Source organism: Kitasatospora misakiensis (genome assembly GCF_042656005.1).
Classification (GTDB): Bacteria; Actinomycetota; Actinomycetes; order Streptomycetales; family Streptomycetaceae; genus Kitasatospora; species Kitasatospora misakiensis.
Genome location: NZ_JBHSOF010000027.1, coordinates 56,497 through 108,281 on the forward strand (window position 1 = coordinate 56,497; position 51,785 = coordinate 108,281).

26 protein-coding genes and 1 pseudogene (1 of these 27 running past the window's edge) are annotated in these 51,785 nt (G+C 76.1%); 23 read left to right on the top strand and 4 right to left on the bottom strand.

Features of this window, described 5'->3' with window-relative positions; all coding sequences use genetic code 11:
- The 16 genes from ACFP3U_RS20835 to ACFP3U_RS20910 form a co-directional block, all read left to right on the top strand.
- A protein-coding gene (locus ACFP3U_RS20835; protein WP_380227104.1) for a helix-turn-helix domain-containing protein crosses the window boundary here: on the top strand, positions 1 to 1,016 show its 3' portion. The gene continues 244 nt to the left of window position 1, outside the view; the window shows 1,016 of its 1,260 coding nt (coding positions 245–1,260); its start codon lies beyond the left edge, outside the window; its stop codon occupies positions 1,014 to 1,016.
- A gap of 239 nt (positions 1,017 to 1,255) precedes the next feature.
- Positions 1,256 to 1,708, top strand: a complete 453-nt coding sequence (locus ACFP3U_RS20840) for a cobalamin B12-binding domain-containing protein (protein ID WP_380227133.1) — start codon at positions 1,256 to 1,258, stop codon at positions 1,706 to 1,708.
- Positions 1,705 to 3,054, top strand: coding sequence for a methylaspartate mutase (locus tag ACFP3U_RS20845; RefSeq protein WP_380227105.1), 1,350 nt, complete (start codon positions 1,705 to 1,707; stop codon positions 3,052 to 3,054). Before ACFP3U_RS20840 ends, ACFP3U_RS20845 begins: the two co-directional genes overlap by 4 nt.
- On the top strand, positions 3,051 to 4,073 hold the full coding sequence (locus ACFP3U_RS20850) for an asparagine synthetase A (protein ID WP_380227106.1): 1,023 nt from the start codon (positions 3,051 to 3,053) through the stop codon (positions 4,071 to 4,073). The genes ACFP3U_RS20845 and ACFP3U_RS20850 overlap by 4 nt, the downstream gene beginning before the upstream one ends.
- A complete protein-coding gene (locus ACFP3U_RS20855) occupies positions 4,070 to 5,332 on the top strand; it encodes a glutamate synthase-related protein (RefSeq protein WP_380227107.1) in 1,263 nt (420 codons plus the stop codon). The genes ACFP3U_RS20850 and ACFP3U_RS20855 overlap by 4 nt, the downstream gene beginning before the upstream one ends.
- Positions 5,333 to 5,569: 237 nt before the next feature.
- On the top strand, positions 5,570 to 10,318 hold the full coding sequence (locus ACFP3U_RS20860) for an amino acid adenylation domain-containing protein (RefSeq protein ID WP_380227108.1): 4,749 nt from the start codon (positions 5,570 to 5,572) through the stop codon (positions 10,316 to 10,318).
- 44 nt (positions 10,319 to 10,362) lie between these two features.
- A complete protein-coding gene (locus tag ACFP3U_RS20865) occupies positions 10,363 to 14,859 on the top strand; it encodes an amino acid adenylation domain-containing protein (protein ID WP_380227109.1) in 4,497 nt (1,498 codons plus the stop codon).
- A 130-nt stretch (positions 14,860 to 14,989) separates the two neighbouring features.
- Complete coding sequence (locus tag ACFP3U_RS20870; RefSeq protein WP_380227110.1) at positions 14,990 to 16,825, top strand: non-ribosomal peptide synthetase; 1,836 nt, start codon at positions 14,990 to 14,992, stop codon at positions 16,823 to 16,825.
- Entirely contained in the window at positions 16,822 to 17,814 is a 993-nt protein-coding gene (locus tag ACFP3U_RS20875; RefSeq protein ID WP_380227111.1) for a thioesterase II family protein, read from the top strand. The genes ACFP3U_RS20870 and ACFP3U_RS20875 overlap by 4 nt, the downstream gene beginning before the upstream one ends.
- On the top strand, positions 17,808 to 18,992 hold the full coding sequence (locus ACFP3U_RS20880) for a cytochrome P450 (RefSeq protein WP_380227112.1): 1,185 nt from the start codon (positions 17,808 to 17,810) through the stop codon (positions 18,990 to 18,992). Before ACFP3U_RS20875 ends, ACFP3U_RS20880 begins: the two co-directional genes overlap by 7 nt.
- A gap of 181 nt (positions 18,993 to 19,173) precedes the next feature.
- Positions 19,174 to 19,386, top strand: coding sequence for an MbtH family protein (locus ACFP3U_RS20885; RefSeq protein WP_380227113.1), 213 nt, complete (start codon positions 19,174 to 19,176; stop codon positions 19,384 to 19,386).
- Positions 19,387 to 19,394: 8 nt separating this feature from the next.
- Complete coding sequence (locus tag ACFP3U_RS20890; protein WP_380227114.1) at positions 19,395 to 20,393, top strand: TauD/TfdA family dioxygenase; 999 nt, start codon at positions 19,395 to 19,397, stop codon at positions 20,391 to 20,393.
- A 45-nt stretch (positions 20,394 to 20,438) separates the two neighbouring features.
- The gene (locus ACFP3U_RS20895) at positions 20,439 to 33,965 is read left to right on the top strand and encodes a non-ribosomal peptide synthetase (RefSeq protein WP_380227115.1); all 13,527 of its coding nucleotides are present in this window, start codon (positions 20,439 to 20,441) and stop codon (positions 33,963 to 33,965) included.
- Complete coding sequence (locus ACFP3U_RS20900) at positions 33,962 to 35,254, top strand: MFS transporter (RefSeq protein WP_380227116.1); 1,293 nt, start codon at positions 33,962 to 33,964, stop codon at positions 35,252 to 35,254. Before ACFP3U_RS20895 ends, ACFP3U_RS20900 begins: the two co-directional genes overlap by 4 nt.
- 46 nt (positions 35,255 to 35,300) lie before the next feature.
- Positions 35,301 to 36,113 (top strand): dimethylargininase, encoded by an 813-nt coding sequence (gene ddaH / locus ACFP3U_RS20905; protein WP_380227118.1) that lies wholly within the window; start codon positions 35,301 to 35,303, stop codon positions 36,111 to 36,113.
- Positions 36,114 to 36,299: 186 nt separating this feature from the next.
- On the top strand, positions 36,300 to 36,521 hold the full coding sequence (locus ACFP3U_RS20910; RefSeq protein ID WP_380227119.1) for a hypothetical protein: 222 nt from the start codon (positions 36,300 to 36,302) through the stop codon (positions 36,519 to 36,521).
- Positions 36,522 to 36,607: 86 nt separating this feature from the next.
- On the opposite strand, the gene ACFP3U_RS20915 is transcribed toward ACFP3U_RS20910, so the two are convergent.
- Positions 36,608 to 39,757 (bottom strand): AfsR/SARP family transcriptional regulator, encoded by a 3,150-nt coding sequence (locus ACFP3U_RS20915; RefSeq protein ID WP_380227120.1) that lies wholly within the window; start codon positions 39,755 to 39,757, stop codon positions 36,608 to 36,610.
- A 326-nt stretch (positions 39,758 to 40,083) separates the two neighbouring features.
- On the opposite strand from ACFP3U_RS20915, the gene ACFP3U_RS20920 reads away from it, so the two are divergent.
- The 4 genes from ACFP3U_RS20920 to ACFP3U_RS20935 all read left to right on the top strand — a co-directional run bounded on the left by ACFP3U_RS20920 (position 40,084) and on the right by ACFP3U_RS20935 (position 43,813).
- The gene (locus ACFP3U_RS20920) at positions 40,084 to 41,175 is read left to right on the top strand and encodes a hypothetical protein (protein WP_380227121.1); all 1,092 of its coding nucleotides are present in this window, start codon (positions 40,084 to 40,086) and stop codon (positions 41,173 to 41,175) included.
- A 170-nt stretch (positions 41,176 to 41,345) separates the two neighbouring features.
- Complete coding sequence (locus ACFP3U_RS20925) at positions 41,346 to 42,761, top strand: DNA adenine methylase (protein WP_380227122.1); 1,416 nt, start codon at positions 41,346 to 41,348, stop codon at positions 42,759 to 42,761.
- Positions 42,762 to 42,851: 90 nt separating this feature from the next.
- On the top strand, positions 42,852 to 43,214 hold the full coding sequence (locus ACFP3U_RS20930) for a DUF1304 domain-containing protein (protein ID WP_380227123.1): 363 nt from the start codon (positions 42,852 to 42,854) through the stop codon (positions 43,212 to 43,214).
- Complete coding sequence (locus tag ACFP3U_RS20935) at positions 43,211 to 43,813, top strand: TetR/AcrR family transcriptional regulator (protein WP_380227124.1); 603 nt, start codon at positions 43,211 to 43,213, stop codon at positions 43,811 to 43,813. Before ACFP3U_RS20930 ends, ACFP3U_RS20935 begins: the two co-directional genes overlap by 4 nt.
- Before the next feature lie 12 nt (positions 43,814 to 43,825).
- On the opposite strand, the gene ACFP3U_RS20940 is transcribed toward ACFP3U_RS20935, so the two are convergent.
- Positions 43,826 to 44,734 (bottom strand): DUF4231 domain-containing protein, encoded by a 909-nt coding sequence (locus ACFP3U_RS20940; protein WP_380227125.1) that lies wholly within the window; start codon positions 44,732 to 44,734, stop codon positions 43,826 to 43,828.
- A 132-nt stretch (positions 44,735 to 44,866) separates the two neighbouring features.
- Here ACFP3U_RS20940 and ACFP3U_RS20945 point away from each other — a divergent pair, with 132 nt between their 5' ends.
- Positions 44,867 to 45,721: an S-methyl-5'-thioadenosine phosphorylase gene (locus tag ACFP3U_RS20945; protein WP_380227126.1), complete on the top strand. Its 855-nt coding sequence runs from the start codon at positions 44,867 to 44,869 to the stop codon at positions 45,719 to 45,721.
- Positions 45,722 to 45,750: 29 nt separating this feature from the next.
- Here ACFP3U_RS20945 and ACFP3U_RS20950 read toward each other — a convergent pair whose 3' ends face one another.
- The gene (locus ACFP3U_RS20950) at positions 45,751 to 50,172 is read right to left on the bottom strand and encodes a CHAT domain-containing protein (protein WP_380227127.1); all 4,422 of its coding nucleotides are present in this window, start codon (positions 50,170 to 50,172) and stop codon (positions 45,751 to 45,753) included.
- A gap of 132 nt (positions 50,173 to 50,304) precedes the next feature.
- Between ACFP3U_RS20950 and ACFP3U_RS20955 the strand changes: the two genes are divergently transcribed.
- Positions 50,305 to 50,700: a hypothetical protein gene (locus ACFP3U_RS20955; protein WP_380227128.1), complete on the top strand. Its 396-nt coding sequence runs from the start codon at positions 50,305 to 50,307 to the stop codon at positions 50,698 to 50,700.
- A gap of 7 nt (positions 50,701 to 50,707) precedes the next feature.
- Entirely contained in the window at positions 50,708 to 51,511 is an 804-nt protein-coding gene (locus ACFP3U_RS20960; RefSeq protein ID WP_380227129.1) for a hypothetical protein, read from the top strand.
- A 24-nt stretch (positions 51,512 to 51,535) separates the two neighbouring features.
- Here the strand turns inward: ACFP3U_RS20960 and ACFP3U_RS20965 are convergent.
- Positions 51,536 to 51,785 (bottom strand): annotated as a pseudogene (locus tag ACFP3U_RS20965) (hypothetical protein); the annotation flags it as partial.

Consider the following 51,785-nt stretch of genomic DNA (forward strand, 5'->3'; position numbering starts at 1 on the left):
AGGCGCTCGCCGAGGAGCTGCGCGAGGAGCCGACCGCACCCCCGGTCGCCCGCGCCGCGATCGTCGGCCGGGAGGCGGAGGTCGACGTGCTGACCGAGGCCCTCGCCGTGCACGGCGACCGGCTGGTCACCGTGGCCGGCCTCGGCGGGGTCGGCAAGACCCGGCTGGTGCTGGAGGTGGCCCGCCGGCTGCACCTGACGGCCCGCTGGTCGGTCCGCTGGACCGACTGGGCGCGCCAGCCCGGCATGGGCCCCGAGCGCCGCGCCGAGCTGGTCAGGGCGATCGGCAGCCGCCCCACCCTGCTGGTCCTGGACGGCGCCGACGCGGGCGTGGAGACCGCCCTGCTGGACGAGCTGTTCCAGCGCTGCCCCGGCCTGCGCGTGCTGATCACCGCCCGGGTGCCCCAGCCGCTGCCCGGCGGCCAGGTCGTCCCGCTCGCCCCGCTGCCCACCCCCGGGCCCGAACTCGACCACGACCCGGCCGCGCTCGCCGAGGTGGGCGCCGTCCGGCTGCTGCTCTCGCACCTGCGCCGGCTGCGCCCCGGGTACCGGCTGGAGCCCGAGGAGGCGCCCGCGGTGGCCGCGCTCTGCCGGCAGCTGGACGGGCTGCCGGGCGCCCTGGAGCTGGCCGCCGGCTGGTCGACGGTGCTCTCGCCGCGCCAGCTGGTGGCGCGGATGGCCGACGGGCCGTTCCACCTGGGGCCGCCGCCGGCCGGCTTCGGCGGGCGGGGGGACGTCGGCGAGGCGCTGGACGCGGCGCTGGACCGGCTGACGCTGCGCCAGCGCGACCTGCTGGAGCGGCTGGCGGCCGAGCCGGGGGACTGGTCGGGCGAGGACGCCGTCGAGCTGAGCGGACGGCCGCCGCAGGAGTCGCTGGCCGCCGTGCACGAGCTGCTGGCCAGCGGGCTGATCCGCAGCGTGCCGGCCCGCGACGGGGTCCGGTTCACCGTGCTGAACCTCTGCCGGCGGCTGTGCGGGGCGGCCGGGGTGTACCCGGTGCTGGCGGCGGCGGGCTGAGACCGCCTGCCCTGATCCACCTGCCCCGGACCGATACTGCCCGTCACTTGCCGGGTGAGCTGCCGGTCCGGCCGCCGGATCCTCCCTAGCGTTCTGTTCCAGGCCGGGCGAGCCGGTTGCCGGCACCGCCGGCCGGACTCCCCACCACCCACCGACTACAGAGGGTTTGCGCCGTGAACCAGTTGGAGCCGCAGCGCGGAAAGGCCGAACCGGCCGGTCTGGACGTCGTCGTGACGACCATGGCCTCGGACTCGCACACCTGGAACCTGGTCTTCCTGCAACTGCTGCTGGAGGAGCTCGGCCACCGGGTCACCAACCTGGGTGCCTGCGTGCCGGACGAGCTGCTGGTCTCCGAATGCCGCCGGATCGAGCCGGACCTCATCGTGCTGAGCAGCGTCAACGGGCACGGCTACCACGACGGCCTGCGGGTGATCGGCGCGCTGCGCGCCTGCCCCGAGCTGGCCCGCACCCCGACGGTGATCGGCGGCAAGCTCGGCATCGCCGGCTCCGGCGACCCGGACCGGCAGCGGTCGCTGCTCGCGGCCGGCTACGACGGGGTCTTCGAGGAGGGCCGCTCGGTCGCCGACTTCCGCTCCTTCGTCGGCGCCCTGCCCGCGACCGGCGGCCGGGTGCTGCCCGCCACCGCCGGCCGGGCACTCCCCGCGTCCGCCGCCTCCGGCGTGCTGCTGTGAACGGCCTCACCGCCGCCGCGCGCGGCGCCGCCCCGGCCGCGACCGGCTTCGGCGCCTTCGTCGCCCGCGCCCGGGCCGCCGGGACCCTGGTGGTCCAGCCCCGGATGGGCATGGCCGACCCGCTGCGGATGCGCGACGGCCTGCTCGCCACCCGGGACGCGGACGCCGTCACGGTCGGCACCATCACCCTGGACAGCTATACCCGCACCGGCGACCTCGCCGCCGCCCGCAGCGCCCTCACCGAGGGCGTCGGCCTCAACGGCTACCCGATCGCCAGCCACCCGGCGGACGTCACCCGGGCGGTGCTGCGCGGGGTCGCGGACGCGCGCTTCCCGGTGCAGGTCCGGCACGGTTCGCCGATGCCCGAGCACATCGTCCGGGCGCTGCTCGCGGTCGGCCTGGACGCCACCGAGGGCGGCCCGGTCTCCTACTGCCTGCCGTACAGCCGCACCCCGCTGCGCGAGGCGGTGGCCTGCTGGCGGCGCAGCTGCGAACTCCTCGCCTCGCTGCGCGAGTTCGGTGCCGAGCCGCATCTGGAGACCTTCGGCGGCTGTCTGATGGGGCAGCTCTGCCCGCCGAGCCTGCTGATCGCGGTGAGCGTCCTGGAGGCGCTGTTCTTCCGGCAGCACGGGCTGCGCAGCATCTCGCTCAGCTACGCCCAGCAGCCCGACCCGGGGCAGGACGAGGAGGCGCTCACCGTCCTCGGCCGGCTCGCCGACGAGCTGCTGCCCGACGTCGACCGGCACCTCGTCCTCTACGCCTACATGGGCGTCTTCCCGCGCACCCCCGGCGGCGCCACCCTGCTGCTGGAGGACGCGGCCCGGCTGGCGGTGCGGACCGGCGCGGCCCGGCTGATCGTGAAGACGACGGCCGAGGCGCACCGGATCCCGACCGTCGGCGAGAACGTCCGCGCGCTGGAGACGGCCGCCGTGGCCGCCGCCGCGGAGCGCGTCCGCCCGCCGCTCGGCGCCGTCCCCGACACCGGGATCGAGGCGGAGGCCCGGGCGCTGATCGGCGCGGTGCTGGAGCTGGACACGGACATCGGCCGGGCGCTGGTCCGCGCCTTCGCGGCCGGCTACCTGGACGTGCCGTACTGCCTGCACCCCGACAACGCCGGCCGGGCCCGCAGCTCGCTCGGGCCGGACGGGCGGCTGCACTGGTCGAACGTCGGCTCGATGCCGATCGCCGGCCTGTCCGGCGGCCCGCGCCCGCCGATCCTCGGCTCCGCCGACCTCCTCGGCGCGCTCTCCCACGTCCAGTGGAGCTACGACAGCCGCGCCGCCGAAACCCCGGACCTCGACCGAACACCCGCCGCACCACGAGAGTTGGGACTCACCACGCCATGACCACCGACGGGCCCACCACCGCGACCGCCACTACGACCGCCGCCGCGACCCTCCCCGATCCCGGCCGCCACCTGACCTCCGCGACCACCCGCGCCGCGCTCCGGATCCAGCACCAACTGCTCTTCTCCGCCCGGGAGTTCCTGCGCGCCCGGGGCTTCACCGAGCTGCTGCCGCCGATCATCGGCCCGGTCACCGACCCGGGTTCGCGCGGCTCCAAGCAGGTCGACATCGACTTCTACGGCCACCGCTACAAGCTGATGACCAGCGCGATCCTCTACAAGCAGGCCTCGCTGCTGGCCTTCGACAAGATCTTCTGCATCGCGCCGAACGTCCGGCTGGAGCCGCTGGAGACCGCCGGCACCAACCGCCACCTGGCCGAGTTCCACCAGCTCGACGTGGAGGTGGCCGGCGCCACCCGGGACGACGCCGTGCGGCTGGTCGAGGAGCTGGTCGCGCACATGGTCGGCAGCACCGTCCGCGAGCTGCCCAAGGAGTTCGCCGAACTCGGCCGCGACACCGAGGCGTTCGCTGAACTGCTGAAGGGCTCCTTCGGTCGGATGCGGCACGCCGAGGCGGTCGCCGAGCTCCAGGGCCTCGGCCACCCGCAGAGCCCGGACGCCGAACTCGACTGGGCCGGCGAGGCCCTGCTCTCCGCGCGGCGCGACCGGCCGTTCTTCGTCACCGACTACCCCAAGGGCTCGCGCGGCTTCTACGACCGCGAGAACCCCGAGGACCCGGGCCTGCTGCGGAACTTCGACCTCATCGCGGCCGAGGGCTACGGCGAGCTGTGCAGCGGCAGCCAGCGCACCAACGACTACGCCGAGATCATCACCCGGATGCGCGAGACCGGCGAGAACCCGCAGAAGTACCGCTGGTACCTGGACCTGGTCCGCGAGGGCGTGCCCGGCAGCGCCGGCTTCGGCATCGGCGTCGAGCGGCTGACCCGCTACGTCGCCGGGCTGGACGCGGTCTGGCAGGCCAGCGCCTTCCCGAAGCTGGCGGGGGTGGTGTCGCCGTGAGCGATCTCTCCGCACCGGGCTTCCCCGAGGAGGAGGTCCGCCACCGGGCCCGGGCCGGGACGGCGGCGGCCTTCCCGCCGCCCGGCGCGTACGGGCAGGTGCTGTTCGGGGCCGAGCGGCCGTACCCCGACCACGGGGCGCCGGACGCCCGGGACGCGCTCGACGCCCTGCGGATCGTGCCGCCGGTGTTCGTGCCGCAGCGCCTCGCCCGGCTGATCGACCTGGGCCGCGAGCCGGACTACCGGGACGTCGAACTCGCCACGGAGATCGGCGGGTTCAGCTCCGCCCTGCCGGTGTACGTGTCCGCGACCGGCTCCACCCGGGCGGCCGGCGGCGACATCGGCCTGGCGCTGAGCCGACAGGCCGGCGCGCTCGGCCTGCCGATGGTGATCGGCGAGAACGTCGTCCCGGTGAACGGCTACGGCCGGCTCGGCGAGGCCGCCGACCGGGCCCTGCTCGGCCGGCTGCGCGCCTACGCCGAACAACTCCCGGACGGGCTGGGCGGGGTGGCCGTCCAGCAGTCCACCGAGGACGCCGACGCCGAGGTGTGGAACCTCGTCTACAGCGACCCGGCGGCCCTCCCGCTGCTCGAATCCGGGCGGCTGGCCTTCGAGTTGAAGGTCGGGCAGGGCGCCAAGCCGGGGCTCGGCGGGATGACCGTGCTGGACGCCGCGGACGCCGCGCGGCTCGGCGACCGCTACGGCATCGACCCGGTGTTCGGGACGGACGGCCGGGTGCTGCGCGCCAGTACCCCCGGCACCTTCACGGCCGAGATCCTGCGCCAGCAGGTCCGGCTGATGCGCAACAACTTCCCGCGGGCCCGGATCTGGGTGAAGCTGCACCCCGGCCGGGACGTCGCCGAGGCCGCCCGGGTGGCCGCCGAAGCGGGGGCGGACGCCGTCACCGTCGACGGCGCCGAGGGCGGCACCGGCTGGGCGCCGGGCGTCTTCCCGGCCCAGGTCGGCCTGCCGCTGGCCGAGTGCCTGCGCCGGCTGGCCGCCGCCGGGCCGCCGCCCTGCCTGCTGGTCTCGGGGCGGATGTGGGAGGGCGGCCGGGCGGTCAAGAACCTGGCGCTGGGCGCCCGCGCGGTCGGTCTGGGCCGGGCGGCGCTGCTGGCCGCCGCCGAGGACCCGGAGGCCGGGCTGGTCCGGTTCGCCGAGTGCCTCGCGCTGGAACTGCGGCTGCTGATCAGCGCGCTCGGGAAGTACACGCCGGCCGCGCTGGACGGCGCGGACGTGTGGTCCCCGGATTTCCCGTAGGCACGTATTCCCCCGCACTCGTTCCCCCACCTCGCCGATAATCGCAGAGCGAATTCATTCGAGCCCGCCGTGGCGCCCCCGTGCGCCCGGCGGGCCGCTCGTCTTCTCGTCAACTCACTGACCGTGAGCGGCAGTTGAAACTGCCGATGATCTTCCGGGAGTTCTGCCGATCGGCCCCGGAAGGCGCCCCTATCGTCGAGACCACTGCCCGCAGCGTCGTTAATTCATCGGGGTTGGATGATGGAATCTCGCGGTTTCCCCTTCATATCCGTCGCGCGCCGGTTCTCGGAGCGCCCGGCCGTCCGGCTCGGCGAGCGGACCGTCCGCTACCGGGAGCTGGACGAGCTGAGCGGCGCCCTCGCCGCCCGGATCGCCCCCGGCCGTACGGTGGCCGTCACCGGCCGCGACCGGCTCGACCACCTGGTCGGCCTGCTCGCCGCGCTCCGCGCCGGTGCCACCTACCTGCCGCTGGACCGGGAGGCCCCGGAGGAGCGCAACCGCTGGATCCGCGAGGACGCCGGCGCCACCCTCGACCTCACCGACGGCGAACTGACCGGTGACCTCGACCCGGCCGGGGCCGGCCAGGACGCCGAACCGCCCGCCACCGCCGGCTACCTCCTCTACACCTCCGGCACCACCGGCCGCCCCAAGGGCGTGCACGTGCCGCTCGCCGCGCTGACCGGCCACCTCGCCGCCGCCGTCGACCGCTTCGGCCTCACCGAAGACGACGTGGTGCTGCACCTCGCCCGCCCCACCGTCGACGTCGCCGTCGAGCAGGTGCTCACCGCGCTGTCCGTCGGCGCCTGCCTGGTCGTCCCCGAGCGGCAACTGCTCGCCCCGGACGCCCTGCTGGACCTGCTGGACACCGAGGGCGTCACGGTCGCCAACCTGCCCGCCGGCTACTTCCAGGAGGTCGTACCGGCCGTGCGAGACCGGGGCCGCGACCGTGCCCCCCGCACCCTGCGGCTGATGATCTCCGGCAGCGACCGCCTGCACCCGGACGCCGCCGCCTCCTGGTGGGCCGCCACCGGCGTCCCGCTGCTCAACGCCTACGGCCCGACCGAGACGGTCGTCACCGCCACCACCCACCGGCTGGCCGGCCCCCCGGAGGGCGGGTCGGGCGCCGTCCCGATCGGCGCCCCGCTCGGCGAACGCCACGCCTACGTCCTGGACGACCGGCTGCGGCCGGTCACCGTGTCCGGCGAGTCCGGCGAGCTCTACCTCGGCGGGCCGCTGCTCGCCTCCGGTTACCACGGCCGCCCCGGCCAGACCGCCGGCCGGTTCGTCGCCGACCCGTTCGCGCCCGAGCCGGGCGCCCGGATGTACCGCACCGGCGACGTCGTCCGGCGCGCGGCCCCGGACGCCCCGCTGGAGTTCGTCGGCCGCGCCGACCACCAGGTGAAGATCCGGGGCTTCCGGGTCGAACCCGGCGAGATCGAGCAACTGCTGGCCGCCCACCCGGCCGTGGCCGGTGCCGTGGTCCTCGCCCACGAGGGCCGGCTCGCCGCCTACGTCACCGGACCGGCGCCCGACCGGGCCCCCGACGGGGCCGAGCTGCGCGCCCACCTGGCCGGGCGGCTGCCCGAGCACATGGTCCCGGCCACCGTCACCGCCCTGGCGGCCTTCCCGCTGACCGCCGGCGGCAAGGTCGACCGCGCCGCCCTGCCCGAGCCGCAGGCCGAGCCCGCCGCCGCCCCCGCCGGCCGCCCGCTGCGCACCCCCGCCGAACAGCTGATCGCCGCCGTCTGGGCGGACGTACTGGGCGTGCCCGAGGTCGGCGCCGAGGACAACTTCTTCCACCTGGGCGGCGATTCGCTGACCGCCGTGCGCGTCGTCGGCCGGGTCTTCGACACCTTCGGCATGATCTCGCCGTACGCCATCTTCGACGCGCCGACCCTCGCCGGGTTCGCCGCCGCCGTGACCGCCTCCGCCGCCGTCACCGCCTCCGCGGCCGGTGAGCGCCCGCCGCTGACCCGCGCCGGCGCCACCTCGGCGCCGCTCTCCACGTACCAGCGCGGGCTCTGGGTCCTCGACCAGATGAACCCCGGCGCGCCGACCTACCTGGTGCCCTGGGTGTTCCGCTTCGCCGGCCGGCCCGACCCGGAGCTGCTGCACCGGGCGCTGGCGGGCGTGGTGGCCCGGCACGAGGCGCTGCGCACCACCTTCGAACTGGCCGAGGACGGCCCCCGGCAGCTGATCCACCCCGCCGTGGAGGTGCCGTTCACCGTCACCGACACCGCGGCCGAGCGGGTGGACGGGCTGATCGCCGAGGCCGCGCTGGTCCCCTTCGACCTGGAGACCGGACCGCTGCTGCGCGCCCACCTCTACCGCACCGGCGACACCGCCACCCTGCTGCTGCTCTGCCACCACATCGTCTGGGACGAGGGCTCGCTGCCCGTGCTGGAGGGCGAACTCGCCGCCCTGTACGGGGGGTTGGCCACCGGCCGCCCGGCCGGCCTGCCCGAGCTGGCCGTCCAGTACGCCGACCACAGCGCCTGGCAGTACCGGGACAGCGCCACCGCCGAACGCCAACTCGCCCACTGGCGGGAGCACCTGGCCGACGCGCCGACCGAGCCGGCGCTGCCCACCGACCACCCCCGGCCCGAAGTCCCGGAGTTCCGTGGCGACTTCCACCGCTTCGCCATGCCGCGCCCGGTCGCCGAGGCGGTCCGCGCGCTGGCCCGCAGCGAGGACGCCACCCCGTTCATGGTGCTGCTGGCCGGCCTGGCGCTCACCCTGCACCGCCGCACCGGACAGCGGGACCTGGTGCTCGGCTCCCCGGTGAGCGTCCGCGGCCGGGCCGAACTCGACGCCCTGGTCGGCTACTTCGTCAACCTGCTGCCGCTGCGCGTCCGGCTCGACGAGTCCATGGACTTCCGCGAGCTGGTCCGGCACGTCCGCGAGGTGGCGATCGCCGGCTACCGCCACCAGGAGGCGCCGTTCGACGACATCGCGGCGACCGTCCTGGAGGACCGCCCGGACGACCGCGCCGAGAACCGCAACCCGCTCTGCCAGGTGCTGCTGGAGCTGCACCCGCTGGACTCCCGCCCGCTGACCGTCGGCGGCATCGAGGTGACCCGTGAGCTGTACTCCAACCCGGTCTCCCGCTTCGACCTGTCGATCTCCGTCGACGACCGGGGCACCGACTTCACCGGCCGCTTCGAGTACGACTCCGACCTGTTCGACGCCGCCACCATGGCCGAGCTGTGCGAGGCCTGGCTGGGCACCCTCGCCACCGCCGTCGAGACGCCCGTGCACGCCCTGGTCGAGGCCCGGGCGGCCGGTGCGCCGCAGGCCCTCGCCCTGGTCTCCGGCGAGCGGCGGCTCTCCTACGGCGAGCTGAACACCCGGGCCAACCGGCTCGCCCACCACCTGGCCGACACCGGCATCGGCCGCGGCGACACCGTGGCCGTCCTGGTCGAACGCGGCCCGGACCTGGTGGTCGCGCTGCTCGCCGCGCTCAAGACCGGCGCCGCCTACACCCTGCTCGACCCGGACTTCCCGGCCGAGCGGTTGGCCGGCGCGGTCGCCGACAGCGCCGCCCTGCTGCTGGTCACCCACCGGCGCGCGAGCCCGCCGTTCCCGGTCGGCCGGCACCTCGACCTGGACGCGCAGGCCGCCGCGATCGCCGCCCGCCCCGGCCACGACCCGGGCGTGCCGGTCACCGGCGCCGACCTCGCCTGCGTGATGTTCACCTCCGGCTCCACCGGCCGCCCCAAGGGCGTCGCCGTGCCGCACCGCGCGCTCACCACCACCTACCTGGGCCAGGACTACGCCCGCTTCGGCCCCGACGAGGTCTGGTTGCAGTGCTCCCCGGTCTCCTGGGACGCCTTCGCCCTGGAGCTGTACGGCGCGCTGGCGTTCGGCGGCGTGTGCGTGCTCCAGCCCGGCCAGCGGCCCGACCCGCAGGCCGTCGCCGAGCTCACCCGGCGCCACGGCGTCACCCAACTCCAGCTCTCCGCGAGCCTGTTCAACTTCCTACTGGAGGAGTTCCCGGAGACCTACGACGACCTCAAGGTGGCCTTCACGGCCGGCGAGCGGGCCTCGGTCACCCACGTCGGCAAGGCGCTCGACCAGTACCCGGGCCTGGTCGTCGCCAACGGCTACGGCCCGGTCGAGAGCCTCGGCCTGACCACCTGCCACCGCGCCACCCCCGAGGACGCCGCCGGCGCCGCCATCCCGATCGGCCGCCCGCTGCACGGCAAGGCGATCCACGTCCTGGACGAGCGGCTCGAACCCGTCCCGGACGGCACCACCGGCGAGCTGTACGCGGCCGGCGGCGGCCTCGCCCTCGGCTACCTGGGCCGCCCCGGGCTGACCGCCGAACGCTTCGTCGCGGCCCCGTTCGGTGCCCCCGGCGAGCGGTTCTACCGCACCGGCGACCTCGGCCACCGGCGCCCGGACGGGCTGCTGGAGATCACCGGCCGGATCGACGACCAGATCAAGGTCCGCGGCTTCCGGGTCGAGCCCGGCGAGATCGAGGACGCGCTGACCCGCCACCCCGCCGTCCGGGAGGTCGCCGTCGCCGTCCACCAGCCCGCCCCGGGCGACCACCGGCTCGCCGCCTACGTCACCCTCGACGCCGGGGCGGCGGCCACCGCCCCGGAGGCGCTGCTGGACCACCTGGCCGGGCTGCTGCCCGAGCACATGGTGCCCGCGACCGTCGACGTGCTGGACGCGCTGCCGCTCAACCCCAACGGCAAGGTCGACCGCAAGGCCCTGCCCGCCCCCGCCGAGCGCCGCGCCGCCGCCCCGGCCGACCCGCTCACCCCGCACCAGCGGCTGGTCGCCGACGCCGTCCGGGCCGTGCTGGACCTGCCGGACGACCTCGGGCCGGACACCGACTTCTTCCGGATCGGCGGCAATTCGCTGGCCGCCGTGCGGGTCGCCATGCGGCTCTCGCAGGAGACCGGCACCCGCGTCCCGCCGCACGTGGTGTTCCGCGGCCGCACCGTGGGCGCCATCGCCGAACGGCTGGCCTCGTGATGACGGGCCGCCCCGACACCGCTCGCACCGAAGGGAACGAGGCCGTGCGCCCGTCCGACACCGGCACCGAAGCCGCCCGCACCGCTGAAGCCGCCCGCACCGCGCCCGCCTCGGGCCTCCAGCGCGGACTCTGGTTCCTCGACCACCTGAACCCGGGCACCGTCACCTACACCACCCCGTGGACGTACCAGATCACCGGCCCGCTCGACCTCGGCCTGCTGGCCCGGGCCCTGGACGCCGTCACCGCCCGGCACGAGGCGCTGCGCACCACCTTCGCCCTGCACCCCGACGGCCCCCGCCAGCACGTCCACCCCGGGCTCACCGTGCCGCTCGCCGTCACCGACCTGCGCGCCCTGCCGGAGGGTGAACGCGAGGCCCGCGTCGAGGAGTTGATCGCCGAGCGCTCCGCCGAACCCTTCGACCTCGCGGCCGGCCCGCTGCTGCGCGCCGAGGCGGTCCGGCTCGCGGACGAGCACACCACCCTGCTGTTCGTCGTCCACCACATCATCTGGGACGGCTGGTCGGCCGACCTCTTCGAACGCGAACTCGCCGCCCACTACCGGGCGTTCACCGAGGGGCGGCGCGCCGACCTGCCGGCCCTCGGCACCCGGTACGCCGACTGGGCCGAGGAGGAGCGGCACACCTCCTACGAGGAGCACCTGGCCTACTGGAAGGACCGCCTCGACGGCGCCCCCGCCCTGCTCGACCTGCCCGGCGACCGCCCCCGGCCGGCGGAGCGCGGCGAGCGCGGCGCCACCGAGCACTTCGACTTCGTGCCCGGCACCGCCGCCCGGGTCCGGACGCTCGCCGAACAGGAGGGCGTCACCCCGTTCACCGTCCAACTCGCCGCCTTCGCGCTGCTGCTGAACCGCTGGACCGGCGCCGACGACCTGCTGATCGGCGCCCCGGTAACCACCCGCAACCGCCCCGAACTCGCCGACCTGCTGGGCTACTTCGTCAACCTGCTGCCGCTGCGCGTCAGGCTCGCCCCCGGCGCGGGCTTCCGCGAGCTGCTCGCCGACATCCAGGACGGCGCCTTCGACGCCTTCGGCTACCTCGACCTGCCCTTCGACCAGCTGGTCGACCACCTCGGCACCGCCCGCACCCCGCAGCACCCGCCGCTGGTCCAGGTGGTGTTCGGCGCCCACACCGAGGACCGCGCCCCGCTCGCCCTCGGCCCGGCCACCGCCCGGCGCACCGTCCGGGCCAACGGCACCAGCAAGTTCGACCTCACCTGGTCCGTCTTCGAACCAGCGGGCGACGGCCCCGACGCCGACGACGACGCCGAGCTGCGCGGCGAGGCCGAGTACAGCGGCGACCTCTTCGACCCCGCCACCGTCCGCCGCCTCGCCGCCGACTACGCGGCCCTGCTGGACGCCGCCCTCACCGACCCGGACGCCACCGTGCTCGGGCTCACCGCCGCCGACCGACCCCGGGGCGAGGCCCGGCTCGACCCCGGCCACTGCCTGCACCACCTCTTCGAACGGGCCGCCGACGCGCACGGCGACCGCCCGGCCGTCGACGACGCGCGGGAGCGCCTCGACTACGCCGAACTCGACCGCCGCGCCAACCGCCTGGCGCACACGCTGATCGCCCGTGGCGTCCGCCCCGGCGACCGGGTCGGCCTGCTGCTGGAACGCACCGCCGCCGTACCGGTCGCGATCCTCGCCGTCCTCAAGGCCGGCGCCGCCTACGTGCCGGTCGACCTCGTCGCCCCCGCCGACCGGGCCGCCTTGGTCTTCGGGGACACCGCGGTGAGCGCCGTCCTCACCGACCGCCCCGACCGGGCTCCCGACGGCCCCTGGCAGACCCTCGACCTGACCGCCGGCGCCGCCGGAGCCGCCGAGATCGCCGCCCACCCCGACACCCGCCCGCCCGCCGTCGGCCGCCCCGGCGACCTCGCCTACCTCATCTTCACCTCCGGCTCCACCGGCCGCCCCAAGGGCGTCGCCGTCGCCCACGAGCACGTCAGCCGGCTGCTGGACTCCGGCCGCGAGCACTTCGGCTTCGGCCCGGACACCACCTGGACGCTCTTCCACAGCTACGCCTTCGACTGGACGGTCTGGGAGCTCTGGGGCGCGCTGCTGCACGGCGCCCGGCTGCTCGTCGTGCCCTACCTGACCAGCCGCTCGCCCGAGGAGTTCGCCGAACTCCTGGACACCGAGCGGGTCACCCACCTCTGCCTCACCCCGTCCGCGCTGCGCCAGCTCGAACCGGCCCTGCGCCGCCGCCCGCGCGCCCTCCCCGCCCTGCGGTGGATCATGCTCGGCGGCGAGGCGCTCGACCCGGGCGTCGTCCAGCGCTGGCACGAGCTCGACCCGCTGCCGCCCGCCCGGCTCTGCAACCTGTACGGCATCACCGAGACCACCGTGCACGTCACCGTCCACGACGTGGCCGAGGGCGGCGCCGGTTTCGAACGCAGCCTGATCGGCGAGCCGATGCCGCACCTGACCGCCGCCGTCCTGGACGACTGGCTGCGGCCCTGCCCGCCCGGCGTGCCCGGCGAGCTGTACATCGGGGGCGGCAGCCTCGCCCACGGCTACTGGGGGCGCCCCGGACTCACCGCAGGACGCTTCGTCGCCGACCCGGCCGGCCCGCCCGGCGCCCGCCTCTACCGCACCGGCGACGTCGCCAGGCGGCTGCCGGACGGCGGCCTGGAGTACGTCGGCCGCGCCGACTTCCAGGTCAAGCTGCGCGGCTTCCGGATCGAACTCGGCGAGATCGAGAACGCCCTCGCCGCGCACCCGGACGTCGACTCCTGCGTGGTGACCGTCCACGAGGACCGGCTCGCCGCGTACGTCACCGGCCGGGACCCGGCGGACGTCCGCGACTTCCTGGGCCGCTCACTGCCCGCGTACATGGTCCCGGCGAGCGTCACCCTGCTGGACGCGCTGCCGCTCACCGTCAACGGCAAGGTCGACCGGGCCGCGCTGCCCGCCCCCGGCCAGGCCGCACCCGCCTGGGCCGGCCGCCACGTCGAGGCCCGCACCCCGGAGGAGGAGCTGTTCGCCGCCGTCTGGACGGACGTGCTCGGGGTGCCCGGGATCGGCGTCCACGACGACTTCTTCCACCTCGGCGGCGACTCCATCCGGGCCGTCCAGCTGGCCGGTGCGCTGCACGACCGGGGCTGGCAGGTCTCCCTGCGGGACGTCTTCAACGCGCCCACCGTCGCCGCCCTGCTGCCGCTCGCCCGGCCCGTCGAGGCCGACCCCGGCGCCGACCGGCCGTTCGCGCTGATCGACGAGGAGGACCGGGCGGAGCTGCCGCCAGGGATCGTCGACGCCTACCCGATGGTCTCCATGCAGCTGTCGATGGTCTTCCACATGGAGGTCGCCGGCGGCACCGACAGCTACCACAACGTCAACTCCTACCGGATCACCGGAGACCTCGACGAGACGGCGTTCCGCCGCTCCGTCGACGAGGCGATGGCCCGCCACGCCGTACTGCGCACCGGCCTCGACCTCTCCGGCTACGGCGAACCGCTCCAGCTGGTGCACGGCGCGCTGCCCGCCCCCGTCGAGTTCGCCGACCTGCGCGGCCGGCCGGAGGCCGAGCAGGACCCGGAGGTCCGGGCCGTCTTCGAGCACCACCGCGACCGGCCGTTCGACCTCGCCGCGCCCCCGCTGTTCCGGATCACCGTGCAGCGGCTCGCCGACCGGGCCTTCCAGCTCACCGTCTCCGAGCACCACGCCATCCTGGACGGCTGGAGCTTCACCTCGCTGCTCACCGAGATCCTCGAACGGCACAGCGTGCTCGCCGCCGACCCGGCCTCCGCGCCCGCCCCGCCGCCGCGCACCGCCTTCCGCGACTTCGTGGCCGTGGAACGCGCCGCCACGATCGATCAGGAGGCGCTCGCCTACTGGCACCGGCGGCTCGACGGCGCCACCGCACAGCTCTGGCCGGGCAGCGAGGACGTCCACGAGCTGCCGCGCACCGTGGAGCGGGTGCTCCCGGACGCGCCGGAGCAGCTGCGGGCCGTCGCCGACGCGCTCGCCGTCCCGGTCAAGTCCGTCGCGCTCGCCGCCCACCTGTACGCCCTCGCCCGGATCACCGGGCGGCGGCGGGTGACCACCGGTCTGGCGATGAACGGCCGGCTCGAACGGCTCGGCGGCACCGAGGTCTACGGGCTCTTCCTCAACACCGTCCCGCTGGTCGCCGAACCGGGGGAGGACCTGGCGGCGCTGGTGCGGCACGTGCACCGCGAGGAGCTCGACATGATGCCGCACCGCCGGGTGCCGTTCGCCCGGCTGGCCCGGATGATGGCCGACACCGCGCTCGACAGCCAGTTCGGCTACCTGCGCTTCCACGCCCTGGGCCGGCTCAGCGCGGCCCGCATCGAGGACGGCCGGATCGGCAGCGAACCCACCTACCGGCACGAGCCCAACAGCTTCACCTTCGGCGCCTCCCTGATCCAGGACCCGGCCTCGCAGCGGGTGCTGCTCGCCGTGGACCACCAGCGGGCGCTGGTGGACGACGCCACGGCGGAGGAGTTCATCGACACCTACGCGGCGGCCCTGGGCCGGCTGGCCGGCGAGGTCTGACGGGGCGGGCACCCGACCGCGGGCAGCCGTCCGGTGCCCGGCCCCACCCCATGCCTCCCGACCCCGCGCCTCCACGACTTCGCACCACCGCACCACCACCCCGCCCGACCTCACCGAGGAGTACTCCGCCATGACCACCTTCGCCGAGCCGGCCACCGACACCGCTGACACCGCCACCACCCCCGCCGACCTGCTCGCCCGGCTCCGCGCCGCCGTCGCCGCCCACCCCGAGCGGCCCGCCGTGCACGCCGTCGACGGCAGCCTCGACTTCGCCGCCCTGGACCGCCGCACCGCCGCCCTCGCCGCCGCCCTCCGGGCCCGGGGCGTGCGACGCGGCGACCGGGTCGGCGTCCACCTCGCCCGCACCCTGGACCTGCCGGTCGCCCTGCTCGCCGTCTGGCGGGCCGGCGCCGCCTACGTCCCGCTCGACCCCGCCTACCCGGCCGAGCGGATCGCCTTCATGGCCGCCGACGCCCGCCTCGCCGGCGTGGTCAGCGCCGAGCCGGCCCCGCCCGTCCCGGCCGGCGTCCCGGTGCTCCGCCCCGATGCCGCGTCCGAGCACACGGACGCCGACGCCTTCGCCCCGCACCCGCTGGACTCCGCCTACGTCATCTACACCTCCGGCTCCACCGGCCGCCCCAAGGGCGTCGAGGTGCCGCACGGCGCCGTCGCCGACCTCGCGGCCGGTCTGGAGCGGGCCGGCGCCTACCGGCCGGAGCCGTCTGTGGTCGCCTGGAACGCCAGCGTCTCCTTCGACGCCTCCGTCCAGCAGTGGATCCGGATCTGCCGGGGCGACACCCTGGTGCTCGTCGACGACGCCCGGCGCGCCGACCCGGCCCGGCTGGCCGCGCTGCTCGCCGAGCACGCCGTCACCGACCTCGACCTGACGCCGTCCCACTGGCAGCTGCTCCGCGAGCAGCTGACCGGCCGGCAGCTGACCGGCGAGCAGCTGACCGGCGCGGCCGTCCCGCGGCTGTTCATGGGCGGCGAGCCCGTCCCGGAGCGCACCTGGCGCGAGCTGGCCGACGGCGGCGTCGAGGCCTTCAACCTGTACGGGCCGACCGAGTGCACGGTCGACGCGATCACCGCCCGGATCACCGGCCCCGGCCCGCACCTGGGCGAGCCGCTGCCCGGGGTGCGCGTCCACCTGCTGGACGAGCGGCTCGTGCCGGTCACCGCGCCCGGCGCGGTCGGCGAGCTGTACCTGGCCGGGCCGGGCCTCGCGCACGGCTACGCCGGGCAGCCGGGGCCGACCGCCGGCCGCTTCGTCGCCGACCCGTTCGCGACCGCGCCCGGCGCCCGGATGTACCGCACCGGCGACCAGGCGCGCCGCTCCGCCGAGGGCCTGCTGGAGTACGTCGGCCGGGTCGACCGCCAGGTCAAGCTGCGCGGCTTCCGGATCGAACTCGGCGAGGTCGAGCACGCGCTGGCGGCCTCGGCGGGCGTCACGGCCGCCGCGGTGACCGTGCACGAGCCCGCTCCCGGGGACACCCGCCTGGCCGCCTACGTCACCGGCCCGGCCGTCGCCCCCGCCGAGCTGCTGGCCGAGCTGCGCCGCACCCTGCCCGCGCACCTGGTGCCCGCCACGGTGACCGTCCTGGACGCGCTGCCGCTCACCCCGAACGGCAAGGTCGACCACCGCGCCCTGCCGGCGCCGGCGGCCGAGGTGGCGCCGGAGGCCACCGGCGGGGGAGTGGCGGAGCAGGTCGCCGAGGTGTGGCGCACCGTGCTCGGCGTCCCCGAGGTGCTGCCCAGCGACGACTTCCTCTCGCTCGGCGGCCACTCGCTCGCCGCGCTGCGCGTCGTCCACCTGCTGCGCCGCAAGCTGAACGTCGAACTCCAGCTGCGGCACCTGCTCGACGCCGCCGACCTGGCGGCCTTCACCGGGGCCGTGCGGCGCGCCGCCGAGGCCGGTCCGGCCGCCGCCCGCCCGGCCCTCACCGCTCGCCGGGCGGCCGTCCGATGAGCCCGATCACCGACGCCATCACCGGGCCCGCCGCCCGCCCGCCGGTGACCGCGGTCTCCCGGCCGCCGATCACCCCCCGCCCGCGTCCGGAGGCCACCGCGCCGCCCGCCCGCAGCCTTCCCCCAGCCGCTCCCGCCCCCGCTCCCGCCCGCGCCGTCCCGGCCACCCGGCCGCGCACCGAGGGCGACTGGTTCCTCCTCCCCGCGCCCCAACCCTCCCCTCCCGTCCGGCTGTTCTGCTTCCCGCACGCCGGCGGCGACGCCACCGCCTTCACCCCGCTGGCCCGGGCCATCGCGCCCGCCGCCGAGGTCTGGGCGCTGCGCCCGCCGGCCCGCGGCGGCCGCAGCCGGGAGCCGATGCCCGCCGACTTCGCCGCCCTGACGGCCGACGTCGCCGAGGCGATCGCCCCGCACCTGGGCCCCGGCCGCCGGGCCGTCTTCTACGGCCAGAGCTTCGGCGCCCTGCTCGCCTACGAGGTGGCCCGGGCGCTGCCCGCCGACCGCCGCCCCGAGCTGGTGGTGGTGGCCGGCGCGCCCAGCCCGGCCGAGTGGGCCGAACGCGAGTCCAAGGACCTCGACGCGGCCGAACTCCTCCGCCTGACCGGCCTGGAGGAGCTGGTCCGGGCCGATCCCGAACTGGTGGAGCTCGCCCTCGGCGGCATCCGCACCGACCTCGCGGTCAGCGCCACCTACCGCCACCGGCCGCACCCGCCGCTGGCCTCGGCGCTGTACGCGCTGGCCGGCGCGGACGATCCGATGCTCGCCACCACCGACCTCACCGGCTGGGCCGCCCACACCCGGGGTGCCTTCGGCCACCGGGTGCTGCCCGGCGGGCACCTGCTCGCCACCGTCGACCGGCCCGGCCCGGTCGACCTCCTGACCTCCCTGCTGACCGGCCGCGCGGCGGCCGACCCCACCGCCGGTACCGCCACCGCCTCCGCCACTGGCACCGCCACCGCCACCGCCTCCGAGGAGCAGCCGTCATGGTGACCACCACCTCCGTCGACCTGACCGACCCCGCCCTGTGGGCCCGCCCGGAGACCCCGGCCCTGGTCGCCGAACTGCGCCGCGAGGCGCCCGTCCACCGCACCGAAAGCCTCGACGACGGCCCGATCTGGTCGGTGATGACGTACCAGGAGTCGGCCGACGTGCTGCGCAACGCGGCCGTGTTCAGCTCCGAGTCCGGCTCGCTGCTGGGGGCCGGCGTCGGGAACGTGCCGGTCGGCTCGGGCCGGATGATGGCCCTCACCGACCCGCCCCGCCACCGCGAACTGCGGGCGCCCGCCAACCCGTTCTTCTCCAAGGGCGGGGTGCGCGGCGCCTCACGCTCGATCGCCGAGCGGGCCGGCGAGCTCTTCGACCGGGCCGTCGAGCAGGGCGAGGCCGACCTCGTCGACGTGGTCTCCGCGCTGCCGCTGGCCGTCATGTGCGACCTGCTGGACGTCCCGGAGCAGGACCGCGACATGATGGTCCGGGTCTGCGACGTGGCCTTCCTGGGCGCCACCCCGGAGGAACGCCGGGCCGGGCACCAGCAGTTGATCCCCTACCTGATGCACCAGGTGATGCTGCGGCGCACCGACCCGCGCGACGACCTCATCTCGATGATGGCCACCTACAAGGTCAACGGGCGGCTGATGCCGGTCGAGGACGTCGTGCTCAACCTGGACAACATCGTGGTGGGCGGCGTCCAGACGGTCCGCCACACCGCCGCGATGGGGCTGCACACCCTCGTCCAGCGGCCGGACCTCTGGCGGGCCCTGCAGCGCGGCGAGGTGGACATGGACTCCGCCGTCGACGAGTTGCTGCGCTGGACCTCGGTCGGGCTGCACACCCTGCGCACCGCCACCCGGGACATCGAGCTGGCCGGGCGGCAGATCCGGCGCGGCGACCGGGTCGCGGTCTGGGTCTGGTCGGCGAACCGGGACCCGGAGGCCTTCGAGGCCCCGGAGGAGATCCGGCTCGACCGCTCGCCCAACAAGCACCTGGCGCTGGGCCTGGGCGCCCACTACTGCATCGGCGCACCGCTGGCGAAGGCCGAGCTGAGCGCGCTGTTCTCGGCGGCGCTGGAGAAGGCGGCGACGATCGAACCGGCCGGTCCGGTGGAGTACAACCGCTCGATCATCAACTTCGGCCTGGACCGCTTCCCGGTCCGCCTGACCCCGCGCTGACCTGCGTCGAGACCGAGCCGACCACCCCCGCTCCACCCGCCGCGCGACCCAAGGCCCGCGCAGGAGGACGGCAGTCCTGGAACTGCCGCTCACCTGCCGGGCCTTGTGCCGCTTCCGGGCCGGCCCCGCCCCTACCTTCGAATCACACCGCACCGCGCCACCACCCACCGAGGAGAGCACCGTGAGCAACCCGTTCGAGGACGACAACGCCGGCTACCTGGTCCTGGTCAACGACGAGAACCAGCACTCGCTCTGGCCGGTCTGGATCGACGTGCCGGCCGGCTGGACCACCGCCCACGGCGAGGCGCCCCGCCAGGAGTGCCTGGAGTGGATCGAGGCCAACTGGACCGACATCCGCCCGGCCTCGCTGGTCGCCGGCCTCGACCGCCGGTGAGCGCCGCCATGGTCACCTGGGAGCTGAACCCCGGCCGTCCGGCCCTCGCCCGCGTCCCGGCCGTCGCCGACCTCGCCGAGGGCTGCGCCTGGCTCCGCGAGCACGAGGCCGAGCTGACCGCCGCCCTGCACGAGCACGGCACGATCTTCCTGCGCGGGCTGCCGGTCGCGGCCACCGAGGACGTCGCCGCCGTCCGCGACGTGCTGATCCCCGAACCCACCCCGTACCGGGAGAAGGCCACCCCGCGCAGCGACTTCGGCAACGGCGTGTTCTCGTCGACCGACCTGGCGGCCGCCCTGCCGATCCGGATGCACAACGAGAACAGCTACACCCTGACCTTCCCCGGCCGGCTGCTGTTCGCCTGCCTGGTCGCCCCGGAGGAGGGCGGCGCCACCCCGACGGCGGACGTCCGCAAGGTCCTCGCCGGGCTGCCGGCCCACCTGGCCGAGCGCGGCCGGAGCTCCGGCTGGACGCTCGACCGCAGCTACTCCGAGTACGTCTCGCTGCCCTGGCGGACCGCCTTCGCCACCGAGGAGCGCGCCGAGGTCGAGCGGTACTGCCGGGAGAACGGCATCACCTGGGAGTGGCTGGCGGACGGCAACCTGCGCACCACCCAGCTGCGGCCGGCCACCATCCGCCACCCGCACACCGGCGAGGAGGTCTGGTTCAACCACCTGGCCTTCTGGAACGAGTGGTCGCTGGACCCGGACATCCGGGAGGCCATGGTCGAGGAGTTCGGCCCCGACGGCCTGCCGTTCAACACCGGCTTCGGCGACGGCGAGCCGGTCACCCGGGAGGACGTCGAGGCGCTGAACGCCGCCTACGAGGCCGCCACCGTGCGGGAGGCCTGGCAGGTCGGCGACGTGATGCTGGTCGACAACGTGCTCTGCGCGCACGGCCGCGACCCGTACCGCGGCGACCGGAAGATCGCCGTCGCGATGGGCCGCCCGGTCGACGTCCTCGACTGCGCGCCGTCCGTCCTCCCGGCCGTCGCCGTCCCTGCGTGACGGCGCCCCCCACCACACGCCCGTGACGTGAGCAGAGGAAGCACCGTGATCCCGGTTTCGTACGCACAACAGCGTCTCTGGCTGATCGATCAGATCGAAGGGCCGACCGCGCTCTACAACCTGCCGTTCGCGGTCCGCCTGCGCGGCGCGCTCGACCTCGACGCGCTGCGCGCCGCGACGGCGGACGTGGTCGCCCGGCACGAGGCCCTGCGCACGGTCTTCCCGGTGGACGCCACGGGCGTGCCGGTGCAGCACATCCTGCCGTCGGCGGAGGCGGGCACCGCCTTCACCACGGTGGAGTGCGCACCGGCCGACTACCCGGCCCTGCGGGACGGGGCCGCCGCCCACACCTTCGACCTGAGTGCCGAAACGCCCCTCCGGGTCACGGTCTTCTCGCTCACCCCGACCGACGACGGCGCGGACGCCGTCCCCGAGCACGTGCTGCTCGTCGTGCTCCACCACATCGCCGGCGACGGCTGGTCGCTCGGCCCGCTGCTGCGCGACCTCGCCGAGGCCTACACCGCGCGGCTGGCCGGCGCCGAGCCGGGCTGGGAGCCGCTGCCGGTCCAGTACGCCGACTACGCCCTCTGGCAGCGCGAGCTGCTCGGCGAGGAGTCCGACCCGTACAGCCTGATGAGCCGTCAACTCGACCACTGGAGAGGAGTCCTGGCCGGTCTGCCGGAGGAGCTGGAGCTGCCGGCGGACCGCCCCCGGCCGCCGGTGCCGAGCGGCGCCGCCGACGCCGTCCCGTTCGCCTTCGGCCCCGAGCTGCACGGCGCGCTGGCCGATCTCGCCCGGCAGCACCGCGCCACCCTGTTCGCCGTCCTCCAGGCCGGTCTGGCCGCCCTGTTCAACCGGTTGGGCGCCGGTACCGACATCCCGCTCGGCACCGGTGTGGCCGGCCGCTCCGACGAGGCGCTGAACGACCTGGTCGGCTTCTTCGTCAACACCCTGGTGCTGCGCACCGACACCTCCGGCGACCCGTCCTTCGTCGAACTCCTGGGCCGGGTCCGGGAGGCCCAGCTGGACGCCTTCGCCCACCAGGACGTGCCGTTCGAGCGGCTGGTCGAGGAGGTCAACCCGGCCCGCGCGCTCGGCCGCCACCCGCTGTTCCAGGCGCTGCTGGTGCTCCAGAACCACGAGGAGGGCGAACTCGGCCTGCCCGGGCTGGAGTCGGCGCCCGAGCCGCTGGGCCTGCGGGTCGCCAAGTTCGACCTCAACATCGGCGTCACCGAGCGGCACGGCCCGGACGGCGCCCCGGCCGGGCTTGAGGGCTCGGTCGAGTACGCCGCCGACCTGTACGACCGCGCCACCGTCGCCGGCCTCTTCGACCGCTTCGGCCGGCTGCTGGCCGCCGCTGCGGCCGACCCCGGGGCGCCGATCGGCACCCTGGACATCCTCGCCCCCGAGGAGCACACCCGCCTCGCCGAGGAGTGGAACGCCACCACCGCGCCGGTGCGCACCGGCTCGCTGCCCGCGCTGTTCGAGGAGCAGGCCGCCCGCACCCCGGACGCGGTCGCGCTCGCCCACGACGGCGGCACCGTCGGCTACGCCGAGCTGAACGCCCGGGCCAACCGGCTCGCCCACCACCTGGTGGCCGCCGGCGTCGGCCCGGAATCCCCGGTCGCGCTGCTCATGGAGCGCTCGGTGGACCTCGTCGTCGCCACCCTCGCGGTGCTCAAGGCCGGCGGCTGCTACGTACCGATGCACGCGAGCCTGCCGCCCGAGCGGATGGCCGCGCTGCTCGCCGACACCGGCGCGCCGGTGCTGCTCACCGACCGCGCCGAGCCCGGCTTCGCGCACACCGCCACCGTGGTCCGCCCCGGCGACGAGGCGGGGCGGCCCGACCACGACCCCGGCCTGCCCGTCCACCCCGACCGGCTCGCGTACGTGATGTTCACCTCCGGCTCGACCGGCACGCCCAAGGGCGTCGCCGTCCGCCACCGCGACGTCGTCGACCTCGCCGACGACCGCCGCTGGCGCGACGGGCGGCACGAGCGGGTCCTGCTGCACTCCCCGCACGCCTTCGACGCCGCCACCTACGAGCTGTGGACGCCGCTGCTGCACGGCGGCACGGTCGTCGTCGCCCCGCCCGGCACCCTGGACGCGGCGGCCCTGCACGCCCTGCCCGGCCGGCACGGTGTCACCGCGGTCTTCCTCACCAAGGCGCTGTTCGACCTGGTCGCCGAGCAGGCCCCGGAGACCTTCCGCGCGCTGCGGGTGGTCCTGACCGGCGGCGAGGCGGCCTCCGGCACCCTGATGCGCCGGGTCCTGGAGCACTGCCCCGAGCTGCTGCTCGCCCACGTCTACGGGCCCACCGAGGCCACCACCTTCGCCACCCACCACCACCTCCTCCCCGCCGACCTGGACGGCGCCCGGGCCCCGATCGGCGGCCCGCTGGACAACATGCGCGCCCACGTCCTGGACGCCCGCCTCCGGCCGGTGCCGCCCGGGGTGCCCGGCGAGCTGTACATCGCCGGGGCCGGCCTGGCCCGCGGCTACTGGCGCCGGGCCGCGCTGACCGCCGAGCGCTTCGTCGCGGACCCGTACGACCCGCACGGCCGCGGTGGCCGGATGTACCGCACCGGCGACCTGGTGCGCCGCCGGGCCGACGGCGCGATCGAGTTCCTCGGCCGGATCGACGGCCAGGTGAAGCTGCGCGGCTTCCGGATCGAGCTCGGCGAGATCGAGGCCGTGCTCTCCGGCCACCCCGCCGTCCGCCAGGTCATCGTGGTCGCCCGCGAGGACCGCCCCGGCGACACCCGGCTGGTCGGCTACTGCGCCGTCCCGGGCGACGCCCTCGACGAGGCGCCCGAACTCGCCGCCGAGCTCAAGCGGTTCGCCGCCGACACGCTCCCCGGCTACATGGTCCCCTCGGCCGTGGTGGTGCTGCCCGCGCTGCCGCTGAACGCCAACGGCAAGGTCGACCGGCGCGCCCTGCCCGCCCCCGAGCTCGGCGCCGACACCGAGGGCCGGGCCCCGCGCGACGAGCACGAGCGGGCGTTGTGCGCGCTGTTCGGCGAGATCCTCGGCATCGAGGACATCACCGTCGACGACGACTTCTTCGCCCTCGGCGGCCACTCGCTGCTCGCCACCCGCCTGGTCGGCCGGGTCCGCACCGAGCTCGGCGCCGAACTCGCCATCGGCGACCTCTTCCAGGCCCCGACCGTCGCCGCCCTCGCCGCCCGGATCGCCGGCGGACCGGCCCGCCCCGCGCTGCGCCCCGAGGAGCGCCCCGCCCACCTGCCGGTCTCCTTCGCCCAGCGCCGGCTCTGGTTCCTCGGCAAGGCCGAGGGCCCCGCCGCCACCTACAACGTCACCCTCGCCCTGCGGCTGACCGGCCCGCTCGACACCGCCGCCCTCGAAGCCGCCCTCGGCGACGTCCTCAACCGGCACGAGGCGCTGCGCACCGTCATCACCGAACTCGACGGCGTGCCCCACCAGTTGGTCCTGGACGCGGCGCCCGGGCCGCTGCTCACCGTCACCGACCGCCCGGCGCGGGAGCTGGTCGGCCACACCTTCGACCTGGCCGCCGACGTCCCGCTGCACGCCTACCTCCGCCCCGAGGGGCCCGAGGAGCACGTGCTCACCCTGGTGATGCACCACATCGCCAGCGACGGCTGGTCGCTGCGCCCGCTCTTCCGCGACCTCGCCGAGGCCTACACCGCCCGCCGCGCGGGCACCGCGCCCGACCGGGCGCCGCTGCCCGTGCAGTACGCCGACTACACCCTCTGGCAGTACCGCCTGCTCGGCGCGGACACCGACCCGCGCTCCCTGCTGGCCCGCCAGCTCGACCACTGGCGCCAGGCCCTGGCCGGCCTGCCGGACGAGCTGCCGCTCCCGCTGGACCGCCCCCGCCCGCCGGTGCCCAGCCACCGCGGCGACGTCGTCGAACTCGACGTCGACGCCGCCCTGCACGCCCGGCTCGCCGAGCTGGCCGGCCGGCACGGCGTCACCCTGTTCATGGTCCTCCAGGCCGCCTGGGCGACCCTGCTGCACCGCTTCGGCGCCGGGGACGACCTGCCGATCGGCACCCCGCTGGCCGGCCGGCTCGACACCGCGCTGGACGACCTGGTCGGCTTCTTCGCCAACACCCTGGTGCTGCGCACCGACCTGAGCGGCGCGCCCACCTTCACCGAGTTGCTGGGCCGCGTCCGGGAGGCCGACCTGGCCGCCTACGCCCACCAGGACGTGCCGTTCGAGCGGCTGGTCGAGGAGCTCAACCCGGCCCGCACGCTGGCCCGGCACCCGCTGTTCCAGGTGATGATCGCCTTCGACAACACCACCGGCGGCGGGCCGGAGTTCCCCGGCACCCGCGCCGCCTACGAGCCGCTCGGCCTGCCCACCACCGCCTTCGACCTGACCCTCAACCTCTCCGAGCGCCACCACCCGGACGGCGCCCCGGCCGGACTCTCCGGCGGCCTGGAGTTCGCCGTCGACCTGTTCGACCGCGACACCGCCGAGCGGCTCGCCACCGCCCTCGGTGAGCTGCTCGCCCAGGTCGCCCAGCGGCCCGAGCTCCCGGTCGCCGAGCTGGACGTGCTCGGTGCGGAGGGCCGCGCCGCGCTCGCCGCCTGGCACGACACCGCGAACCCCGCCGACGCCCCGCTCCTCCCGGCCGCCTTCGCCGCGCAGGCGGCGGCCACCCCGGAGGCCACCGCCCTGGTCTTCGGCGAGCTGCGGCTGAGCTTCGCCGAGCTGGACGCCCGCGCCAACCGGCTCGCCCACGGCCTGCGGGGAGCCGGCATCGGCCCCGAGTCGCTGGTCGCGCTGGCCGTGCCGCGCTCCGCCGAGTCGATCGTCGCCCTGCTCGCCGTGCTCAAGGCGGGCGCCGCCTACCTGCCGCTGGACTCCGACTACCCGCGCGACCGGCTCGCCCACATGCTGGCCGACGCCCGCCCGGCCGCCGTGCTCAGCACCGCCGCCTGGCCGGTCCCCGAGGTGCTGGCCGGCCTGACCGTGCTGCCCGCCGGCGCCGAGGCCTGGGAGCGGCAGCCCGCCGAGGCGCCCCCGGTCGAGGTCGGCCCCGAGCACGTCGCCTACGTCATCTACACCTCCGGCTCCACCGGCCGCCCCAAGGGCGTCGTGGTCCGGCACGGCGGCCTCGCCAACCTGCTCGCCTTCCACCGCGCCGAGACCCTCGCCCCGGCGCAGCGGGCCCACCCCGGGCGGCGGTTCGCCTTCGCCGCGACGGCCTCGCTGTCCTTCGACACCTCCCTGGAGGCGATCCTCTGGATGGTCGCCGGGCAGGAACTCCACCTGCTCGACGACGACCTGCGCCGCGACGCCGCCGCCGTCGTCCGCTACCTGGCCCGCACCGGCGCCGACACCCTCGACGTCACCCCGGCGCTGGCCGAGCGGCTGGTCGAGGAGGGCCTGCTCACCACCTGCCCGCCCGCCGTGCTGATGATCGGCGGCGAGGCCTGCGGCCAGCAGCTCTGGACCACCCTGCGCGCCGCGCCCGACACCCTGGTGTTCAACCTGTACGGGCCCACCGAGTGCACCGTCGACGCCCTGCACCACCGCCTGGGCGAGACCGCGGCCCGCCCGGTGATCGGCCGTCCGCTGCCCAACCTGCGCGCCCACCTGCTGGACGCGCGGCTGCGCCCGGTGCCGGTCGGCGTGCCCGGCGAGCTGTACCTGAGCGGCGTCGGCCTGGCCCGCGGCTACCTCGGCCGCCCGGCGCTGACCGCCGAGCGCTTCGTCGCCGACCCGAACGGCAGTGGCGAGCGGATGTACCGCACCGGCGACCTCGCCCGGCGCCGGGCCGACGGCACCGTGGAGTACCTCGGCCGCACCGACCACCAGGTCAAGGTGCGCGGCTTCCGGATCGAGCTCGGCGAGATCGAGGCCGTACTGACCGCCCACCCCGAGGTGGTGCAGGCCGCCGTCCTGCCGCACCAGGACGGCACGGCCGGCACCCGGCTGGTCGCCCACCTGGCCGTCGCGCCCGGCGCCGACCCGGCCGCGCTCGACCTCGCCGCGGTGCGCGCCCACGCCGCCGCCGTACTGCCCGACTACATGGTCCCGGCGGCCTTCACGGCCCTGGCCGAGCTGCCGCTGAACGTCAACGGCAAGCTCGACCGGGCCGCCCTGCCCGCCCCCGACTTCACCGCCGCCGCCGGGGGCGGCCGGGCCGCCCGCACCCCGCGCGAGGAGATCCTCTGCGGCCTCTTCGGCGAGGTCCTCGGCGTGCCGGAGGTCTCGATCGACGACGACTTCTTCGCCCTCGGCGGCCACTCGCTGCTCGCCACCAGGCTGCTCAGCCGGGTCCGTGCGACCCTCGGCGCCGAACTCGGCATCCGGGACGTCTTCGAGGCCCCGACCGTGGCCGGCCTCGCCGACCGCCTGGACGCCGCGGTCGCCCGGCCCGCGCTGACCGCCGGGCCGCGCCCCGAGCGGCTGCCGCTCTCCTCCGCGCAGCGCCGGCTCTGGCTGATCGACCGGATGGAGGGCCCCAGCGCCCTCTACAACATGCCGCTCGCCCTGCGCCTCACCGGCCTGCTCGACCGGGGCGCGCTCACCGCCGCGCTCACCGACCTGGCGGCCCGGCACGAGAGCCTGCGCACCGTGATCGCCGAGCACGAGGGCGAGCCGTACCAGCGGATCCTCGCCCCGGCCGAGGCCGCCGTCCCGGTCGAACTCCTCGACTGCGCGCCGGAGTCCGTCGAGGCCGAGGTCGACCGCGCGGCCCGCCGCCCGTTCGACCTGGCCGCCGAGCCGCCCGTGCGGATCACCCTGCTGCGGATCTCCGCGTACGAGCACGTGCTGGTCGTCGCGCTGCACCACATCGCCGGTGACGGCTGGTCGATGGGGCCGCTGCTGCGCGACCTCACCGAGGCCTACACCCTGCGCCTCGGCGGCGAGCAGGCCGCCCTCGCACCGCTCGCCGTCCAGTACGCCGACTACGCGCTCTGGCAGCGCGAGCTGCTCGGCGAGGAGGCCGACCCGGAGAGCCTGGTCTCCCGCCAACTCGCCTACTGGCGCAGCACCCTGGCCGACCTGCCGGAGGAGATCGCGCTGCCCGTGGACCGCCCCCGGGGCGCCCGGGCCGGCCACCGCGGCGACCGGGTCGCCCTGCCGATCGACGCCGAACTCCACGGCCGGCTGGTCGCGTTGTCCCGCGAGCACCGGGTCACCCTGTTCATGACCTGCCAGGCGGCGCTGGCCGCGCTGCTCACCCGGCTGGGCGCCGGTGCCGACGTGCCGATCGGCTCGGTGGTCGCGGGCCGCTCGGACGAGGCGCTGGACGAGCTGGTCGGCTTCTTCGTCAACACCCTGGTGCTGCGCACCGACACCTCCGGCGACCCGGCCTTCGCCGAACTCCTCGGCCGGGTCCGGGAGTCCGGACTCGGCGCCTACGCCCACCAGGACGTGCCGTTCGAGCGGCTGGTCGAGGAGCTCAACCCGGCCCGCTCGCTGGCCCGGCACCCGCTGTTCCAGGTCGCGATGGTCCTCCAGTCCACCGACGAGGGCGAGTTGGAGCTGCCCGGCCTGGAGGTCGAGGCGCTGCCCTCGGACACCGGGGTGGCCAAGTTCGACCTCAACATCACCCTGGAGGAGTTCTTCGGCCCGGACGGCGCGCCCGCCGGCCTGGACTGCGCGATCGATTACGCCACCGACCTGTTCGACCGGGAGACGGTGGAGGCGATCGCCGCCCGCTTCGGCCGGCTGCTGACCGCCGTCGTGGCGCACCCCGAGCAGCCGATCGGCCGCGTGGAGCTGCTGGACGAGCGCGAGCGCGCCGCCCTGCTCGCCCCCGCCGCCGCCCTGCCCGCGGACGTCCCGCTCGTCCCGGCCGCCTTCGCCGCGCAGGCGGCGGCCACCCCGGAGGCCACCGCCCTGGTCTTCGGCGAGCTGCGGCTGAGCTACGCCGAGCTGGACGCCCGTGCCAACCGCCTCGCCCACGGCCTGCTCGCCGCCGGCCTCGGCCCGGAGTCCGTGGTCGCCCTCGCCCTGCCCCGCTCGGCGGACACCGTCATCGCCCAACTGGCCGTGCTCAAGGCCGGTGCGGCCTTCCTGCCGCTGGACGCCGACTACCCCCGCGACCGGCTCGCCCACATGCTGGCCGACGCCCGCCCGGCGGCCGTGCTCAGCACCGGTGACTGGCCGCTGCCCGAGGTGCTGGCCGGCCTGACCGTACTGCCCGCCGAGGCCGAGGCCTGGGCCGGGCAGCCCGCCGAGGCGCCGCCGGTGCGCGTCGGCCCGGCCCACGCCGCGTACGTCATCTACACCTCCGGCTCCACCGGCCGCCCCAAGGGCGTCCTGGTGAGCCACGGTTCGATCGCCGCCCTGCTCGCCCACCACCGGGCCGAGACCTTCGCCGGGCCCGAGCGCCTGCACGGCCGGCTGAGCGTCGCCCTGACCGCCTCGCTCTGCTTCGACGCCTCCTGGGACAGCCTGCTCTGGATGGTCGCCGGCCACGAGCTGCACCTCATCGGCGACGACCTGCGCCGCGACGCGGCCGCCCTGGTCCGCCACCTGCGCGGCGCCGGCATCGGCGTCGTCAACGTCACCCCCAGCTACGCCGAACAGCTCCTCGCCGAAGGCCTGCTGGCGGCGGACGCGCCGGACGGGCAGGCCCCTCGCGTGCTGCTGCTCGGCGGCGAGGCCGTCGGCCGGTCCCTCTGGACCAGGCTCCGCGAGACCCCGGGCCTCACCGGCCACAACCTCTACGGCCCCACCGAGGCCACCGTCGACACCCTGCTCCACGCCTACGCCGACTCCGAGCGCCCCTCACTCGGCCGGCCCGTGCTCGGCACCCGCGCCCACGTACTGGACGAGCACCTGGCGCCCGTCCCGGTCGGGGTGCCCGGCGAGCTGTACCTGGCCGGGGCCGGCCTGGCCCGGGGCTACCTCGGCCGCCCGGCGCTGACCGCCGAGCGCTTCGTCGCCGACCCCTTCACCCCGGGCGGGAGGATGTACCGCACCGGCGACCTGGTGCGGCGCACCCGGGACGGCGGGATCGACTACCTGGGCCGTACCGACCACCAGGTCAAGCTGCGCGGCTTCCGGATCGAACTCGGCGAGATCGAGCAGGTGCTGAGCCGCCACCGGGCCGTCCGCCAGGCCGTGGTCACCCTGCACGAGAGCGCCGACGGCGACCGCCGGCTGGTCGCCCACTGCGCCACCACCGCCAGCACCGCCAGCACCGCCAGCACTGTCAGCACTGCCAGCACCGCCGAACTCGCCCAGGAGCTGCGCCGGTTCGCCGCCGAGTCGCTGCCCGGCCACATGGTCCCGGCCGCCGTCGTCGTGCTCGACGCGCTGCCGCTCACCGGCAGCGGCAAGGTCGACCGGCGCGCCCTGCCCGCCCCCGACTTCGCCCTCTTCACCGGGGGCCGCGCGCCCCGCACGGCCCGCGAGGAGCTGCTCTGCGGCCTCTTCGGCGAAGTCCTCGGCGCCGACCGGGTCTCGATCGACGACGACTTCTTCGCCCTCGGCGGCCACTCGCTGCTCGCCATGAAGCTGGCCGGCCGGGTCCGGGCCACCCTCGGCGCCGAACTCGGCATCCGGGACGTCTTCGAGGCCCCGACCGTCGCCGGCCTCGCCCAGCGCCTGGACGGCGGCACCGAGGCCCGGCCCGCGCCGACCGCCGGGCCGCGCCCCGAGCGGCTGCCGCTCTCCTCCGCGCAGCGCCGGCTCTGGCTGATCGACCGGATGGAGGGGCCCAGCGCCCTCTACAACCTGCCGCTCGCCCTGCGGATCGGCGGCCCGCTCGACCCTGCGGCCCTGGCCGCCGCGCTGGCCGACGTGGTCGCCCGGCACGAGAGCCTGCGCACCGTGATCGCCGAGCAGGACGGCGAGCCGTACCAGCGGATCGTCCCCGCCGACCAGGCCCGGGTCGCGTTCGAGCACCGCACCGCCCCGCCGGCCGACCCGGCCGCCGCCGTGGCCGGATACGCGGAGCTGCCCTTCGACCTCGCCGTCGACCTGCCGGTCCGGGCCCTGCTGCTGCCCGCCGGCCAGGGGTCGACGGAGCACCTGTTGGTCCTCGTCCTGCACCACATCGCCGGTGACGGCCGGTCGATGGAGCCGCTGCTGCGCGACCTCGCCGCCGCCTACGCGGCCCGCCGCGACGGCACCGCACCCGACTGGCGCCCGCTGCCCGTCCAGTACGCCGACTACGCGCTCTGGCAGCGCGAGCTGCTCGGCGACGAGGCCGACCCGCAGAGCCCGGCCGCCCGTCAGCTCGCCCACTGGCGGGAGGCGCTGGCCGGCCTGCCCGAGGAGCTGTCGCTGCCCCTCGACCGCCCCCGGCGCGCCGACAGCTCCCACCGCGGCGACCGCGTCGTCCTCCCGCTCGGCGCCGGACTCCACCGCGGCCTGACCGCCCTGGCGCGCGAGCACCGGGTGACGATGTTCATGACCCTCCAGGCCGGGCTGGCCGCGCTGCTCACCCGGCTGGGCGCCGGCACCGACGTCCCGATCGGCTCGGTGGTCGCCGGCCGCACGGACGAGGCGCTGGACGAGCTGGTCGGCTTCTTCGTCAACACCCTGGTGCTGCGCACCGACACCTCCGGGGACCCGGCCTTCAGCGAGCTGCTGCGCCGGGTCCGGGAGGCCCAGTTGGACGCCCACGCCCACCAGGACGTGCCGTTCGAGCGGCTGGTCGAGGAGCTCAACCCGGCCCGCTCGCTGGCCAGGCACCCGCTGTTCCAGGTGATGCTGCTGCTGGAGGGTGCGAGCCAGAGCGCGACCGGCGGCGACGCCCCGCTCGACCTGGCCGGGCTTCCGGCCGCGATCGAACCGGTCGGCGGCCACGTCGCCAAGTTCGACCTCTCGATCGGCATGGGCGAGTCCTTCGACGCCGACGGCGCCCCGGCCGGGCTGGAGTGCGCGATCGACTACGCCACCGACCTGTTCGACCGGGAGACGGTGGAGGCGATCGCGGTCCGCTTCGGCCGGCTGCTGACCGCCGTCGTGGCGGACCCCGAGCAGCCGATCGGCCGCGCCGAGCTGCTGGACGAGGACGAGCGCGCCGAACTCCTCGCCCCCGCCGCCGCCCTGCCCGCCGCGGTGCCGCTGCTGCCGGCCGCCTTCGCGGCGCAGGCGGCCCGCACCCCGGACGCCACCGCCCTGGTCGCCGGCGCCACCCGGCTCACCTTCGCCGAGCTGGACGCCCGCACCGCCCGGCTCGCCGACCGCCTGCGGGCGGCCGGGGCCGGACCGGACGCGGTGGTCGCCCTGGCGCTGCCGCGCTCCGCCGAGACCGTCGTCGCCCTGCTGGCCGTGCTCAGGGCCGGTGCGGCCTCGCTCCCGCTGGACGCCGAGTACCCGGCCGAGCGGACGGCGGCGATGCTCGCCGACGCCGCGCCCGCCCTGGTCCTCACCGACGAGGGCTGGCCGCTGCCCGAACTGCTCGCGGGCCTGCCCGTCCTCCCGGTGCACGGCGACGGCCCGGCGACGGTCCCGACCCCGGCCGCCGCCCCGGATCCGGCCGACGCCGCGTACGTCATCCACACCTCCGGCTCCACCGGCCGCCCCAAGGGCGTCCTGGTGAGCCACGGTTCGATCGCCGCCCTGCTCGCCTCGCACCGCGCGCCCACCGGCCCGATCGGCGCGACCGAACGGGCGCACGGCCGAGGCAGGGTCGCCCTGACCGCCTCGCTCTGCTTCGACGCCTCCTGGGACGGCCTGCTCTGGCTGATCGCCGGCCACGAGCTGCACCTGGTCGGCGACGAGGTCCGGCGCGACGCCGCCGCGCTCGTCCGGCACGTCCGCACCGAGCGGATCGACGTCCTGGAGGTCACCCCCTCCTACGCCGAACAGCTCCTCGACGAGGGCCTGCTGGACCTCGCCGCACCGCAGGGCCCGGCCCCCCGGGTGCTGCTGCTCGGCGGCGAGGCCGTCGGCCAGTCCCTCTGGACCAGGCTGCGCGAGGCCCCGCACACCACCGCCCACAACCTCTACGGCCCCACCGAGGCCACCGTCGACGCCCTCGTCCACCCCTTCGACGCGACCGGGCGCCCCTCGCTCGGCCGGCCCGTGCTCGGCACCCGCGCCCTGGTGCTGGACGAGCACCTGGCACCCGTCCCGGTGGGCGTGCCCGGCGAGCTGTACCTGGCCGGGGCCGGCCTGGCTCGGGGCTACCTCGGCCGCCCGGCGCTGACCGCCGAGCGCTTCGTCGCCGACCCCTTCACCCCCGGCGCCCGGATGTACCGCACCGGCGACCTGGTCCGGCGCACCCGGGATGGCGGGATCGACTACTTGGGCCGCACCGACCACCAGGTGAAGATCCGCGGCTTCCGGATCGAGCTCGGCGAGATCGAGCATGTGCTCACCCGCCACCCCCGGGTGCTGGCCGCCACCGTGACGGCCCGGGACGACGGCACCACCGGGCCCCGCCTGGTCGCCCACGTCGTCCCCGACACCGCAGGGGCCCTGGCCGCCGGCCCGCTCGACCTGGCCGAGCTGCGCGCCTTCGCCGCCGAGCGGCTGCCCGGCTACATGGTCCCGGCGGCGGTCGTTCCGCTCGACGCCTTCCCGCTGACCGCCAGCGGCAAGGTCGACCGGCGCGCCCTGCCCGCCCCCGACTTCGCCCTCCTCACCGGGGGCCGCGCGCCCCGCACCCCGCGCGAGGAGGTCCTCTGCGGCCTCTTCGCCGAAGTCCTCGGCGCCGACCGGGTCACGATCGACGACGGCTTCTTCGAGCTCGGCGGCCACTCGCTGCTCGCCATGAAGCTGCTCGGCCGGATCCGCACCGCCTTCGAGGGCGAGCTCGGCGAGCGCGCCGACCTCGGGATGCGGGCCCTGTTCGAGGCGCCGACCGTGGCGGGCCTGGCCCGCCGCCTGGACGCCCTGGACGCCGCGGATGCCCGAGATGCCCTGGACGTCCTGCTGCCGCTGCGGGCCGGGGGCAGCAAGGCCCCGCTGTTCTGCGTCCACCCCGCCGCCGGCATCAGCTGGGTCTACTCCGGCCTGCTGCGCCACCTCGACCCGGAGCGCCCGGTGTACGGCCTCCAGGCCCGCGGCCTGCGCGGCGGCTCCCCGGCCGCCGTCACCGAGATCGCCGCGGACTACGTACGGGAGATCCGCGCCGTCCGCCCGGAGGGGCCCTACCACCTGCTCGGCTGGTCCTTCGGCGCGGTGGTCGCCCAGGAGATGGCCGTCCAGCTCCAGGCGGCGGGTCAGGAGGTCGCCCTGCTCGCCCTGCTCGACGGCCTCCCGGCCGGCGCGGTCGCCGAGCAGCACCCGGCCTCCGACGACCCGGTCGAGACCCTCGCCGAACTGCTCGCCTCGCTCGGCTACGACCCGGCCGACGGCCGCGGCCAGGCCCGCCTGACCGCCCTGCTCGGCGAGGCCGCCGGCCTCCTGCCGGACGTCTTCGAGCACCACCGCAAGCTGATGGCCGAGCATGTGCCCGGCCACTACCGGGGCGGGGCCGTGTTCGTCGGCGCCACCGCCGACAAGCCCGCCGACTGGCCGTACGAGGCCGCCTGGGCCCCGTACCTCACCGGCCCCGTCACCGCCCACCGGATCGACTGCGCGCACGGCGCCCTGACCCAACCCGAGCCCCTCGCGCGGATCGCCGCCGTGCTGGCCGAAACGCTGGAGAGTGACCCGCGATGACCACGAGTACCGTCCCGGTCGAGCCGCCCGTGCTGGACGACGGACCGCGCCGCGGCCGCTGGGGCCTCTGGGCCCAGGGGGACTTCCGCAAGCTCTGGATCGGTGAGACGACCAGCGGTCTGGGCACCGCCGTCGGCAATGTCGCCCTCGCCCTGGTGGCGGTGGTGACCCTGGACGCCTCACCGTTCATGGTCGGCGTGCTGACCGCCTCCGCGTGGGTCCCGTGGCTGTTCCTCGGCCTGCTGGCCGGCGCCTGGGTGGACCGCTGGCCCCGGCTGAAGGTCATGCTGGTCTGCGACCTGCTGCTGCTCCTGCTGTTCGGCAGCGTGCCGGTGGCCGGCTGGTTCGACGCGCTGACCATGGCCCAGCTGATCGCGGTCGCCCTGCTGGCCGGCGCGGTGAAGGTGTTCTTCTCCACCGCGTACGGCGCCGTGCTGCCCGCCCTGGTCGCCAAGGACGACCTGCTGGAGGCCAACGTCAAGCTGCGCTCCGGGGACTCGGCGGCGGAGATCGCCGGCCCCGGCCTGGCCGGCCTGCTCTCCCAGGTGTTCGGCGCGGCCAGCGGCCTGCTCGCCGACGCGGTCACCTACCTGGTGTCGGCGCTCTGCCTGGGCTCCATCAAGGTGCAGGAGACGCCACCGCCGGTGGCCGAGCGGCGCGGCATCCTCAAGGAGATCGGCGAGGGCGTGCGCTTCCTGGCCGGCGACCCGTACCTGCGCACCCTGGCCCTGTTCGGCGCGGTCGGCAACCTCGGCCTCAACGGCATCCAGGCCGTGCAGACCGTCTTCCTGGTCCGCAGCGTCGGGGTCTCGCCCGGCGGCATCGGCGCCGTCTTCGCGGTGGTCTCGGTCGGCGGCCTGGCCGGGGCCGCGCTGGCCGGGCGGATCGCCCGCCGGTTCGGCACCGCCCGGGGGCTGCTGCTCTGCGAACTGGTCGCCGCGCCGTTCATCCTGCTGCTGCCGCCGGCCGGCGCCCGGCTGCCGCTCGCGGTGAGCGCGGTCGCCTGGTCGGTCGCGGTCTGCGGGGTGATCGCCGGGAACGTCCTCGCCGGCAGCTTCTACCAGTCCTACTGCCCGCCCGCGATGATCGGCCGGATCCGGGCCAGCGCCTCGACCGTCAACTTCAGCGCCATCCCGGTCGGCGCCCTGCTCGGCGGCTGGCTGGGCGAGGTGCTCGGCGCCCGCACCACCATCTGGATCATGGCGGCCGTGCTGCTCTCGGCCGGTGCCGTCCTGCTGGCGAGCCCGCTGCGGGGGATGCGGAACTTCCCCGAACGGCCCGCCGCCTGACCTCCCGTCCGGCCGCCCTCTCGTCCTCACCCATTGGAGCCCCGCCATGACCCGCACCGCCCGCCCGCGCCGCTACCTGATGTGCCGCCCGACCCACTTCGACGTCAGCTACACCATCAACCCGTGGATGGACCCGGCCAAGCCGGTCGACACCGACCTCGCCGTCGCCCAGTGGGAGCGCCTGTACGAGCTGTACCTGGAGCTCGGCCACCGCATCGACCTGATCGACCCGATCCCCGGCCTGCCGGACATGGTCTACGCGGCGAACGGCGCCACCGTGGTGGACGGGCGGGTGCTCGGCGCCCGGTTCCGCAACGCCGAGCGCGCCGCCGAAGGCCCGGCGTACCTGGAGTGGTTCCGGGCCAACGGCTTCGCGACGCACGACCCGGCGCACGTCAACGAGGGCGAGGGCGACCTGCTGCTCACCGACCGCTACCTGCTGGCCGGCCGGGGGTTCCGCAGCGTCTCCGCCGGGCACGCCGAGGCGCAGGAGTTCCTCCGCCGCCCGGTGATCGGCCTGGACCTCGTCGACCCGCGCTTCTACCACCTCGACACCGCGCTCAGCGTGCTCGACGGCGACCGGATCATGTACTACCCGGGGGCGTTCTCGGCCGGCAGCCGGGCGGTCCTGGCCCGGCTCTTCCCGGACGCGGTGCTGGTGGAGGAGGAGGACGCGGCGGCGTTCGGGCTCAACGTGGCCAGCGACGGGCTGAACGTGGTGCTGCCGGAGCCGGCCACCGGGGTCGCGGCCCGGCTGCGCGCGCACGGCTACCGGCCGATCGGGGTCGACCTCTCGGAGCTGCTCAAGGGCGGCGGCAGCGTGAAGTGCTGCACCCTGGAGATCCGCGAGGCCGTCTGACCCGCCTGAACCGGCCGGATCAACGCCCCGATCAACGACGGCGATCGACGCACGGTGCTCGTGCGTCGATCTGCCGTTGAACGCCCCTTGCCATGCTGATCACGTCAGCCCGGGGGAGCCCCCGGAAGCACCGGGGAGAACCCGGAGAACCCCTTCCCACCAGGGAAGACGACCCAGGGAGCAGTCATGGCGAAGCGTTCGACGATCGGTACCGCCCGGATCCGCCTGACCGTCGCGGGCCTCGGCCTCGGCACCCTGCTCGCCCTCGGCGTGGCGGGCACCGCGATGGCGGACGGCGTGGCCGGCGCCGGCCAGGGCGGCGTCACCGCCCCGACCGCCACCCCGACCCCGACCCCCACCGCGACCAACGGCAACGGCCACGGGGACTGGAACAGCACCGGCTCCTGAGCCCGGCCCGACCTCCGGCTAACCGCCCAGCCCCACCGAACCCCCCGGCGCAGAACCGTTTCTGCCGCCCCCGAAGCCCCGCCCGCTCACGGATCCACGAGCGCGAACGCCGGCTCCGCGAGCAGCCCCGCCACCTCGGCGGCCTCCGGAAGCCCCAGCCGCCGGAAGATCGCGTACGCCTCCCGGAGCCGCGTACCCGCCTCGGCCCCGCGCCCGAGGTCAGCCAGCGCACAGCCCAGCACCACCAGCGCCTGCGCCTGGTCCCGCTCCGCCCCCAACTCCTCGCAGAGCAGCAGCGCCCGCTCCGCGTGGTCCAGCGCCTCGTCCGCCCGGCCCAGCTCGCGCAGACTGTCCGCCAGCCGGTAGCGCGCGTGCGCGGCCCGGTCCCGCAGACCGGCCGCCACCGACACCGCCAGGCACTCGCCGAACCAGGTCACCGCCTCCTCGTGGCGCCCCAGCGCGTGGTGCGCCAGCCCCAGCACGTACAGCGTGTACGCCCGGCCCGGATCGTCCTGCCTGGTCCGCAACTCGGCCAGCACCTCGTGGCAGATCGTCACCGCCTCGTCCGCCCGGCCGCTGCGCACCCGCGCCAGCGCCGCGTTCACCGTCGTCACCAGCGCGCCCGAGCGGTGCCCCAGCCGGTTGGCCAGCTGCAGCGCCTCGTCGTAGTGGTCCACCGCCTCGTCGTAGCGGCTCAGGAACTGGCAGATCAGCCCGAGGTCGTTGAGCGCCTGCCGCAGGATCACCGAGTCCCCGGCCGTGCGCGCGGCCTCCACCGCCTGCCGGGACGCCGCCTCGGCCGCGTCCAGCCGGGTGGCGGCCAGGGCGACGTTCCCGCGCAGGAAGTGCGCCCGCCCCTCCGCCCGGACGTCCCCGTGCCGGGCGGCGGCCTCGGCCAGCGCGTCGGCGGTGGCGGCGAGCTGACGGCTCGGCGGGGTGAGCACGAACGGGGTGAGGGCGATCAGCAGGTCGGTGGCCGCCCGCAGCGCCGGGCCCTGCCCGGCGGCGGGGTCGGCGGCGACCTGGGCCGCCAGCGCGACGGCGCCCGCCCGCTCGACGGCCGCCCACTCGCGGGCCGCCTCCCGGCCGGTCAGCGGCACCCCGGGGGAGTGCGCCGGGCCGAGCGCGCCGGCGGCCGGATCGCCCGGCACGGCGTGCTGGAACGCGCTGCACGCGGTGGCCAGCAGATGGTCCAGCAGCCGGTCCCGGGCGGTGACGGCCTCCCCGTCATCGCCGTCCCCGGCACCGTGCCCCGCGCCGTCCGGTCCGGCCCCCTGGGCCGGCCGTCGCCGGGCGAACGCCCGCAGCAGGTCGTGGTAGCGGTACCTGCCGGGGAACGGCGACTCCACCATCGCCACGTCCACCAGCGCCTCCAGCAGGTCCTCGGCGTCGTACTCGTCGAGGTCCAGCAGCGCGGCGGCGGCCGGCAGCCCGATGTCCGGCCCGTCCACCGAGGCGACCAGCCGGAACGCCCGGGCCTGGTCGGCGGTCAGCTGGCGGTAGCTCAGTTCGAAGGCCGCCGCCACCGCGAGGTCACCGATCCGCAGCTCGTCGATCCGTCGCCGCTCCACCTGGAGGCGGCGGCTGAGCGTCTCCACCGTCCAGCCCGGCCGGGCGGCCAGCCGGGCGGCCACGATCCGCACCGCCAGCGGCAGGTGCCCGCAGGCCACCACCAGCTCGCGGGCGGCCTCCGGTTCGGCGGCCAGCCGCTCGGCGCCGATCGTGCGGCCGAGCAGGTCCAGCGCCTCGTCCGGCTGGAACACCTCCAGGTCGACCTGGACGGTCGCCGGCAGCCCGGCCGGGCGGGTGCGGCCGGTGGTCAGCACCGCGCAGCCGACCGCCCCGGGCAGCAGCGGCCGGATCTGCGCCGCGTCCTTGGCGTTGTCGAGGACGAGCAGCAGCCGCCGGCCGTCGACCACCGACCGGAACAGCGCGGAGCGCGCGTCCAGGCCGTCCGGCACCGCGTCCGCCGAGACCCCGAGCGCCACCAGGAAGCCGCTCAGCACCGCCTCCGGATCGGCCGGGACGCGGTCCGAACCGCGCAGGTCCACGTACAGCTGGCCGTCGGGGTAGCCGTCCCGGACCTGGTGCGCCACGTGCAGCGCCAGCGCGGTCTTGCCGACCCCGCCCATGCCGACCACGGTCGCGATCACCAGCGCCCGCGGGTGTCCGGCGGCGCCGCCCTCGGTCTCCTCCGGAGCGGCGTCCAGGGCCGTGTGCAGCACCCGGACCGGGGCCGTCCGGCCGGTGAAGTCGGCGGCGTCCGGCGGCAGCTGGGCGGGCCGGGGCGGTGCGCCGCCCGCCCGTGCCGCCCGGTCGGCCGCCTCCGGCCGCTCGGCGGAGCCCTCGGTCGCGCCGTCCCGGCCCGCCGGCGCGCGCCCGGCGGGGTGCGCGGCCCCGCCCGGGGCGGCCGGTCCGTCCGGGGGGCCGGAGGGTCTGCCCGCCGCCGGCCCACCGGTCCCACCGGCGCTCGCCGGCTGCGGCGGCGCCAGCGTCGCGTCCCCCTCCAGGATCCGCCGGTGCAACTGCTCCAGCTCCGCCCCCGGCCCGACCCCCAGCTCGGCGAGGAACAGCTGCCGGACGCCCCGGAACACCGCCAGCGCGTCCGCCTGCCGTCCGGCCTGGTACAGCGCCCGCATCAGCAGCCCGTACGCCCGCTCGTGCAGCGGGTGTTCGGTGGTGAGCGCGGTCAGCTCCGGGATGCACCGCGAGTAGCGGCCGAGCGTGAGGTCCAGCCCGATCCGCTCCTCCAGCAGCGTCAGCCGCAACTCCTCCAGCCGCTGCCGGTGCCGCTCCGCGAACGGCCCCGGGATACCGGCCAGCGGCTCGCCCTGCCAGAGCTCCAGCGCCTGGTTGAGCAGGTCGCGGGCGCGCAAGGGCTCGGCGCGGGCGGTCCGCTCCGCCTCGGCCGCCAGCGCCTCCGCCTGCGCCGTGTCCACCGCGAGCTTCGGCAGGACGAGCCGGTAGCCGTCCCCCATCGACATCAGTACGCTGCCCGCGGCCTTCTCACCGGGGTCGTCCTCCCCGGGCGCCACGGCGTCCAGCACCTTCCGCCACCGCCACGCATAGGTCCGGACGGTGGTCATCGCCGCGCTCGGCGGCTCCTCGCCCCACAGGGCGGCGATCAGATCGGTGGCACTCGCCGAGTGACCGGGCCTCAGAAGCAGTACGGCCAGCATGGCCTGCTGCTGAGGGCTGCCCACTTTGAGCGCCGTCGCGCCGCGGTGGGCCCGCATCAGACCCAGTATGGAAAAACGGAGGTCGCTCATCCTGCCCCCTGCTGCCCCAAGGACAGTGCCCGCCCCGTTCGTGCACGTGTCAGATGATGTGTGAATGGAAAACCTGAAGGTCGCGCCCAGTGTCGAGGCTCTATTGAGCCTGTGGTGACCGGGCGTTGAACCCGACCGGCGAGAATCACCGTGCCGGGGCCCTCCGGAGACGGTCCGGTCCGCGCCCCTCCTTCACCTCCCGCGACCGGGTACCCCCTGTGCCCGGTCGTGATCGCCCCGCCGTCGGCCGTCGGCGGCGGGCGCCATGACCATACCTTCGGAGGCGGACGTCCGTGAACACCGCTCTGCTGTACCACCTGCTCGACGTCGACCCGGCCGACGGGCCGGCCGAACTGCTCCACCGCGCCCGTGGCAGCCGTCACCTGCCCCACCTCGTGCTCTCCGCCCTGGCCCGCGAGGAGGTCCGGATGGGCGAGCCCGCCCGCGCCGAACTCCGCCGCGCCCGCACCCGCGCCGACCGCTACGCCCGCCTCGCCCTCGACCTGGCCCGGTCCACCGGCGTGCGCGCCATCCACGGGCTCCCGCTGGCCGGTTACTACCCCGTCGACCTGCTCCGGCCCCAGCCCTCCCTGGAACTGGTCGCCCCGGGCGAGGCCGCGCTCTGGCAGGCCGTGGTCCGCCTGGTCACCGACCACCCGGTGGAGACCGTCGACGTCACCCTGCTCGGCGACCGCCCGCACCACACCGCCGTCACCGTCCGCTGGCCCGCCGAGGATCCGCTCCTCGACCCCTGGTACCGCGTCCGGCTCAGCACGGCCGCCCTCCCCGGCGACGGCGCCGCCGTGCCGGTCCGCCCGTACCTGGTCGCGGACGACCACGTCGAGTGCCTCATCGCCCTCGCCGAGGCCCGGCTCCACCACCGTCCCGCGCCCGGCCCCGACCCCGTCCAGGGCGCCGAGCCAGGACTCGACCCGCTCACCCTGCTCGACCTCTCCTGTCTCGCCGGCCAGCCCTTCGAACCCGCCGAGACCGCCGCCGTGCTGGCCGCCTACCGGCTCGCCCCCGAGGCCGCCGCCCTGCTCGACCTCGCCGCCCCCCGCCTGCCGCTCGGCACCCTGGCCGCCGTCCGTACCGCCCTCGGCCCCGTACTCGCCCCCGAGCACCGCCGCCGCGCCGAGGCCGCCGCCGCCCCCCGCCTGACCGTCCGGCACGGCACCCTGCTGCGCCGCACGGTCATCCGCCACACCTGGGACGAGGCCCGGCTGCTGCCCCCCGGCGACGCCCGCGACGGCGGCCGGGACGGCTCCGCCCTGCTGCTCACCCCGGTCGCCGACTACCTGCTCACCGCCCCCGCCACCACCCCGACCCCCGCCGACCGCAGCACCGCGCTCGACGCCCTCCACCACTGGGACACCCTCTGCTGACGGCGGACGGCGCCGGTACGCGCCCGCCACCCGGACCCTGACGGATGGTCGGTCCACCGCTCCCGCCCCCGGACGCCCGGGGGGAGGCCCGCCGTTCCGCCCTCGCGCCGGGGCCGCGCGCGCCCTACTGTCGTTTCACGGGCAAGCGGGGACAACCCGAGGGGGAGACCTTGCACATCCACTGCGACCACTGCGGCTTCGAGCGGATCTACACCGGCGCGATGGACCGGAACGGCATGCGGTGCGCGGTCTGCGGGGTCGGCCGCATCCGCGACGGCCGGCCGGTCGGCGGCTTCACCGTCGGGCCCGACTTCCGGCCGGTGCCCCACAACCTCCCGGTGCCGCCCTACCACGCCGCCCGCAGCGGCGACATGGGCGTTCCGGCCGACTTCAGCTACTTCGCGGGCGTCCGGGGCGGGCTGTACCGGCGGTTCGTCCAGCAGCACACCTCGTACGTCGGGAGGTTCACCAACCTCCTGGTGCCGGACTCGGAGCAGTTCGCCTGGCTCACCCCGTACGCCGGGAACGGGCACAACCGGACGCACTTCACCCAGCTGCTGCTCGCCCGGGTCGCCCAGGCCAAGTTCGTCGACAACCGGGGCCGGCTGCCCCGGCTGATCGAGCCGTTCCTCGGATCCGGCCAGGTCTTCCTGAACTCCACCCGCTGGGGCACGGCCTTCACCGACGGCGTCCCGCTGTTCGGCGCGGTCGTCGCCGGCGACCTCAACCACTTCGTCATCGGCTCGTACTGGACGATGCGCCGCCTCGGTGACCGCTTCGTCGACGAGTACCTGAAGCTGGCGGCGGTGTGGGACGCCCATCCGGCCCACAACTTCGAGCAGGTGCTGGAGGACCTCCGGACCGGCCGGGGTGCGCTGCTGGCCACCGAGTCCGCTCCGGCCACGGCCATGCTCTGCTGCTTCAAGTACATCTGGCTGGTCAACCGCTCCGTGCACGGCACGACCCTGAACGCCTCCGGCGGCGTCGTCGCCACCTGGAAGCCGCGGACGGCGGGGGAGCTGGCCGCGCTGCGCGTCCAGGAGGCTGCCCGGCTCGGGGCGGTCCGGGACCAGGCGCGCTCGGTGGTGCTGGACTTCGAGTGCCGGGACTTCCGCCGCACCTGCGAGCTGGCCACCCCGCAGGACGTCGTCTTCCTGGACTGCCCGTCCCCGAAGTTCAGCAACGGCCTGGTGGAGCCTCTCCACCCCGCGCCGGAGACCGTCGGCTCCGAGAGCGCGCACACCTACGGGACGGGCGACGACGGCGCGGAGTTCCAGACGGCCGTGGTCGAGGTCGCACGGGAGCTGGTGAGGGCGGGCGTCACCGTCGTCCTCTGCAACCTCGCCAACCCGGGGCTGGTGGACGCCTACCAGCGGCTGATCGGCAACGACGTGCCGGCCGGGGACCTCAGGCGCCACACCTTCACCTTCCGGTCGCCCGCCACCACCGGCGAGGCGTACCAGCTCACCGTCCTGCCCGGCGCCCGCAACGCGACGGTGACGGCCGTGCCGGGGCGGATCCTCGCCGAGTGGCGGCGCGACGGGGGCGACGACGTGGCGCGCGGCTCGTTCTTCGAGGAGGCCTGAGCCGCGCGGCACCCTCTGGTCGGCCCCGAGTCGCTCATGGACAGGTGTCCAGGTATGCTGGACACCTGTCCATGAATGAAGGAGGCTGCCGTGGGTACGGTCGCGAACGTCCTGGTGGCCCTGGTGGCCGCCCTGCACCTGTACATCCTGGTCCTGGAGATGTTCCTGTGGCAGAAGGGGCCCGGCCGGAAGCTGTCCGGCTTCGATGCCGCGCTCGCCCGCACGACGGCGCCGATGGCCGCCAACCAGGGGCTGTACAACGGCTTCCTCGCCGCCGGGCTGGTCTGGGGCCTGATCGCCGACGGGACGACCGGCTTCCAGGCGCAGGTCTTCTTCCTGAGCTGCGTGGTCGTCGCCGGCGTGTACGGCGCCGTCTCCGCCAACCCCCGCATCCTGCTCGCCCAGGCCACGCCGGGTGCGCTCGCCCTCGGCGCCGTCCTGCTCGCCCGGTGAGCGCCGGCCGCACCCCCGCCGACCGGGCCCCCGCCGACCGGGCCCCCGAGGACCCGCGGGCCGCGCGGACCAGGGCCCGGCTGCGGCAGGCCCTGCTGGAGGAGTGCGCCGAGCACCCGCTGAACGAGATCGCCGTCGCCTCGGTGGTCCGCCGCGCCGGCGTCGGCCGGGCCACCTTCTACGTCCACTACGCCGACCTGGAAGCGCTCGCCGTCGACGCCTGCGCCGACGTGGTGCGGGAGGCGGTCGACGCCCTGCACGCCTGGCGGGGCGTCGCCGACCCGGCCAGCCCGCCGCCCGCCCTCATAGCCTTCCTGACCGAGCTGCTCCCGTACGCCGGCCTCTACCGCTCGCTGCTCACCCCGGGCGGCGGCGGCCCGCTCGGCCAGGTGCTCCACCAGCAGCTGCGCGAACGCAGCCGCACCGAACGCGCCCTGGCCGGCGCGCCGCAACCCGACCTGGTCGCCTCCATGGTGGCCGGGGGGTTCACCGCCCTGCTCGCCGACTGGCTGCACGGCCTGGTCCCGGCCACCCCGGACGTCCTCGCCAGCCGCGTCTGGCGCCTGCTGATCTCCCTGCACCGCACCCCGGACCTCTGAGCACGCCGGTCCTCAGTCGGTGAGCCCCACCTTGCCGCTCCGCCCGGACGCCCACATCGTGTGCTCGCGCGATATCGCCGACTCCGCCTGGTCGACGAACGACCCCCACGCCTCCGCGTCCGCTCCGGCGTCCGTGAGGGAGAGGATGTGCCGGATCTCCCGCGCGGTCAGGCTGTAGGCGGAGGCCTCCGTTTCGAGCCGCTGGGCCTGGGCCCACGCGGTGATCCCCGCGACCCCGGCGCTCACCACCCCGAGCAGGTCGATGGAGAGCACCCGGTACGCCTTCAGCACGCCCGCCACGATCCCGACCAGCTCCCCGAGCAGCGCCAGCCGCCGCCAGACGCGGGACTGCCGGTCCCGGAGCTTGGCCATCCGCGCGTACCAGGCGACCTGCTCGGCGAGGCGGTTGTCCCGGTAGGTCTCGATCCGCGTGCCGCGGTCGGCCGCCCGGCAGCGCTCCATCGCCTCGTTGATGTCGAGTCCGAACGACACGTCGACGACGTCCAGGCCGAGGCTGATCTCCCGCAGGCGGGCGATGAACAGCCGCCGCGCCTCGTCGGCCGGCATGGACTCGGGGAACGGGTCCCCGCACACCGCGTACCGCCAGGCCAGCGTCTTGCACGACTCGGCGGCGGCGCGGCACTCGTACCAGCGCCGCTCGTCGCGCTGCTCGACGATGTAGAGGCGGAGCAGGATCGAGGATATGAAGGCGAGCGCGGCGCCGAAGCCCGCCCAGTCGAGGCCGTCGTCGCTGGTGCTGAGGGTGGCGACCCCGATGGCCGCCGCGAGGAAGAGGAAGAGCAGGTTCAGGCGGAGCTGCCCGAAGTAGCGCCGCTTGGAGCGGATCGACTCGGCGTCGGCGTCCTGGAAGAAGGGCGGCAACTGGTGCCAGGTGAACGCTTCGTGCGGAGGAGTGGTCACGGTGCTCCTCAGGCGGGGTGGGCGGATGATCCGCCACATTAGCGGCGCCGACCGCTCCCGGCAGGGGAAGCCGGGGAATCCCCGGGTCGTAGGCTGGTCGTTCCTGAGGATCTTCGGTGGGAGGCGGGCGACATGACGGAGGATCGGGCCGGGGCGCGGGCGGAGATCGGGGTGATCGGCGGGTCGGGGCTGTACGCGCTGCTCGACGACGTCGTCGAGGTGCCCGTCGACACGCCGTACGGGGCGCCGAGCGACTCGGTGTTCCTCGGCGAGGTGGCCGGCCGGCGGGTGGCGTTCCTGCCCCGGCACGGGCGGGCGCACGCGATACCGCCGCACCGGATCAACTACCGGGCGAACCTCTGGGCGCTGCACGCGCTCGGCGTCCGGCAGGTGCTCGGGCCCTGCGCGGTGGGCGGCTTGCGGCCGGAGTACGGGCCGGGCACCCTGCTCGTCCCGGACCAGTTCGTCGACCGCACCGCCGCCCGGGCGCAGACCTTCTACGACGGCGAGCCGCTGCCCGACGGCTCCGTGCCGGGCGTGGTGCACGCGCCGATGGCGGACCCGTACTGCCCGGCCGGGCGCGCCGCCGTGCTGGGCGCGGCGCGCGGGGCCGGGTGGGAGCCGGTCGACGGCGGGACGCTGGTGGTGATCGAGGGCCCGCGCTTCTCGACCCGCGCGGAGTCCCGCTGGTTCACCGCCAACGGCTGGTCGACGGTCGGCATGACCGGTCACCCGGAGGCCGTGCTCGCCCGCGAACTCGCCCTCTGCTACACCTCGTTGAACCTGGTCACCGATCTGGACGCCGGGGTGGAGAGCGGCGCGGGCGTCACCCACGCCGAGGTGCTGGAGGTGTTCGGCCGCAACGTCGACCGGCTGCGCACCGTGCTGTTCGAGGCGCTGGCGGCCCTCCCGACGGTCCGGGCGTGCCCGTGCCGGCAGGCCCTGGACGGCTTCGCCCCCGGCCTGCCCGGCGTGCCGGGGGAGTGAGCAGAGGGGGCGTACACGCACGCCCCGGCTCACGCCCCGGCGTGCACGTACGCCGCCCACAGATGCGGCCGGTCCGGTAGCCGGTGGCGCAGCTCCCGCACGGTGCGGTGCAGGGCGAGCGCACTCGCCGCCGGGCCGCCGCCGTCCTCGGCGGTGACGTGCCGGTAGAAGTCGCGGGTCACCCGCTCCGCGTACTCGCCGTCGATCTCCCACAGCGTGCCCACCGCCCCGGGGAACCCGGCCAGCAGGAACGCGCTGGTGATGTGGATCGCCTCGTCGCTGAGCCGCTCCGAGCTGCGCGCCGTGCCGCAGGCGGTGAGGAAGGCCAGCCGGGCCGCGTCGGGCCGGGCCCGGCAGATCTCCAGCACGGACAGCCGCTCCCCGCTGGGCAGGTGGAGCCGGGCGCCGGACGGTTCCGCCGGGTCGGTGGCGGCGTGGCAGCCGAAGTGCGCCCACCGGGCCTCGCCCAGCGCGCCGAGCACGGCCGCCCGCGTCGCCGCCGCGCCGATCAGCGGTGCGGGCGCCCCGAGCAGTTCGGCGGCGTGGCGGGCCGCCGCCGCGACTCCGGGCAACTCCTCCTCGGGCACGGCGACCAGCAGGGCGCGGTCGTACGCGCCGACAGTGGCCGGGCCGGCGTCCGCGTGCCACCGGGCGGCCCGGCCGCGCGCGTACGCCAGCGTCTGGAAGCCGGGCACGTAGGAGGAGACCACGGCGTCCAGCGCGGCCCCGCACCCGTCCGTGCCGCAGTCCTGCGGCCCGGTGCACTGGGCGGCGTGCAGCGGCAGGGAGTTGAACGCCCCCGTCGGCACCCACCAGATCCGCGGCCAGGCCGTCCCGTCCTCCGGCACCGGCCCCGCGATGCCCAGGTGGTCCAGCACGGGCCGGACGATCTCGTGCCACGTCCAGGACAGGCACTCCCGGACGATGGCCGCCGCCCGGACCAGCGCCACGGGGCCGGGCCGGGCACCGCCCCGGCCGTTGATCGCGTCGACCGCCTGCCGCAACCGGTCGGCCCGGGTGGTGAGTTCCTCCGTCTCGGCGCCGAGCAGCAGCGCCGTGACCGACCCCTCGGTGACCACGACCGCGTGGCAGTGGCGCCGGCCCTGCTGGAGCAGCACCACCGGCCCCTCGGCGCCCAGGGCGCGCAGGCGCTCGGCGGTGAGCGGACGGAGGAAGTCCTCGAAGCCCGGCAGCCCGCGCACCCGCCCGATGACCTCGTCCAGCGCCCGGGAGGCCTGCAGCGCGTCGAGCCGCGCCCGTTCGGGGAGCGTGCCGGGGGCGGCGCCGGTCTCGGCGGCGAGCAGCGCGGTGAGCCGTTCGAACTCGTCGGCCTGCTCCGGGTGGGCGGCGCGCAGCCCGGTCAGGTCGACCCGCGCCTCGATCCGCCGGGACAGCAGCAGGCCCCGTCCGCGCTCCAGGAGTTCGACGGCCCGGTCGACCTCGGGTCCGGCGAGGGTGGTGCGAGCGGCCTCCAGCTGGGCGAGGAGTCCGTCGGCGAGCGCGGCGGCAACACGGTCGGAGTCAGCGCGGTCGGCGCTGCCGGGGCCGAACCCGGCCTCCGTCAGCTGCCGGAGGGTCGCGAGCCCGGCGAGCGCCAGCAGGATCAGTTCGACGACCGACCGCAGGTCCCCGTCGAAGGAGCTGAGCCCGTGCTCGGCGGACCGCTGGTCGCTGCCCCGGTCGGTGATCTGCGGCAGCAGTTCGACGGCCGCGTCGAGGTGGGTGAGCGCGTCGTCGATCCGCGGCTCGGCGCCCCGCAGGGCGCCCGCGGCGTTCCCGATCTCCTGGTGCGCCCGGATCCAGGGCGGGGCGGTGAACCCGCCGAGCGCGGCGCGGGCGCCCCCGGCGCCGGCACCGAGCAACTCGTCCAGCACCCGCCGGGCCGTGGCCCCGATGGGCGGTCCCGGCACCTCCTCGGCGTTCGACCCCGGGCTCGCGTCCGCCGTCGAGGGCGCGCCCGGCCCCCGGGGTATCGGGAGGCCCAGGACGGTGGCGGCCACCATGGCGACCTCGAACCGCATGAGCTCGACCATGTCCTCCGGAGCCTCCGGCGTCACCTCGTCGACGAGGTGCGCGGCCTCGCGGACGAGGCGCAGCGCCTGCACCCGGTCGTCCCGGTGGATCACCAGGACGCGTTGCGCGATGGTGCGGACGAGCGTGGCGGCGGCGGACAGCCGCCGGGGGTGGCCGGGCGGGCACGCGGCGAAGGTCGCCCGGCAGCGCTCGACGAGTTCCTCGGTGGTGTGCGGGTTCGGCCCGCCGCCGGGGCCCATCGAGTCGAGCAGGTTCAGGTACTCCTCGCCCATGACGTCGAGCCCCAGCTCCCGGACCTGCCGGTCCTCGCCCGCCCCGGCGGCCAGCTCCTTCAGCCGGAGCGCGACCCGTCGGGCCCGGTCGAGTTCGGCCTGGTCGTGGCCGAGTACGTAGTTCTGCAGGGCGCCGTGCAGCTCGGTGTGGGCCGCCATCGCCGCCAGGAAGAGCGCCGAGGGGTAGTCCTCCGTCCCTTCGGATCCGCCGGCTTCGTCCGCCGCCGCCTCCCGGGCGGCCGCCTCGGCGAGGACCGCCGCCGCCTCGCGGGCGGCCACCGGGTCGAGCCGCAGCGTGGAGATCAGCGTCAGCGTCCGGGCGAGGGCCTGGTCGGTCCCCGGGTGGCGGTCGGGCGCGTTCGTCCGGGCGTAGCGCAGCAGTTCCACGATCTCGTCCGAGGTGGACAGGTCGCGCGAGGCCGCGGCGCGGGCGGCCAGGGCGGAGCCGAGGGCCGCCGACAGGTTGCCCCGCTCAGCGGTCTCGTCCTCGGTGAGTTCGCCCATCATCTCCCGGATGACCTCGATGTCGTGGTCCAGGGAGTCCGGGTTGTCGAGCCGGACTTCGGTCATCCGCGAGAACAGGGCGGCGAGCCGGGCGACTTCCGGGTCCGCGATGCTGCCGTCCGGTTCGCCGGCCGCGGCGGCGAGTGCGGCGAGCGGCAGCGCGGCGTCGTAGCGGCGCGCGGTGAGCAGGCCGGTCACGGGGAGTCCGGGCGGTGCGGCGGCCGTCGCCGCCTCGGTCAGCGCCTCGGCCTCGGCGTCCAGCGCGGCGGCCCGCTCGGGTTCCCGGGCCGCTCGGAGCTCGTCGGCCCGGGTGCCGACGAGGGCGGCGAGGAGGGCGTGGTGGGTCCAGCGGAGCGGATCGTCCGCGGGCGCGGCGGCGAGGGCGGCGCGGAACCGTTCGATCCGCTCGTCGGCGGCCGGGCCGTCGACCGTCTCGCCGAGCGAGGTGGTGACGGCGAGGACTTCCAGCTCGATCCGCGGCGGCGCCCCGCTCCGGTCGTTCGCCCGCCGGAGGGCCTCGACCGTCGCACCGAGCGCCTGCTCCGTCGGCTCCCCGGCCTCGCTTCCTCCGTCCGCTGCTCCCAGGCCCGCCGCCTCGCGCACGGCCGCGGCCTCCCGCGCCGCGTCCTCGTCCCCGCTCTCCCGGGCGAGCGACTCCAGGGCCTCCGCGAGGGCCCCGGCGGCGAAGCCGTACGCCGGATGCCCGGCCGGCGTGGCGTCGACGGCGGCCCGCAACCGCCGTACGGCGCAGGCGATCCGGCCCGCGTCGTGCTCCGCCGCCCCGGCCTCGGCGATGGTCGTCCCCATCATGAGGTCGAACTGCCCGGGCCAGGCGGTGGCCCGCTCCCGCAGCTCGCGCACCTGGGCCAGGGCCGTCGACGCCTCGGGCGGGAGGAGCCCCGCCGGGGCGGCGGCGATCAGCCGCGCGGCCTCGTCGAGCGGCGGTTCGCCGAGCAGCCGGGTCGCGTCGAGCACGGTGCCGAGCGCGAACGCGGCCGTCTCCGCCCCGGCCTCGTCGAGCGCGTCCGGCGGCAGCGCGGCCACGGCCTCCGCCACCGCCGCCCCGTGCCGGGCCGCGGCGGCCAGCGCGTCCGGATCGCCGGTCAGCCCGAACCGGATCATCTCCAGCCCCAGGGCCTGCGCGTGGACGTCGACGTCCCCCGCGTGCTCCGGCGGCAGCAGCCGCCGGGCGAGGCCGGACCAGCCGAGCGCGCGCTCCAGCGCGGCGAGCCGCTCCGCCTCCCCGGTCTCCGGCGCCTGGACCGGCGCGCCGTGGGCGTCGGCGGCCAGGAACGCGAAGCGGGCGTCGAGCAGCGGGTCGGCGGGGTCGAAGGCGGCGACGAGCGGGTCCGGGAACACCACGTGCTCGGGCGCTCGCGGGTACAGGAATCCGAAGGTCATGCCGATGACGCTGGTGTTCATGGCGGCCTCGGGGTCCTCGGGCCCGGTGTGCCGCAGCCAGAACGTCCAGAACACCGCGTGCACCGCGTCCAGGTCGACGGGCCCCTCCGGTTCCGGGGTGGCCGCGCGCAGGAGCGCGAACGCCTCCTCCACCGCCTCCGCGGCCCGCAGCGGCTCCGCGCTCCGCGCGTTTCCGGCCGCCGTCACCCGTGCCACGACCCGTTCGTGAAGCTCGCTCACCCGGTCAACGTAACCTGACGTATCGTCTGCCTTCAGGTTTTTCACAGAATCCAAGGGATCACGGAACCGGGGACCATGGAACCGGGGATCACGGAATCCGGACGATCACGAATCCGGGGGAGGGGCGGGCCGGTGGGCAACGACGCCAAGCACCAGCAGGTGTTCGAGGACGCCGTCGAGTACCTGTGCCGCAACGCCGAGGCACTGCGCGAACTCGTCGGCCCGGCCCGTTGGGACGCGCCCTTCGCCGCCGTACGCGACACCGAACCGTCCACCGACGGCTGGCGCGCCGCCGTCCGGGCGCTGCACGAGGCGGCCGAGGAGGCCGGGATCCCCGGCGGCATCGGCCTGCGCGTCACCCTGGGCGTCTTCGGCGGCTGGCCGGCCGGGCCGCCGCCCCGCGCGGTCGGGCGGGTCTGCCCCACCGGGCGCTGCGCCCGCGTCGACCTGCCGGACGACCCGGCGCCCGCCGACGGATCCGACCAGGTCTGCGCGCTGACCGGCGGCCCGCTGCGCCAGGTGGACTGAGCCGACCGTGGGCCTGCTCCTCGAACTCCAGAAACGCATCCCCGACGGCTGGTTCCTGCGCCGGCTGCTCCCGGCCGCGCTGCTCGTGGTGGTCGCCGTGCTCGGCGGCGGCCAACTCGGCTGGGCGCACTGGTCCGACCTCGGCCTCGCCCGGACCCGGATCGCGGGCGCCCTGCGGCTCGGCGAGGGCGTCACCTCCGACGGCGCCGCGGTGCTCGTCCTGCTCGCCGCGGCGGCCTGCGCCCTCGCGCTGGCCGTGCCGTTCGCCGCGGGCGCGGTCGGTACGCTGGCCGCCGGCGCCTGGCCCTGGTGGCTGACCCCGCTCGGCCGGCGCCTGACCGACCGCCGGCGGCGCCGCTGGGCACCGCCCGACGAACTGGCCCGCCGGGCCGTCCGGGCCCGCGCCGCAGGCCGGGAGACCCGCGCCGCCCGCCTGGACGCGCTCCGCGCCCGCTCCACCGCCGTCGCGCCCACCGGACCGACCTGGTCCGGCGACCGCCTGCGCGCCACCGAGCGGCACCTGCGCGAGACGACGGGGGCGGACGTCGCCGAGTCCTGGACCGGCGTGCTCCTGACCGCCCCCGACGCCGCCCGCGAGGCGCTGACCGCCGCCCGCGACGGCTACGACGCGGCCTGCGAGGCCCTGGTCTGGAGCGCGGCCTTCACCCTGGTCGGCGCCTGGTGGTGGCCCTCGGCCCTCGCCGGCGCCCTCCTCGGCCTGGCCTCCTGGCGCTCCCTGCGCGCCTCCGTCGAAACCCTCTGCCGCACCACCGAAGCCGTCGCCACCTTCCCACCCGCCGCTGCCCCCTGAGGGCCCGCTCAGCTGTCCAGCAGCTCAGGATCCCGGGGTCGTCGCCACCCAGCCCTGGAGGGTCGGCAGCACCGTCTCCGCGATCCGGCGCAGGGCCGTGTCGTCCTCCGTCGTGGCGTCCCGGCGCCAGAACGAGACGTCGAACGAACCACCGCTCCCGTCGGGCCCCTTGGCCACGACGATGTGGTGGCTGTAGCCGCCGGGCCCCGGGGCGCCGGTGACGCTGTTGGCGAATGTGACTGATCGGCTGCATTGAGTGACGCCGGTCTTCGAG

Excerpts from the sequence above, each read along its gene's own strand:
- ACFP3U_RS20875 (WP_380227111.1), top strand. The coding sequence starts at position 16,822 with ATGAGCCCGATCACCGACGCCATCACCGGGCCCGCCGCCCGCCCGCCG.
- ACFP3U_RS20890 (WP_380227114.1), top strand. The coding sequence starts at position 19,395 with ATGGTCACCTGGGAGCTGAACCCCGGCCGTCCGGCCCTCGCCCGCGTC.
- ACFP3U_RS20840 (WP_380227133.1), top strand. The coding sequence starts at position 1,256 with ATGGCCTCGGACTCGCACACCTGGAACCTGGTCTTCCTGCAACTGCTG.
- ACFP3U_RS20900 (WP_380227116.1), top strand. The coding sequence starts at position 33,962 with ATGACCACGAGTACCGTCCCGGTCGAGCCGCCCGTGCTGGACGACGGA.
- ACFP3U_RS20915 (WP_380227120.1), bottom strand. The coding sequence starts at position 39,757 with ATGCGGGCCCACCGCGGCGCGACGGCGCTCAAAGTGGGCAGCCCTCAG.
- ddaH (WP_380227118.1), top strand. The coding sequence starts at position 35,301 with ATGACCCGCACCGCCCGCCCGCGCCGCTACCTGATGTGCCGCCCGACC.
- ACFP3U_RS20945 (WP_380227126.1), top strand. The coding sequence starts at position 44,867 with ATGACGGAGGATCGGGCCGGGGCGCGGGCGGAGATCGGGGTGATCGGC.
- ACFP3U_RS20860 (WP_380227108.1), top strand. The coding sequence starts at position 5,570 with ATGATGGAATCTCGCGGTTTCCCCTTCATATCCGTCGCGCGCCGGTTC.
- ACFP3U_RS20910 (WP_380227119.1), top strand. The coding sequence starts at position 36,300 with ATGGCGAAGCGTTCGACGATCGGTACCGCCCGGATCCGCCTGACCGTC.
- ACFP3U_RS20850 (WP_380227106.1), top strand. The coding sequence starts at position 3,051 with ATGACCACCGACGGGCCCACCACCGCGACCGCCACTACGACCGCCGCC.
- ACFP3U_RS20870 (WP_380227110.1), top strand. The coding sequence starts at position 14,990 with ATGACCACCTTCGCCGAGCCGGCCACCGACACCGCTGACACCGCCACC.
- ACFP3U_RS20880 (WP_380227112.1), top strand. The coding sequence starts at position 17,808 with ATGGTGACCACCACCTCCGTCGACCTGACCGACCCCGCCCTGTGGGCC.